The organism is Methanothrix sp., assembly GCF_030055635.1.
In the GTDB taxonomy this organism is placed as follows: Archaea; Halobacteriota; Methanosarcinia; order Methanotrichales; family Methanotrichaceae; genus Methanothrix_B.
The window spans coordinates 1-57,671 of record NZ_JASFYM010000010.1; the positions used below are offsets into that span (position 1 = coordinate 1).

At 55.3% G+C, this 57,671-nt stretch carries 51 protein-coding genes, 2 tRNA genes and 1 rRNA gene; 34 read left to right on the forward strand and 20 right to left on the reverse strand.

Annotated features, from left to right (window positions below):
• The first annotated feature begins 108 nt into the window (after positions 1-108).
• The 5 genes from QFX31_RS05280 to QFX31_RS05300 all read left to right on the forward strand — a co-directional run bounded on the left by QFX31_RS05280 (position 109) and on the right by QFX31_RS05300 (position 2,011).
• A tRNA-Cys gene (locus tag QFX31_RS05280) sits at positions 109-193 on the forward strand.
• A 9-nt stretch (positions 194-202) separates the two neighbouring features.
• Positions 203-324: ribosomal RNA gene (gene rrf / locus QFX31_RS05285) — 5S ribosomal RNA — on the forward strand.
• Positions 325-411: 87 nt separating this feature from the next.
• Positions 412-966: a hypothetical protein gene (locus QFX31_RS05290; protein ID WP_348531080.1), complete on the forward strand. Its 555-nt coding sequence runs from the start codon at positions 412-414 to the stop codon at positions 964-966.
• Between the two features lie 78 nt (positions 967-1,044).
• A complete protein-coding gene (locus QFX31_RS05295; protein WP_348531081.1) occupies positions 1,045-1,323 on the forward strand; it encodes a PRC-barrel domain-containing protein in 279 nt (92 codons plus the stop codon).
• A 1-nt stretch (position 1,324) separates the two neighbouring features.
• Positions 1,325-2,011 (forward strand): tRNA(His) guanylyltransferase Thg1 family protein, encoded by a 687-nt coding sequence (locus QFX31_RS05300; RefSeq protein WP_348531082.1) that lies wholly within the window; start codon positions 1,325-1,327, stop codon positions 2,009-2,011.
• Positions 2,012-2,308: 297 nt separating this feature from the next.
• On the opposite strand, the gene QFX31_RS05305 is transcribed toward QFX31_RS05300, so the two are convergent.
• Entirely contained in the window at positions 2,309-5,920 is a 3,612-nt protein-coding gene (locus tag QFX31_RS05305) for a PQQ-binding-like beta-propeller repeat protein (RefSeq protein ID WP_348531083.1), read from the reverse strand.
• A 144-nt stretch (positions 5,921-6,064) separates the two neighbouring features.
• On the opposite strand from QFX31_RS05305, the gene eno reads away from it, so the two are divergent.
• The 10 genes from eno (at position 6,065) to QFX31_RS05355 (ending at position 13,593) form a co-directional block, all read left to right on the forward strand.
• Entirely contained in the window at positions 6,065-7,327 is a 1,263-nt protein-coding gene (gene eno / locus QFX31_RS05310; RefSeq protein WP_348531084.1) for a phosphopyruvate hydratase, read from the forward strand.
• 124 nt (positions 7,328-7,451) lie between these two features.
• Positions 7,452-7,877 (forward strand): HIT family protein, encoded by a 426-nt coding sequence (locus QFX31_RS05315; RefSeq protein ID WP_348531085.1) that lies wholly within the window; start codon positions 7,452-7,454, stop codon positions 7,875-7,877.
• A gap of 78 nt (positions 7,878-7,955) precedes the next feature.
• A complete protein-coding gene (locus tag QFX31_RS05320) occupies positions 7,956-8,792 on the forward strand; it encodes an ATP-binding protein (RefSeq protein WP_348531086.1) in 837 nt (278 codons plus the stop codon).
• A 31-nt stretch (positions 8,793-8,823) separates the two neighbouring features.
• Positions 8,824-9,258, forward strand: a complete 435-nt coding sequence (locus QFX31_RS05325) for a DUF61 family protein (RefSeq protein WP_348531087.1) — start codon at positions 8,824-8,826, stop codon at positions 9,256-9,258.
• 59 nt (positions 9,259-9,317) lie between these two features.
• Positions 9,318-9,863 carry a hypothetical protein gene (locus QFX31_RS05330; protein WP_348531088.1) on the forward strand — a complete coding sequence of 182 codons (546 nt, stop codon included), beginning with the start codon at positions 9,318-9,320 and terminating at the stop codon, positions 9,861-9,863.
• Between the two features lie 9 nt (positions 9,864-9,872).
• Positions 9,873-11,225 carry a bifunctional hydroxymethylpyrimidine kinase/phosphomethylpyrimidine kinase gene (gene thiD, locus QFX31_RS05335; RefSeq protein ID WP_348531089.1) on the forward strand — a complete coding sequence of 451 codons (1,353 nt, stop codon included), beginning with the start codon at positions 9,873-9,875 and terminating at the stop codon, positions 11,223-11,225.
• Between the two features lie 56 nt (positions 11,226-11,281).
• A complete protein-coding gene (locus QFX31_RS05340) occupies positions 11,282-11,500 on the forward strand; it encodes a 30S ribosomal protein S17e (protein ID WP_348531090.1) in 219 nt (72 codons plus the stop codon).
• Positions 11,493-12,380: a 4-hydroxy-tetrahydrodipicolinate synthase gene (dapA, locus tag QFX31_RS05345; RefSeq protein ID WP_348531144.1), complete on the forward strand. Its 888-nt coding sequence runs from the start codon at positions 11,493-11,495 to the stop codon at positions 12,378-12,380. The genes QFX31_RS05340 and dapA overlap by 8 nt, the downstream gene beginning before the upstream one ends.
• Entirely contained in the window at positions 12,377-13,150 is a 774-nt protein-coding gene (gene dapB / locus QFX31_RS05350) for a 4-hydroxy-tetrahydrodipicolinate reductase (protein WP_348531091.1), read from the forward strand. Before dapA ends, dapB begins: the two co-directional genes overlap by 4 nt.
• The gene (locus QFX31_RS05355) at positions 13,147-13,593 is read left to right on the forward strand and encodes a hypothetical protein (RefSeq protein ID WP_348531092.1); all 447 of its coding nucleotides are present in this window, start codon (positions 13,147-13,149) and stop codon (positions 13,591-13,593) included. Before dapB ends, QFX31_RS05355 begins: the two co-directional genes overlap by 4 nt.
• A gap of 115 nt (positions 13,594-13,708) precedes the next feature.
• Here QFX31_RS05355 and QFX31_RS05360 read toward each other — a convergent pair whose 3' ends face one another.
• Positions 13,709-14,068 carry a cyclophilin-like fold protein gene (locus QFX31_RS05360; RefSeq protein ID WP_348531093.1) on the reverse strand — a complete coding sequence of 120 codons (360 nt, stop codon included), beginning with the start codon at positions 14,066-14,068 and terminating at the stop codon, positions 13,709-13,711.
• A 67-nt stretch (positions 14,069-14,135) separates the two neighbouring features.
• A complete protein-coding gene (locus QFX31_RS05365) occupies positions 14,136-16,421 on the reverse strand; it encodes a PAS domain S-box protein (RefSeq protein ID WP_348531094.1) in 2,286 nt (761 codons plus the stop codon).
• Between the two features lie 370 nt (positions 16,422-16,791).
• Here QFX31_RS05365 and QFX31_RS05370 point away from each other — a divergent pair, with 370 nt between their 5' ends.
• On the forward strand, positions 16,792-18,063 hold the full coding sequence (locus QFX31_RS05370; RefSeq protein ID WP_348531095.1) for a tripartite tricarboxylate transporter permease: 1,272 nt from the start codon (positions 16,792-16,794) through the stop codon (positions 18,061-18,063).
• A gap of 225 nt (positions 18,064-18,288) precedes the next feature.
• Here QFX31_RS05370 and QFX31_RS05375 read toward each other — a convergent pair whose 3' ends face one another.
• Complete coding sequence (locus QFX31_RS05375) at positions 18,289-18,765, reverse strand: hypothetical protein (protein ID WP_348531096.1); 477 nt, start codon at positions 18,763-18,765, stop codon at positions 18,289-18,291.
• Positions 18,766-19,338: 573 nt separating this feature from the next.
• Between QFX31_RS05375 and QFX31_RS05380 the strand changes: the two genes are divergently transcribed.
• Genes QFX31_RS05380 through QFX31_RS05395 form a run of 4 tightly spaced genes read left to right on the forward strand, consistent with a single transcriptional unit; the run spans position 19,339 to position 22,063 of the window.
• A complete protein-coding gene (locus QFX31_RS05380) occupies positions 19,339-20,214 on the forward strand; it encodes a substrate-binding domain-containing protein (protein WP_348531097.1) in 876 nt (291 codons plus the stop codon).
• On the forward strand, positions 20,207-20,893 hold the full coding sequence (locus QFX31_RS05385; RefSeq protein WP_348531098.1) for an ABC transporter permease: 687 nt from the start codon (positions 20,207-20,209) through the stop codon (positions 20,891-20,893). The genes QFX31_RS05380 and QFX31_RS05385 overlap by 8 nt, the downstream gene beginning before the upstream one ends.
• 2 nt (positions 20,894-20,895) lie before the next feature.
• Positions 20,896-21,657: a phosphate ABC transporter ATP-binding protein gene (locus tag QFX31_RS05390; RefSeq protein ID WP_348531099.1), complete on the forward strand. Its 762-nt coding sequence runs from the start codon at positions 20,896-20,898 to the stop codon at positions 21,655-21,657.
• Positions 21,632-22,063, forward strand: a complete 432-nt coding sequence (locus tag QFX31_RS05395; protein WP_348531100.1) for a Tfx family DNA-binding protein — start codon at positions 21,632-21,634, stop codon at positions 22,061-22,063. The genes QFX31_RS05390 and QFX31_RS05395 overlap by 26 nt, the downstream gene beginning before the upstream one ends.
• A gap of 330 nt (positions 22,064-22,393) precedes the next feature.
• On the opposite strand, the gene QFX31_RS05400 is transcribed toward QFX31_RS05395, so the two are convergent.
• The 4 genes from QFX31_RS05400 to QFX31_RS05415 form a co-directional block, all read right to left on the reverse strand.
• Positions 22,394-23,320, reverse strand: a complete 927-nt coding sequence (locus tag QFX31_RS05400) for a deoxyhypusine synthase (RefSeq protein ID WP_348531101.1) — start codon at positions 23,318-23,320, stop codon at positions 22,394-22,396.
• A gap of 228 nt (positions 23,321-23,548) precedes the next feature.
• A complete protein-coding gene (locus QFX31_RS05405; protein WP_348531102.1) occupies positions 23,549-25,006 on the reverse strand; it encodes a VWA domain-containing protein in 1,458 nt (485 codons plus the stop codon).
• 1 nt (position 25,007) lies between these two features.
• Complete coding sequence (locus QFX31_RS05410) at positions 25,008-25,742, reverse strand: hypothetical protein (protein WP_348531103.1); 735 nt, start codon at positions 25,740-25,742, stop codon at positions 25,008-25,010.
• Between the two features lie 93 nt (positions 25,743-25,835).
• A complete protein-coding gene (locus QFX31_RS05415; RefSeq protein ID WP_348531104.1) occupies positions 25,836-27,107 on the reverse strand; it encodes an AAA family ATPase in 1,272 nt (423 codons plus the stop codon).
• A gap of 355 nt (positions 27,108-27,462) precedes the next feature.
• On the opposite strand from QFX31_RS05415, the gene acs (QFX31_RS05420) reads away from it, so the two are divergent.
• The 3 genes from acs (QFX31_RS05420) (at position 27,463) to acs (QFX31_RS05430) (ending at position 34,141) form a co-directional block, all read left to right on the forward strand.
• A complete protein-coding gene (gene acs, locus QFX31_RS05420; RefSeq protein ID WP_348531105.1) occupies positions 27,463-29,445 on the forward strand; it encodes an acetate--CoA ligase in 1,983 nt (660 codons plus the stop codon).
• A 348-nt stretch (positions 29,446-29,793) separates the two neighbouring features.
• Complete coding sequence (gene acs / locus QFX31_RS05425) at positions 29,794-31,782, forward strand: acetate--CoA ligase (RefSeq protein WP_348531106.1); 1,989 nt, start codon at positions 29,794-29,796, stop codon at positions 31,780-31,782.
• A gap of 379 nt (positions 31,783-32,161) precedes the next feature.
• Positions 32,162-34,141 carry an acetate--CoA ligase gene (gene acs / locus QFX31_RS05430; protein WP_348531107.1) on the forward strand — a complete coding sequence of 660 codons (1,980 nt, stop codon included), beginning with the start codon at positions 32,162-32,164 and terminating at the stop codon, positions 34,139-34,141.
• A 158-nt stretch (positions 34,142-34,299) separates the two neighbouring features.
• Here the strand turns inward: acs (QFX31_RS05430) and QFX31_RS05435 are convergent.
• The 5 genes from QFX31_RS05435 to QFX31_RS05455 form a co-directional block, all read right to left on the reverse strand.
• Positions 34,300-34,382, reverse strand: a tRNA-Leu gene (locus tag QFX31_RS05435).
• A 5-nt stretch (positions 34,383-34,387) separates the two neighbouring features.
• On the reverse strand, positions 34,388-35,326 hold the full coding sequence (gene argF, locus QFX31_RS05440; RefSeq protein WP_348531108.1) for an ornithine carbamoyltransferase: 939 nt from the start codon (positions 35,324-35,326) through the stop codon (positions 34,388-34,390).
• Entirely contained in the window at positions 35,323-35,700 is a 378-nt protein-coding gene (locus QFX31_RS05445) for a molybdopterin dinucleotide binding domain-containing protein (protein ID WP_348531109.1), read from the reverse strand. The genes argF and QFX31_RS05445 overlap by 4 nt, the downstream gene beginning before the upstream one ends.
• Positions 35,701-36,921 carry a formylmethanofuran dehydrogenase subunit B gene (locus QFX31_RS05450; protein ID WP_348531110.1) on the reverse strand — a complete coding sequence of 407 codons (1,221 nt, stop codon included), beginning with the start codon at positions 36,919-36,921 and terminating at the stop codon, positions 35,701-35,703. It lies immediately after the preceding gene.
• Between the two features lie 8 nt (positions 36,922-36,929).
• The gene (locus QFX31_RS05455; protein ID WP_297759124.1) at positions 36,930-37,388 is read right to left on the reverse strand and encodes a (Fe-S)-binding protein; all 459 of its coding nucleotides are present in this window, start codon (positions 37,386-37,388) and stop codon (positions 36,930-36,932) included.
• Positions 37,389-37,609: 221 nt separating this feature from the next.
• Between QFX31_RS05455 and glgP the strand changes: the two genes are divergently transcribed.
• The 4 genes from glgP (at position 37,610) to QFX31_RS05475 (ending at position 42,812) form a co-directional block, all read left to right on the forward strand.
• Positions 37,610-39,763, forward strand: coding sequence for an alpha-glucan family phosphorylase (gene glgP / locus QFX31_RS05460; protein ID WP_348531111.1), 2,154 nt, complete (start codon positions 37,610-37,612; stop codon positions 39,761-39,763).
• A gap of 525 nt (positions 39,764-40,288) precedes the next feature.
• Complete coding sequence (locus QFX31_RS05465; protein WP_348531112.1) at positions 40,289-41,158, forward strand: polyprenyl synthetase family protein; 870 nt, start codon at positions 40,289-40,291, stop codon at positions 41,156-41,158.
• Complete coding sequence (locus tag QFX31_RS05470; protein WP_348531113.1) at positions 41,131-42,270, forward strand: radical SAM protein; 1,140 nt, start codon at positions 41,131-41,133, stop codon at positions 42,268-42,270. The genes QFX31_RS05465 and QFX31_RS05470 overlap by 28 nt, the downstream gene beginning before the upstream one ends.
• On the forward strand, positions 42,267-42,812 hold the full coding sequence (locus QFX31_RS05475) for a hypothetical protein (RefSeq protein WP_348531114.1): 546 nt from the start codon (positions 42,267-42,269) through the stop codon (positions 42,810-42,812). Before QFX31_RS05470 ends, QFX31_RS05475 begins: the two co-directional genes overlap by 4 nt.
• A 193-nt stretch (positions 42,813-43,005) precedes the next feature.
• Here QFX31_RS05475 and QFX31_RS05480 read toward each other — a convergent pair whose 3' ends face one another.
• Positions 43,006-43,704 (reverse strand): (5-formylfuran-3-yl)methyl phosphate synthase, encoded by a 699-nt coding sequence (locus tag QFX31_RS05480; protein WP_348531115.1) that lies wholly within the window; start codon positions 43,702-43,704, stop codon positions 43,006-43,008.
• Positions 43,705-43,730: 26 nt separating this feature from the next.
• Between QFX31_RS05480 and QFX31_RS05485 the strand changes: the two genes are divergently transcribed.
• On the forward strand, positions 43,731-44,414 hold the full coding sequence (locus QFX31_RS05485; RefSeq protein ID WP_348531116.1) for a HisA/HisF-related TIM barrel protein: 684 nt from the start codon (positions 43,731-43,733) through the stop codon (positions 44,412-44,414).
• A gap of 166 nt (positions 44,415-44,580) precedes the next feature.
• Here the strand turns inward: QFX31_RS05485 and QFX31_RS05490 are convergent, their stop codons facing one another.
• Positions 44,581-46,035 carry a DNA-directed DNA polymerase II small subunit gene (locus QFX31_RS05490; protein ID WP_348531117.1) on the reverse strand — a complete coding sequence of 485 codons (1,455 nt, stop codon included), beginning with the start codon at positions 46,033-46,035 and terminating at the stop codon, positions 44,581-44,583.
• Positions 46,036-46,074: 39 nt separating this feature from the next.
• Here QFX31_RS05490 and QFX31_RS05495 point away from each other — a divergent pair, with 39 nt between their 5' ends.
• Positions 46,075-46,830 (forward strand): S26 family signal peptidase, encoded by a 756-nt coding sequence (locus QFX31_RS05495; protein ID WP_348531118.1) that lies wholly within the window; start codon positions 46,075-46,077, stop codon positions 46,828-46,830.
• Positions 46,831-46,896: 66 nt separating this feature from the next.
• Here QFX31_RS05495 and QFX31_RS05500 read toward each other — a convergent pair whose 3' ends face one another.
• Positions 46,897-47,535 (reverse strand): fibrillarin-like rRNA/tRNA 2'-O-methyltransferase, encoded by a 639-nt coding sequence (locus QFX31_RS05500; RefSeq protein WP_348531119.1) that lies wholly within the window; start codon positions 47,533-47,535, stop codon positions 46,897-46,899.
• The gene (nikR, locus tag QFX31_RS05505) at positions 47,532-47,954 is read right to left on the reverse strand and encodes a nickel-responsive transcriptional regulator NikR (RefSeq protein WP_297759428.1); all 423 of its coding nucleotides are present in this window, start codon (positions 47,952-47,954) and stop codon (positions 47,532-47,534) included. The genes QFX31_RS05500 and nikR overlap by 4 nt, the downstream gene beginning before the upstream one ends.
• 309 nt (positions 47,955-48,263) lie before the next feature.
• Between nikR and QFX31_RS05510 the strand changes: the two genes are divergently transcribed.
• Positions 48,264-49,601 (forward strand): cobyrinate a,c-diamide synthase, encoded by a 1,338-nt coding sequence (locus QFX31_RS05510; protein WP_348531120.1) that lies wholly within the window; start codon positions 48,264-48,266, stop codon positions 49,599-49,601.
• A 176-nt stretch (positions 49,602-49,777) separates the two neighbouring features.
• Here the strand turns inward: QFX31_RS05510 and gatD are convergent, their stop codons facing one another.
• Together gatD and hisA are read right to left on the reverse strand one after the other, a co-directional pair.
• Positions 49,778-51,016, reverse strand: coding sequence for a Glu-tRNA(Gln) amidotransferase subunit GatD (gatD, locus tag QFX31_RS05515; RefSeq protein WP_348531145.1), 1,239 nt, complete (start codon positions 51,014-51,016; stop codon positions 49,778-49,780).
• 4 nt (positions 51,017-51,020) lie between these two features.
• Positions 51,021-51,749 carry a 1-(5-phosphoribosyl)-5-[(5-phosphoribosylamino)methylideneamino]imidazole-4-carboxamide isomerase gene (gene hisA, locus QFX31_RS05520; RefSeq protein ID WP_348531121.1) on the reverse strand — a complete coding sequence of 243 codons (729 nt, stop codon included), beginning with the start codon at positions 51,747-51,749 and terminating at the stop codon, positions 51,021-51,023.
• Positions 51,750-52,010: 261 nt separating this feature from the next.
• Between hisA and QFX31_RS05525 the strand changes: the two genes are divergently transcribed.
• The 4 genes from QFX31_RS05525 (at position 52,011) to QFX31_RS05540 (ending at position 56,254) form a co-directional block, all read left to right on the forward strand.
• Positions 52,011-53,279, forward strand: coding sequence for an adenosylhomocysteinase (locus QFX31_RS05525; RefSeq protein WP_348531122.1), 1,269 nt, complete (start codon positions 52,011-52,013; stop codon positions 53,277-53,279).
• Complete coding sequence (locus tag QFX31_RS05530) at positions 53,276-54,367, forward strand: aminoglycoside phosphotransferase family protein (RefSeq protein WP_348531123.1); 1,092 nt, start codon at positions 53,276-53,278, stop codon at positions 54,365-54,367. The genes QFX31_RS05525 and QFX31_RS05530 overlap by 4 nt, the downstream gene beginning before the upstream one ends.
• Entirely contained in the window at positions 54,368-55,381 is a 1,014-nt protein-coding gene (locus QFX31_RS05535; protein WP_348531124.1) for a methyltransferase domain-containing protein, read from the forward strand.
• 63 nt (positions 55,382-55,444) lie between these two features.
• Positions 55,445-56,254 carry a winged helix-turn-helix domain-containing protein gene (locus tag QFX31_RS05540; protein WP_348531125.1) on the forward strand — a complete coding sequence of 270 codons (810 nt, stop codon included), beginning with the start codon at positions 55,445-55,447 and terminating at the stop codon, positions 56,252-56,254.
• A gap of 217 nt (positions 56,255-56,471) precedes the next feature.
• Here QFX31_RS05540 and QFX31_RS05545 read toward each other — a convergent pair whose 3' ends face one another.
• The gene (locus QFX31_RS05545; RefSeq protein WP_348531146.1) at positions 56,472-57,332 is read right to left on the reverse strand and encodes a coiled-coil protein; all 861 of its coding nucleotides are present in this window, start codon (positions 57,330-57,332) and stop codon (positions 56,472-56,474) included.
• Between the last annotated feature and the right edge of the window lie 339 nt (positions 57,333-57,671).

The window sequence follows — 57,671 nt, forward strand, 5'->3', positions numbered from 1 at the left end:
GTGTACGCACCAAGGCAACGAGGTGCTCAGCCCGCGACCACTAACCGCCCGAGCAGCCGTCCCGCTGATCTCAGGCGAATTCTGGATCTGTAAAGCGCATACACAAGCGCCAAGGTGGCGGAGAGGCTACGCAAATGCCTGCAGAACCATAGCGGATAGCATTACCACTCCGGTTCGAATCCGGACCTTGGCTTCATAAGAGAGCGGCGGCCATAGCGGCGGGGAAACTCCTGAACCCATCCCGAACTCAGAAGATAAGCCCGCCCACGTCCTGCACTGTACTGAGGTGCGCGAGCCCTCGGGAAATGCAGGTCGCTGCCAACTCTCACTAAAATACTTTGAATTGCTCTCTTCGATTATTTTCGATGCGGAAAGGTTATCACTCATAAAGCCAGATTTACTCTGATTTTGATGTCCGGCTTTGTGAAATTCGACCCGCGCACGAGGCTTGTGCATCTTGAGGAGCACCTGCGCCGTATCCACAGAAACCTCCCCATAGAGGAGGCCAGGATACAGCTTCTGAGATGCAGGCTAGTTGCCTACAAACTGATCGCAGAGATCAGAGATAGCAGGTACGATAAATCGTATGTGGACAGGCTCATGTCTGAGATATACGACAAGCTGAGCGAGATATCAGGATCCAGGCTCACAGATCCATACATGGATCCATGCGAGTCGCAGTATAAGATACTTGAGGAGCTGAAGAGCTACAGGTACAGGGACCCGAACGAGCGCTTCATGAGGTTCGTGAGAGAGGAGTTCAGGGAGATATTCATCCCCACGCTTTTCCTTTTGACCTACCTCTGCAGGTCCGAGAAAAAATACACATGGGATGAGGTCAAATTGCAGCTCGATGGGATCATGCGCGATCTGCGTGTCGACGTTTCCTGGGATGAATGCGAGGATGAGCTGAAGAGATACGCGAGGAAGGTCTTTCCTGTTCTGGATATTGCAGTGGCGGTGTGATTGTATACACACAATAATTTCCCTCGTTCGTCGACCACTCTCAATGCAATCTTTATATTATACATAATGTAGATAACAATGGCGATCTGCATGGATGCAGAGATCTCATCGATACTGGGCCTGGAGGTCTACACAGATCGTGGCGTATTTGTTGGCAAGGTGGAGGACGCTGTTCTGGATGCTGAGAACGGCACCCTGAGCGGCATAGCTGTCGGATCCCTAAACAGAGAGCTCTTCGATCTCAAGGGCAGGGGAATCATAGTGCCGTTCAGATGGATCACCGCGGTGGGAGATATAATCATAATGAGGCACACAAAGAGGGCCGTCGCGAATAAAGATGCACCTCCCAGAGAGTAGCATGACCAGAACAGGCTGCAGGAACGGGGCGATATTCTCAGAGCTTCGCGTTCGTTCCCCTTTTTTCGTCCGCGTTGACGGCCGCGGGTTCGGGAGGATGCTCAGGGATTTCAGCAAGCCTTATGACCTTGGATTTGCACGATCGATCGTCTCCGCTGCAAGGTTGTTCATGGAGAGCTCCGGCCTTGCTCCGATCCTCACATACACATTCTCAGATGAGGTCAACCTTCTCTTTCTGGATGAGCCATTCAGGGGGAGGCTTGAGAAGCTCGACTCTGTCACAGCATCATACATCTCATCATCGCTCTCCATATCCCTCGGCAGAATTGTCTCGATGGACGCAAGGGTGATACCTGTCTGCAGGGATGAGATACTGTGCTATCTTCAGGAATCCCAGGCCGAAGCATGGCGGAACCACGTATTCTCCTACGGCTTCTACGCTCTTGTCGGTGAAGGTAAGAGCCATGCTGATGCTATGGAGACCCTCCGCAACATGAGGGAGAGCGATATACATGAGATGCTCTTTCAGCGCGGCGTGAATCTCGCCAGGACCCCAGCCTGGGAAAGGCGAGGGGTCATGATATACAGATCGAGCTCAGGCATCGTCGAGGACTGGGAACTCCCGCTCTTCACCACCGAGGACGGGCGCAGACTCCTGGAGGAGATACTGTCTCCAGAGGAGCAATGACCCTAAAAATGAGTCGCCTTCGTACAAATGCAGAATGCTCACGCCGGTGATTTGGCGAATCGGCAACCTTGCAGAAAGAGGCGGAGGCATTGCCCCGGTTGGGCTTAACAGAGTTGTTTCCTCTGAGGGGGCGCCAGCATGAGAGATGGTGAAAACACCCGGAGGCTCATCTCCGCGAATTATTGGACTGAACCGGATTTTCGGTATCTTTGTAGCTTCCTTTTTCGTCATTCTCACCAACCGCTAATTCACATGGATGCGCCACACCCGGATAAAATACGCTCGCCATGAGCGCGCTCATGGCGAGTAGCTGTCGTAGATGTAGATGTCCTTATCTCCGCTCCTGCTGTCCTCCCATACGATCTTCCTGCTACCTATGCGCGGCTTAGTCTGATCTCCAGGCGCTATGCATATCGGGATTTCCTTGCCCGTGGAGAGATCGAACGCGTAGATATCCCAGTCACCATTCCTCTTATCCTGCCAGACGATCACGCCGCTCTCGATATCTGGATTCGTCTGATCGCCCGGATCAGATGTTATCCTGATCTCCTTGCTGTTGTTCGTGTCGAAGGCGTATATGTCCCAGTTGCCGTTCCTGTTGTCCTGGTACACTACGATGTATCCATCCGTAGCAGGGTTGATCTGATCTGCCGGATCTGTCGTCACAGGGCTCTTCTGCTGTCCCTTCCAGATGTAGACGTTCCAGTTTCCGTCCTTGTTATCCTGATAGACAGCGATCTCTCCTGCGCTTCTCGGGTTTGTTCCGCTCGGAGGTATCGCCTCCACAGGCTCTGTGCCTCCATAGACAAGCTTCTTGTAGAGCCTCCAGCCAGCGAAAGAGAGGTCCTGCCAGACGAGATACTTATCTCCGATCGATATAGGTGAGGGAGTGAAGAACTCAGCACCTGTGAGCTGTGATCTGTTAGCTGTTATCACATCGAATGTTCTGACCGCCCAGTTGTTGTGCTGCGGGTTCTGGCCGACCCATGCTATCACAGTTCCTCTTATGTCAGGGTACATATCGTAGAGCGGGCCTCCAGCCAGGGGGATCTCAACGTTCCTGAAGAGATCGTAGACGTAGATGTCAGGGTTACCTGTGCGGTTGTCCATCCAGACAACGAAGTTGCCGCTCACAGCGGGCATGCTCTGCTCACCCGGAGCTCTGCACACAACGCTTATCTGCCCCCCGAGGCTCTCGTATCTCGGTTTGCCCCTCGGCGCGTCCAGCCACACCAGCTTCTGATCCATGTCCGGCTTCATCTGTCCTGGCCCTGATGCGATCAGATCGTCCTTCCACGTCGTTATATCCAGCCTGCGGAGGGACCCATCCTCATCTACGTATGCTATGTACTTCCCTGAGACCGCTGGAGATGTCTGCATTCCAGGCCTCGGATACCTCTTGCTCCACTTCTTGTCGTATACGTAGTAGGCTATGTCGCCGGTGGCCCGATCCTCCCAGACGATCGTGTTTCCAGAGACGTCAGGGAAGACCTGGTCCCCATCGCCTGTGAGCTTCGTCTCGTTGCCCGTCCTCAGATCGTATACGTATATATCCCAGTTGCCGTTTCTGTCATCCTGCCAGACGATCAGGCTCCCCGAGATCTTCGGGTACATCTGATTGCCCTGCCTGCGCAGCGGTTCTGTACTGCCATCGGAGATGTTGTAGAGCACAACATCCCACTCCCTTGAGGAGTTATCCATCCAGACGATTCTGTTCCCGGAGATATCTGCCCACACCTGATCGCCAGGGCCGGTCGCAACAGCTGTAACAGCTCCTGTTGTCAGGTTGATCATGTACACATCTGAGCTGCCTGAGCGGTAATCCGACCAGACGACATTCTGGCCGGAGGCCCTCGGGTACAGCTGATCGCCGTCCGCTCTGACTATTGGAATCTCGGATCTCGTGAAGAAATCAAAGCCGTATATGTCCCAGTCGCCGCGCCTGTTATCCGACCACACCATAAGACTGCCATTTGTTGATGGGAAATCGGTGCTCAGCCACAGAAGTGGCTCCCAGAGCGGTGATCTCGCCCTTATCTGAGGCCTTCCAGAGCTGTCATCAGTCCAGACGATGTATTTATCGCTGAGGATCTTGCTTGACGCTATGGGCTTCACCCTGTAGGGATCTCCCTTGCCGTCGCTAGGCGTCTGATACATCGGCAGCGTCGAGACCGGCACCTCTATGCCCTTCTCAAGGTCGTAGAGGTAAATGTCGGCCGCTCCGCCCCTCTCATCAAGCCATGCAACATACCTTCCGTAGACACAGGGCGCTCCCTGGTTGTAGCCGTTTGTGCATATCGGTGTCTCCCTGCCGGTCGTCAGGTTGTACGAGTAGATGTCCCAGTTCCTGATGCTCGCATTCGGAGCGTTCCTTCCATCAGCCCACACTATCGTATCCCCGTGAATCCATGGCTGTACCTGGTTGGCAAGGTTTGTGCATATCGGTGTCTCCCTGCCGGTCGTCAGGTTGTACATGTAGATATCCCATTTCCCTGACCGCCTGTCAGCCCACACGATCCTGTCGCCTGATATCACGGGAGATAACAGCTGTGCTTGCTGCTGTGTCGTTATCTGTCTCTCGGATCCCTGGAGTATGTCATAGACGTAGATCTGATCGCTGCCAGTTCTGTTATCCATCCACACCACGTACCTGCCGTCGATCATCGGGTATCTCTGATCAGATGGGTCTTTGGAGAGCTGCCGCTCCTTCCCTGCCCGGAGATCATACAGAAACACATCCAGGTTTCCGTTTCTCATGTCTGTGTATATCACATAATCCCCGGAGATATCGGGGCTGCTGTGGTCGATATCGTCATTTGTGATCCTGATCTCCTCTCCGGTCGTGAGGTTCATCATGTAAACCTGGTACCGCCCTGTCCTGTCATCCGTCCACACAACCCTGTCGCTGAAGATCGCAGGATTTGTGTGATTGTACATTCCCTGAGTCACAGGCAGATCCGGCAGTATAGTTCTATCCCACATGTAGATATCCGGATCCTGGATCCCCTGCCTGTAGTCGGTCCACACAACACCTCTCTCGCTGATCGCCGGCTCCATCACAATGGGACCGCGGATCAGCGTTGCCTCCTCGCCAGTGTCAACATTGTAGAGAACTATCTCCGTCCCGTTGTTCTGCCAGGTGATGTTTCTCCCCCAGACAGATGGTGCTGTCTGGATTCCTGGGCGCGCCAGGACGGTCTCCCTCCCTGACGATAGATCAAAGAAAGCGACATCCATCTCGCCTGATCTGTTGTCGGCCCATGCGATTATATCCCCATCGATCGCGGGAAGCGTCTGGTCGCCAGATGCTGTGCAGATCGCCTTCTCAGATCCGCTTTTGATATCGTACATGTAGATGTCGAAGCTGCCGCTCCTCTCATCTGCCCAGACCACCCGGCTGCCGCTCACCTTCGGGGTGATCTGGTCCTTCTGAGCCGATGTCACACGCTTCTGCTGGTTCGTCGAGAGATCCTTGAGGTATATGTTCCAGTCGCCATCCCTGTCGTCGCTCCATACCACCACATCGCCATCGATATCTGGATCTGTCTGGTTGCCGTTATCACCGCAGACGATCTGCTCGACTCTGTTCTTCACATCGTAGAGGTATATGTCGGCGTTGCCGCTTCGCATATCCTGCCACACTATTCTGTAGCCGGATACAGCGGGATTGATCTGTATGAATGGATCGATGCAGACCCATCGCTCAGCGCCTATCTCGAGGTCGTACATGAAGATATCGAAGTTCCCGCTCCTGCCGTCTGCCCATACCACTATGTGTCCGTCGATATCAGGCTGCTCCTGCTCTGATCCCGTATAAACAGCAATCGGGCGATCCTTTCCAAGATCTGCACCGGATGCCGTGAACACGGTTGTGATGAAAATGATGAGAGCTATCGTTCTGCATATCATCTTGCATTCCTCATTCCACAGGCGATCAGTTCATTTTCCGTACAACTACATGAACCTATCTCGACATCTGTCGTTAATCGTTCTAGTACTAATCTCACATCAGACTTAAATAACTCCCGCGCAGACTCCTGCCCGTGGTAATTTATGTCACTGGAGATCGAGAAGATCCATGCGAGGGAGATACTGGACTCTCGCGGTAATCCCACTGTGGAGGTTGATGTCTGGACATGCTGCGGGTTCGGAAGAGCAGCGGTGCCGTCAGGAGCATCCACAGGCACATACGAGGCGCTGGAGCTGAGGGATGGTGGAGACAGGTATGATGGAAAGGGCGTGCTGAAAGCTGTCAGGAACGTCAATGAGGTCATCGCGCCCAAGCTCATCGGGCTGGATGTGATCGATCAGAGGGGTATCGATCAGATCATGATTGAGTTGGATGGTACACCGAACAAGTCGAATCTGGGCGCTAACGCGATACTCGGGGTCTCATTGGCGGTAGCAAAAGCCGCTGCTAGCTCTCTTGGAATTCCGCTCTACAGATACCTGGGCGGCGTCTCGGCCACGAGGCTGCCTGTGCCGTCACTGAACGTGCTCAACGGTGGGAAGCATGCAGGAAACGATCTCTCCATACAGGAGTTCATGATAGAGCCGTGGGGCGCGGAGAGCTTCAGCGAGGCGCTGAGGATGGCAGCAGAGACGTACCACGCCCTGGGAAGGATCCTCAGGGGGAAATACGGCAATGTCGCAACAAACGTCGGATTCGAGGGCGGATACGCTCCTCCGATATCGAAGACCAGAGACGCGCTCGATGCGATAATGGCCGCGCTGGACGTCACAGGGTACACAGAGGAGATCAAGCTCGGGATAGATTCTGCGGCCTCCAGCTTTTACCTGGACGGAGGCTATTCCATAGATGATAACAGGCTCTCGCCAGGGGAGCTGATAGATCTCTACGTGGATCTGGTGAGGACATATCCGATCGTGCTCATAGAGGACCCGTTCGAGGAGAACGCCTTCGAGGACTTCGCAGAGCTGACGAAGAAACTTCCAGACACGATAATAGTGGGCGATGATATCTACGTGACGAACATGGCGAGGATCGAGAAGGGCATAAGGATGAGATCCACGAACGCTCTTCTCCTCAAGCTCAACCAGATCGGCACGGTCTCCGAGGCGTTTGATGCAGCCACGCTCGCATACAGGAACAGCTTCAAGGTGATGGTGAGCCACAGATCGGCTGAGACAGAGGACAGCGCCCTCGCAGATGTATCTGTGGCGATAGGCGCTGAGCTCATAAAGACAGGAGCCCCGGCAAGGAGCGAGCGGAACGCGAAGTACAACCAGCTCCTGAGAATCCAGGAGGCGCTCGGCAGCTCATCCAGCTACGCCGGCAGGAGGAGATGGAGCTGAGATATATCTGTGGTAGATAGCAGCATGGCGCAACCTCCGGTCCTCAGGTCGGGAGAGGAGGTCACCCGGCCGGAGGGTTAGAAGATTTTTATACCACTTTTTCTTAAAATCTCACCGTGAAATAATGACCGAGAGCTGTGTCTTTTGCAGAATCGTCAGTGGAGAGGAGCCGGCTCATATTATAGATGAGGACGAGCTCTCCATGGCGATACTGGACATCAACCCGCTCGCCAGAGGGCACTGTCTGGTGATACCGAAGCGTCATGTCCCGTGGTGGCATGATCTTGACGAGCAGGAGGTCTCAAGCCTCTTCAGGCTCGCACGCTCGGTATCTGAGAGGATCAAAAGAGCCTTCGGGCCGGATTTTGTGGCGATGTATGCAAGGGGGAGGAGGATACCGCACACGCACATATTTCTCGTTCCAACATACAAGGGTGATCCAGTCGACAGGTTCTTCAACGCCCTTGAAGGATTCCAGGAGTCATCGGCCATCCTGGCATCGCTAAGGAATGAGCTGAAGGAGACTGCCGAGACCCTGAGAAACGTGTGATATAGAGTAACAGGGCGCAAGCTCCGCTCTTCAGGCCGGAGAGGAAGTCACCTGGATGGTGTGCTTCAGGGGGTCACAATGGATATCTGGTGCGGGAATATATCTGAAAGGAGGGTTTACAGCAAGGAGGAGAGCGTTGAGCGCCTTCTCTCCCCTGGGAAACCATCATCAGAGCCGCAGATCGACATACGGGCTGCTGCTATCGAGCTGGGCTTTGTGAGCGATGACAGAGAGTACAACCAGCGCCTCAGGGACGTCGCGATCGCTCTCGTCAAGCGCCAGCTAGAGAGCATGTGCACCCCAGAATCAGATCTCCTGCAGATGGTTGAGTCTCTGGATGATCTGAATGTTGCGATAAACCTTCTCGAGGAGCGCCTGTACGAGTGGTCTCTCTTTTACGGCATGAGGTGCAGGGGTGAGGAGCTGGCGAGAGCTCTCTCTGAGAGGGAGGGAATCGGCGTCGTGGCGAGATCCCTGCTGGAGCTGATCAGAGCCAGAAAGGATATGGAGGGGCTTCTCGAAAGCAGAGCAAAGGAGCTGGCCCCGAACCTCTCCTCGATCCTGGGGCCGGTGCTGGCTGCCAGGCTGATCTCGAGGGCTGGCGGCCTTGAGAGGCTTGCGAGACTTCCGGCATCCACGATGCAGGTCATCGGCGCTGAGAGGGCCCTCTTCCGGCACCTCAGAGGTAAGGCACCATCGCCGAAGCACGGGCTCATATTCAGGCATCCGCTGATCCAGTCATCCCCGAAGAGGCTGCGGGGCAGGATCGCGAGGGCGCTAGCGGCGAAGCTCGCCATTGCAGCCAGAATCGACCTCTACTCAGGCACTCTCGATCAGAAGCTCGCGGAGTCGCTGAACGAGCGGGTGCTCCAGATACGAAACAAAGCCACGAAGGGCAGAAAAGAGGACAAGTAATATAAAGTATCATGTGAGAGATTGGAAGGAAATGTACACGCAGGCAGACAGGAAGATACTGATCAAGACGATCCAGACGATGAACCAGCATCTACCTCCGAAGAGGAAGACGCTGGCAGAACTCCTGGATGAGGAGAAGCCGGGGATAAAGGGCAAGGACAACACATTCTATGTGATGGACAGGCCCGAGCTCGATCTCATCTCCAACTCCATCCCCAGATTCATGTGGTCGCGAATCAGGCTTCCAATTCTCATAGAGATGTCCCCGGAGCTGGGAAGCGGATCAGCAAGGATACAGGGCGAGGCTGAGATAGAGGCGGTCTCGAAGATACTCAACCTCAAGCGCGGGGATATCGGCAGCAGGAGCATGGTCATATACCTGCCGGATGTGAGGGAGCTGAGGCGGAAGCTGCCCACAACAACGCAGTACGCGTTCGTGACATCTCTGAGAGAGGATTCGCTCTGAGCCAGGATCCAACATGTTTTTTATACTCATTACGCGAATATCCTAACAAGAGGTGACATATGGCTGAGTCTTTCGAGGAGGCCCTTAGGCTCTTCAAGGAGAGCATGGCTCGTGGTGGCTACAAGGAGGCTGCCAGGATCAAGGAGCAGTACTCTCTGCCGAACGATCTGCTCCAGGATGCAGTCGAGGCGGCCTTCAGGAAGAACATAGAGCTCGGCGAGTACTCTGTGGCGGCCGAGCTCGGCAAGACGTACGGCCTCGATCCCAAGATCGTCAAGGAGGCTGCGGCGAGATCGTTTCAGAGGAAGATGGACAGCGAGCAGTACAAGGCCGCTGCGAAGTGCGCAAAGGAGTTCGATCTTCCAAAGAACATGGTGCAGGACGCGGCATCCAGGGCTTTCAGGAAGAGCATGGACTTCGGGCTTTTGAAGAATGCCGCCAAGATCGCAGAGGAGTTTGATCTCCCGATAACGCTCAGGATGGAGGCTGCGCAGGCAGCTTTCGATATGTACGTGAGCTCGGGGATGTACTCCAAGGCGATAAAGCTCGCGAGGAAGTACGGCCTGCCTGAAGATGTGATACGCGCGGTGGAGCGGAGACGTTAATCTGGCAAGATGGAGAGATCTGTTCTCACAGTAGGCGGCTCCGACTCAGGTGGAGGGGCCGGTATCCAGGCCGATCTGAAGACCTTCGCAGCGCTGGGGATCCATGGTTTGAGTGTTATCACTGCTGTGACCGCTCAGAACACACTGGGCGTTCGCGATGTATTTCCAGTACCGGCAGAGATGATAGCATCACAGCTGGATGCTGTCGCTGATGACTTCGATATCCTCTGGGCGAAGACAGGGATGCTCTTCTCGCCTGACGCGATCTCCCTGGTCGCGGAGAGGCTGAATGCGCTGGACTGCTCCGTGGTGGTGGATCCTGTGATGGCGGCGGAGGCCGGCGGATCGCTCATCGCAGATGGCGCCCTTCCCGCACTCATAGAGAAGCTGATACCCTTGGCATCTGTGGTCACGCCGAACATCTTCGAGGCAGAGGCGATCACAGGCGTGAAGGTTAGTGATCTTGAAAGTGCAAGAGCGGCTGCCCTGAGGATCATTGACATGGGCGCCAGGGCTGTTGTGATAACCGGCGGCCACCTCGAGTGCAGAACCGCAGGGCTGCCGGCTGGCGAGTGTGTGGATATTCTTGTCACAAAAGACGGAGCCGCATGCATATCCGGCAGGCGGAGATCGGGCGGCAACCACGGTGTTGGCTGCACATATTCAGCTGCGCTGACAGCGTACCTCTCAGCGGGCATGAGTCTGCAGGAGGCTGCAAGACAGGCGCAGGAGTTCGCAGCGCGCTCGATCGAGGGGAGCAGGCAAGTCGGCCGAGGAACAGCACCTGTGGACCAGACCGCGGGTTTGAGGGAGGACGCGGAGAGGTTTCGCGTTTTGTCCTCTCTGGATCAGGCGGTATCCATGCTCGCAGAGGAGAGGATGTTCGTCGATCTCATCCCCGAGGTCGGGTCGAACATCGGGATGGCTATACATGGGGCTCGCTCGGAGATGGATGTCGCTGCAGTGGAGGGCAGGATCGTGAGAGCCGGCAGGAGGGCGCACGTCTCCGGGTGCATGAGGTTCGGCGCGAGCAGGCACATCGCGCGGATCGTGCTCGCGGCGATGCGCTTCGATCCCGGGATCAGAGCTGCCATGAACATCAAACTGGATGAGTATGTTCTCTCAGAGGCAGCGTGCATGGGCCTCAGGATATCGAGCTTTGACAGATGCGAGGAGCCGCCGGGAGAGAGCACGATGAGCTGGGGGACAGCGAGAGCGATAGAGCGGCTGGGAGCAGTGCCTGATATCATCTGGGACTCCGGTGGAATGGGAAAGGAGCCGATGATACGCATTCTTGGCAGAGATGCCGTCTCCGTGGCCACCGTGGCGATCATGCTCTCGAGAGCGGTCGGAAAACGATAGGAAGATATAAATCGATGGCTCATAGTAGGAGAGGACCGCTGTCTGGAGTGAGTTGGATGGGATGCGTAAAGCCGAGCTATATTAAAAACTTTGCGAAGAAGCTCATGAGCACATACGAGGGAGAGTTCACCACTGATTTTGAGATGAACAAGGAGAAGGTCTCAGCCTACACGAACGTGCAGAACAAGGCGATAAGGAACAGGATAGCAGGATACATCACCAGGATACTGGAGCAGAGGGCGACCCTGAGATCAGAGGTTGAGTCCAATGTTTAGAGGGGTATTTCCCGCGATAATAACCCCCTTCAAGGACGATGGATCTCTGGACGAGGATGGCCTGCGAAGAAACGTCGAGATTCTCTCAAGGACCGGCATCTCCGGCATAGTCCCGTGCGGCACCACCGGTGAGTCCGCGACGCTGAGCCACGAGGAGCACAAGAGGGTCGTCGAGATAGTGATCGAGTGCTCACAGGTGCCGGTCGTGGCAGGGACTGGCTCCAACAACACATCAGAGGCGATAGATCTGACAAGGCATGCTGCCGATGCCGGGGCAGATGCTGCTCTTCTCATAACACCCTACTACAATCGTCCGAACGACAGGGGTCTGTTTGAGCACTTCAGGAGGGTTGCGGAATCCGCTGACATTCCCATTGTTCTTTACAACGTTCCAAAGAGAACTGGTGTCGAGCTCCGTCCCGAGGTTGTGGCAAGGCTCGCGGAGATCAGCAACATCGTTGCTGTGAAGGAGGCGAGCGGGAGCCTGACGCAGGTATCGAGGATAATAGAGCTCACAGCGGGCAGGAACTTCTCGGTTCTATCCGGAGATGATGACCTCACGCTGCCGATGCTGGCGCTCGGGGCAACCGGTGTCGTCTCTGTGGTCGCCAATGTCGCCCCGCGTGCCACCGTGGAGATGGTGGACGCCTTCCTGAATGGAGATATCAAAAGGGCGCGGGAGCTTCACTACCGGCTTGCGCCACTCGTGCGTGCGATGTTTCTCGAGACGAACCCGATACCTGTAAAGACCGCATACCGCATGATGGGGCTGGCAGCAGGTCCTCTGAGGCTTCCACTGGCTCCGATGTCGGAGGAGAATGAGGCCAAGCTCAGGGATGTGCTCACAAAGATGTCAGACCTGACGGGCGATGTGAGATGATAGACGTTGCCTTGACAGGGGCAAAGGGCCGGATGGGGTCCCTCATTATCGATGAGATGAGGAGCTCCCGGGATCTGAAGCTCGTGGCTGCGATCGATATCGTGGGGGTGGGAGAGCCTGTGCTTGGAGATGTCTTTGTTTCAGATGCCAGGGAAGTGCGCAGGGTTCTCAGGGAGTCTCAGCCCGATGTGCTGATCGACTTCACGGTGCCGTCTGCAGCCCTGGATAACATCCGCGCGGCTGCTGATAGCGGAGTGGCTATCGTCGTCGGCACCACAGGGTTCTCAGAGGAGCAGTTCTCCATTATAGAGGATACGATAAAGAGCGCAGGCATCGCTGCTGTGATCTCGCCCAACTTCAGCCTTGGAGTCAACATATTCTGGAAGCTTGTGGAGATGGCAGCCAGATCGCTCAGCGATTACGATGTGGAGATCATAGAGATGCACCACCGCAGGAAGAAGGACGCACCCAGCGGGACTGCGATGAGAACCGTTGAGATTCTCAGGCGCTCTCTGGGGATAGAGGATATCCGCTACGGCAGAGAGGGCATGTGCGAGAGAGGGAGAGAGATCGGGGTGCATGCGGTCAGAGCGGGCGATATTGTGGGGGATCACATCGTCCTGTTCGCAGGTCCAGGGGAGAGGATAGAGATCAAGCACCAGGCGCACAGCAGGTCAGCCTTCGCCACAGGTGCCCTGAGGGCTGCAAGATGGGTCGTCAAGGCCCCGCCGGGAATCCACAGCATGGAAGAGGTGCTGGCTTCGAGTTGATACTGTTCAGAGAACCAGATCTTGTGCTGGATGATACAACGGTATCGCCGGTCTCAAGAGCGCAGAACAGAGTGGGCATCTGCACCGCCTGCGATGGATATCTCCTGAGTTTAGGGTATTACAGACACGCGGGCAGGTGGATGGTCGCAGCCAGATGCAGTGCCTGCTCCAGAGCTCTGCTCATGGTCTACGGCGATGACTGGTCCTGGATAGAGGATCTGCCGCTTGTGGTGGATGAAGTGAATAGGCATGAGCCTGCGATAACCTCTCTCAGGGTCTCCGAGGTGCCGCAGGAGAGGCTGGAGGTGGTATTCACACCCGCTGAGATAAGAGACATGATCGCATTCCAGGAGGGGAGACCCTACGTCCGCCAGAACCTGTACAGGGCCAGGGCAAAGCTCGAGAGGTTCGAGCGTCTCTTTGGGGTCAGGATAGAGCTGTAAGAGTGTAAGCTGGCCTTTCCAAAACCCCGCTCTAAATATGTTGTAGGTTGTGCGGCTCGATTGCTTGATTTGCCCTCCCCAGTACACCTCTTTCATAAGCATGTGTTAACTTGCGTCAGCTCTGCGCCCTTCTGAGCACGATCCTGTCACCCTCTTCCACATTCGAGAAGACCTCAAGACCTTCAGAAATCCTTCCAATGTGGTTCACCGGAGAGTACGGCTGTGTCCTGCCGAAGAATATGCATATCGCATGACCCGGCACCCAGTAGGATATATCGCCTGCGTTCGCTGATGGGGATGCGTTCTCATCCTCGCATTCAATAGGCGTATCGAAGTATACCTCCTCGCCCCAGAGCATCGCCCTCCCCTCGATCGGCAGGGCGTTCCAGACAGCATCAGCAGTTCGCGGGTTCCTGTTGTCGAGTTCCGCGATGGCTATGCCCAGACCCTCTATATCGATCTCGATTCTCCTCAAAAGATCACCTCCTTTATAGGAAAGCGGCAGAAGACCCCCTCAGGGGAAGGGATAAAGTCACGATTCATCAAGAGACCACCGGCAGCGTGAAGCAGAATGCAGTCCAGCTGCATCCGTCCGATTCCACCCATATCCTCCCGCCATGGACCTCGATGATTCTCTTGACTATAGGCAGCCCGACACCGGTCCCATCGCTCTTCGGATCGACCTTGTAGAAGAGCTCGAAGACCTTCTCCCTCTGGTTCTCAGGTATCCCGATGCCGTTATCTCTCACAAAGAATACACCATCTCTGTAGAATATCTCGATCACAGGCCTCTTATCTTTTGGTGTATACTTTATGCTGTTGTCGATCAGATTGACCAGCGCCTCGATGAGCCTCTCGCGGTCGACGCGGACCGTGGGCATCCCCTCTGCTACGTTTAACTCAGCACCCCTCTTTTTGATCACCTCAGCGAGCTGATCGATCGCATCTTTAACTAGAAGCTCAAAAGGCACATCCTCAGGCGGGTTGATGACACGGCCTATCCTGGAGAGCTCCAGGATGTCGCTCAGGAGCAGATCCATTCTCTCAACAGATCTAATTATAGTCTGCAGGCTCTTCCTCGCCTTTTCCACATCCCCTTTCTCGATATCGATCTCTGCAAGGCCCGCAAGCCCGCTTATTGTGATCAGCGGCCTCCTGAGGTCATGGGATACCGTGTACACAAACCGCTCCATCTCCATGTTCCTCTTCTCCAGCTCCGCTGTTCTCTCCTTCACCATCTGCTCCAGCGAGTCCTTGAACCGCCGCAGCTCCTCCTCTGCCCGTCTTCTCTCTGTGATATCTATGAAGGTGGCAAGCAGCGTCTTATCCCCCTCGAGCTCCATGGTGGCGGATGCATAATCCAACCACCTCACATCCCTGCTCTTCGTGATTATCCTGAACTCATATCTCGGGGGCGCCGGCTCTCCGCGCATCTTGCGTTCATACATCTTCTTGAGCCATGCTGCATCCTCTGGATGGACCACCATCCATACCGGCAACCCTATCAGCTCGTTCCTACTGTAACCCAGGATCGCCTCTCCGGCTCTGTTGACGTACACAAACCTCTCATCCCTCATGATCGCTATGCCTGCAGCTGTGCTCTCTGCCAGCACCCTGAACCTGTTCTCGCTCTCCCTCAGAGCATCCTCTATCCTCTTTTCTTCTGTGATATCCTCTCCCAGAGACTGGTACTCCAGAACCTCCCCGTTCTGGCCGAATATCGCCCTGTCAGTCCAGCGCTGCCATCTGATCTCATTCCCCTTCTTCACCCTGTGCACATAGGTCACATAAGGCCTCTCAGGAGTCAGTCCTCTGAACCTCCGCAGGACCTCCTCCCTCTCATCCTCAGGTATCAGCTCGAGGAAAGATCTGCCGATGATATCCTCCCTTTTCAGGTTAAAATACCTGCAGTAGTTCTCGTTGACGAAGGTGAGGACTCCATCGCGATCGAAGCGGCATACTAGAAACGGCATGTCCTCCACGATCGATCTGTACCGCGCCTCGCTCAGGCGCAGCGCGTTCACTTTCTTCACATTCTCGGTGATATCACGTATCACCTCTATGGCTCCCTCGACCTCGCCCTCTGAACTGTATATGGGCGCAGCCTTAAGCCACAGATGCGAGCCCTCCGGCCCAAATGTTGGTATGAAAACCTCCGCAGTTAGCACGTCCCCATCTCGGTGCAGGTTTCTGTACTCTTCTTGCAGAGACTCATCATATCCCTGTATCACAAGATCTGCAAGCACCGGCCTTCTGCGTCCGTAGAACGGGATCGCGCACTCGTAATTTCCCTTTCCAAGCATATGATCCTTCTTCACTCCAGTGAGCTCCTCAAGTGCTCTGTTCCAGATGATAACCCTGCCATCTCGATCTATGCCGAATGCAGGATCCGGCATGAACTCAAGAATATCCATCAGCATGCGCTCGGAGCTTTTCGCTTGCTTCAAAATGGTATGGTGGTCGCTCAGATCTGTCAGCACGTATATCGAGCCCACCACCCTTCCGCCCTCACATCTGGGCACACCTGTTATGAGCACTGGAAGGGTTGAGCCATCCTTTCGGAGAAGCCTCACCTCATAGCTGTTCGTGATCCCATTGAGCCTCTTCGCCCTGCTCTCCAGAAGTCTTGGAATGTCCTCTGGATGCAGAAAATCTTCAATGGATCTCCCCACAATCTCGCTCACGGGAACTCCCAGCATCTGGGCGAAGGCCGGGTTCACGTACTCGATGATCCATCGCCCATCCACAATCCTCGACGCGGCAACGCCCTGGCCGAGCGAGTTCAGTATCTGGGAGGCCAGCTCGCGATCGATCTCCGGATCTGGCATGGTTGGCAGGATTGATGTGCATGTCATATTAGAAAGTTTTGATATGTTCAGGCAATTTTGAGAAGAGATAACATGAAGGAAATGCAGGTCCTCCTGATGGTTATGAGCATATACAGATCCCCTCGCATGGTGCTTTGCGGCACTGGAAGTACCTATGACCATTCATCCTCAAAATCACATGCTGAACCGAGACATTTACATTTCCGGATATTCACGGTATAGCGGATCATCGAGTGGGATCCAGCAGGCGGGCTGACCTGAGCTGCTGTCTCTGCCCAGCAGATCGCAGCAGTTCGCAGAGTCTCGCCGCCCAGGCTGTCATGTGATAGCATAAACGCTCTGCCATTTGCCGTGCTGATGTGTGATCGAGATGGACCTCTACGTTGTGCTCTGTGCATCATTTGGATTCCTGCTTGGCGTGATCAGCGGCCTGATACCCGGGCTGCACGTCAATACATTCGCCGCGATGCTCCTCGGGGCGTCGCCTGCGATGATGAAGCTGGGGCTGAGTCCATACCACGTGGCTGTGATAATACTGGCTGCCAGCATATCCCAGACGTTCCTGGATTCGATTCCAACGGTATTCGTGGGAGCTCCTGATTCCGATACCGTGCTCGCGGTGCTGCCAGGCCACAGGCTCATGCTGAGAGGCAGGGGCATAGAGGCTGTGCGTTTATCTGCTATTGGCTCAGCCGGATCGGTCCTGGTCGCTCTCGCTCTCATACCACTCCTCTCGTGGATATTCAGCAGCTACTACGATCTTCTGATGGAGTGGATAGGGCTCATCCTGCTGGGCATAGCTATCATAATGATAATGAAAGAACGGGATGCAGATCCTGCTCCATATAAAACCATGAAGAGACGGGCGCTTGCGCTCTCGGTCTTCCTGACGAGCGGACTGCTGGGGATTTTTGCTTTTGAAAACCAGGATCTTCTCTCCTCCCCTCTGGGGCTTGAGCCAGATATTCTTCTCCCGCTGCTCAGCGGGATCTTCGGCGCGTCCTCTCTGATCCTCAGCATATTCTCATCCACGGAGATGAGAGAGCAGAGGGAGACAGGATTTGAGCTTTCAGCGCTGCCACTGGTGAGATCGATCATCCTGGGAGGAGCCGCAGGCTCTGTGGTCGCCTGGATCCCCGGAGTATCCCCGGCAGTGGCGACAATGCTCACAAGGCTCGGAAGGGGCGTCGAGGATGAGGATCAGTCTGCAAGAGAGTTTCTTGTATCCATCTCCGGCGTCAACACCTCATGCGCAGTGCTCTCACTGGTGGCTCTCTTTGTTATAAGCAGGCCGAGAAGCGGAGCTGCCGCAGCAATAAATGAGCTCATCGATCTCGATGCGCGCCATCTTCAGGCCATGATAGTAATAGCGACAGCCGTGGCGCTTGTATCGTACATAACAACCATATGGCTCGCCTGCATCGCCGGATCTCTCCTGTCGAAGATCGATTACAGGAAGCTCTCGATCTTAGTTCTCGGATCGCTTGCTCTGGTCGCCTTCATCTTCACAGGGGCGTTTGGCATCTTCATATTCCTCGTATCCACGCTGATCGGCCTCGCCCCGCATCTTGCCGGAATACGGAAAACGCATGCTATGGGCGTGCTGATGCTGCCACTCATCGTCTACTACCTCACAGGATGAGATCGTGGCGATGTGTGATGCATCATGGATGCTCTGCTCGTACAGCAATTGATGCCCTGTGAGATGGCACATCCCTTTGATTATGCGGATCAGTAACCATCAGAAAGAAGCAAAGCCTGCTGCTGGTCGAGTTACCAGCGCTTGCCTCTAGACTATACGACAAGAGCTAAAACTGAACCAAACTCAGTTAAATTAAAATTTATATGATATGCATCCAAATCTTCGTTAAAACCAGACAGCGAAAGCCTTTATGCTCGATACGGGCAAGTCCTCCATGCCGAACGTGCCGCCCCAGCTTCTCTTGAAGATCTGCTTTGTCAGCGGCTCTATCAGTGTCATCTCTATGCCGCCCTCCTCCTCAAGCACCACAGCGCTTGCCTTATCTGCTGCATCTGATGGAGAGCCCGTGGCGATGCACCACATGTTCCCAGCGCTCTCAGCGATGTCGTCGAGCATGAGATCCGCCCGCATTATCTCATCCCCAAGCCGGCGGGACGGGAGGGCGTATGATACATCCTCCAGCGTCACAACCCCCACGATATCCATCGACCTGGGAGAGGACAGCCTGATGAGAGAGCACGCGCATCTCGGGTTGTACTCCCGGAACATGTACCAGAGCCTTCGCGCGCTGATATCTCCTGATGGGTCTGAGCCATGTGGCTCCGGCCTGAAAGCGCTCAGCACAGCTCTGACAGACCTCATGGGTATGGCAATATAACTATAATCATTTGGATATATTGAGCTGCGAGCACCAGTTGCATTGTATACCGCCTTTATCAGCATCTGATAGCTCAGCACCAGATCATCCATATGAAAAAGTTATTCTTTCCAAATATAAAAATTTTTTCTGGATAGGTGTTTGTGCAGACCGATCCCCACTTCCATTCGGAGTTTAAGACGCGCTGAGATCACGGGTCGAATCGATGAATCTTTTTTGTCTCATCTCCTCGAATTACCTGAAAGCCGGATTTTCGGGATCGGTGAAGGATCTTTTTCGTCATTCTCACTGCTCCGCTAATTCATCTGGATGAGCCTCAGTTTTTAGGTTCAAGGTCGCGCACATGTACCGCCGAGATCAGGAGATGAACTCGCATGATCCATGAGGGTTGCTTTTGGTGCTGATCAATACCCGCCCATTCAGTTATTTTCTCGATTACCTTTCGTGATATCGCTCTCATCATTCATGACATCGTTCAGCTCAGGATTTTTTACCAAAACGCTTACATACAAGTGGCATCGTTAGCAATTATGTTTACAGGAAGGGAGATGATTTAGGTGAGTTGTTATGCAAAGCTGATCTTTGTGGCATTACTGCTCTGCATGCTCTCCGAATGTGGTGCAGCAGACGACAGGCTGAGAATTGCAACTACAACGAGCCTTTATGATACAAAGCTTCTAGACACGCTGGAGAGCCGGTTTGAGGAGGAGTATGGAATATATGTTGACATAATCTCCGGTGGGACAGGGTTCGCGCTGGAGCAGGGGAGGCGCGGAGATGTGGATCTGCTTCTGATACATGACAAAGCAAGAGAGTACGAGTTCATAGCTGAAGGATATGGCACCGAGAGGAGATGCTTTGCGTACAACTACTTCTACATCGTCGGACCCGCCGATGATCCTGCAGGAGTAAAGGGCATGAACGCATCCGAGGCGTTGAGGAGGATTGCAGATGCTGGAAAGAGCGATCCAGATGTGAAGTTCGTCTCACGCGGCGACAGCTCCGGGACGCATGCGCGTGAGAGGCTGCTCTGGAAGATCGCCGGCATCGAGCCTGCAGGGAGATGGTATCTTGAGTCTGGCCAGGGGATGGGAGCGACACTGATCATGGCAGATGAAAAGAGGGCTTACACGCTCACGGATATGTCGACGTACATGGCCTTCGCGGGCAACCTGAGCCTCGTGCCGCTGGTGACGGGGGGCGAGGAGCTTCTCAATGTGTACGCCGCAATACCGGTCTCTGCATCAGAGCATCCTGATCTCGCGGAGAGGTTCGTGGAGTTTCTTCTTTCTCATGAGGGGCAGGAGATCATAGCAGGCTACGGAAAAGATGTCCACGGAAGAGCGCTGTTCTATCCAGCAGCCGGTCACTGCGCAGAGATCGGATGCAATGCCTCGGAATGTCCGGGAGAGATGGTGAGCGCAGTTGGATGAGATAGCAAGAGGATTCATCAGGGCGATCGAGCTGATACTCGAGCTGAACCCGGAGGTGATCGAGGTCGCACTCCGATCACTTTTCATCTCGCTCGCCTCAGTCACCATCGCATCTCTGATCAATGTGCCTCTTGGGTGCCTGATACATTTTCACCGCTTCCCCGGGAAGAGCTGGATGATCAATCTGATACAGACCCTCTACAGCATGCCCACCGTGACCGTCGGGCTCCTAGTCTTCCTGCTCCTCTCAAGGTCTGGCCCGCTCGGAGGCTACGGACTTATGTACACTCCATACGGAATGATCATCGGCCAGACGGTGCTTATAACACCGGTCATCCTGGGGCTCACGGTATCCGCTCTCAGCGGTGTCAGCGACGATGTCAGGGACACAGCAATCTCGCTTGGAGCTGACAGGCTGCAGGTGATGTGGACGGTGATAGCGGAGGCACGGGGCCCTGTGCTTGCGGCTGTGCTCCTCGGCTTCGGAAGAGCCCTCTCCGAGGTGGGCGTCGCGATGATGATAGGCGGAAACATAAGAGGATACACGAGAGTTCTCACGACGGCGATAGCTCTCGAGACATCCATGGGGAACCTGGAGATATCAATAGCTCTGGGTCTTATTCTGATCTCGATAGCTCTGGTGGTGAACACAGTTGTCGGCAGGGTCCAGGGGTGGTGAGGATGATCCAGCTTGAGGGTGTGACCGTGGAGAAGAACGGGATGATGATACTGAATGATATCAATATCGAGGTCAGGACCGGAGAGACTCTGGGGGTTATCGGGCCTACAGGCGCCGGAAAGACAACGCTGCTCAGGGTGATGGATCTCATCGAGATTCCCTCAAAGGGTCGTGTGCTCTTCAGGGGTGAGGATCTTCAGAGAGAGAGCGAGAGGCTGGCAGCCAGGCGCAGGATCGGCGTGGTCTTCCAGCGGCCTGTGATGCTCAGGGGCAGCGTTTACGATAACGTGGCTTACGGCCTCAGGATACGCCGTTTATCTAAAGAGGAGATCGATGAGAGGGTCGGGGCCGCTCTCTCAGATGTCGGCCTGGAGGGATATGAGAGAAGGCCCGCAAGGACGCTCTCAGGAGGGGAGATGCAGAGGGTGGCGCTTGCAAGAGCTCTCGCGATAAGCCCGGAGCTCCTGCTCCTTGATGAGCCGACCGCCAATCTCGATCCCAGAACATCTCATGTGATAGAGGATCTGATATCCAGGGCGAAGATGCGGGGGATGACCACGGTTATATCAACTCACGACCTGCCCCAGGCGGTGCGTCTGGCTGACAGGATTGTGATCATCATGGACGGCAGGGTGGTCTCATCCGGATCCGCGGAGTTCCTGATGAGCTCTGATTCCGATGACGTGAAGGCCTTCCTGCATGCAGGGATGCTGAGACCGGTGGGCTGGAGGTTGGTTCATGAACACATGCGGGTTCCTCACTGAGAGGCAGATCCAGGTTCTGCGTCTCAGACGGAGGGGATTATCGCAGGAGGAGGTGGCTGAGATTTTAGGCACGACCAGATCGAATGTCAGCATCCTGGAGAGGAGGGCGATGCAGAACATAGACCGCGCGCTTGCGACCTTAAAGCAGTGGAAGATGATCCAGGCGCCTGTTGCCGTCAGGATCCCCGAGGGGACGGACCTCTTCGCCCTTCCCGGGATCATATTTAGAGAGGCCGACGCGCGAGGATTGAAGCTGCCGGTGAACTCCATCGATATCCTGGCGAAGTTGAAGGAGATCGCCCCGCATCTCACCAGGAGAAGGCTCATCGAGAGGAGTTTCGATATCTACGTCACGGAGGACGGAGAGATCTATGTTGAGGAGATCGATGAGAGCAAAGCGGTGTGATCCGCGCTCCATTCTTCGCTGCGGTGTGCATCTGTTTGCCATTCTGAGTGGTATGGATGCTGGCGCATGCGGTCGAACCGTCGGAGAGGCGAACTCTGGCAGTTCCCATCACCAATAGACTCCGTCTACGATATTACCGATCCGCCGAATCCCAGGGATGAGCCTCGATGCTTTCCTCAGGTCTGTAACTCAAACATGCAGCCACACAACAGCGTTCATCAGTTCCCGCGCACTGCCTGCACGGCCAGGGGGAGCTCGTCATTCTCGCACGCTGATCATGTGCAACCATGTCCGATATTGGAGTGAATAGTCCCATGTGGGACTTTCCTTCTAACTGTGTGCACCCCTCTCCCCGACCCTGGTGATGACGGATGCAACAAGCAGAGGAAGCGTTATTGTCGCGTCCCCGTAGACCGTGACGTGCCTCGCCTCAGGATCTATCTTTCCCCAGGATATCGCCTCTGATAGCGTCGCGCCTGAGAGACCGCCTGCCTCTGGATGATCTGTTGTGAGCTGGATCGCGAGCCTGAAGCTGTTCGGGGTTACGAGCATCGACTGCAGGGCGAAGTTCTTGGGAACCCCACCACCGACAATCAGTATTCCAGCCCTCTCCGATTCGTAGCATATATCGACTATCTCCTTCACATCACCGAGAACATCTACGTTCAGCTTTTTTGTCTGCCTGTGGAGCCATGCCTGAAGCCCTATCATCGAGTCCGCTATCGCGGGGCAGAACACAGGCACACCACAGTCGCTGGCGCTTCTGAGTATCGATCTCCTGTCGTCTATCTTAGACCCTATCTCTGCCAGAAGAGCCCTTCCTGAGATGGGATCTTCCCTGTCAGGAAGCACATTCTGGACCAGCTCCTCGAACCTTACGAAGTCCTCGTCTGTTATGTACACATCGTATATCCTCGATATCCCAGACCTCCTCAGCTCCGAGTCATCCGCCTCAACATATCCGAGGCAGTGATGGCTGAACGATTCCACGATATCATGCACAAGATTCGCTCCTGTTGTGACGAGCACATCTATCATTCCTCTCCTTATGAGATCGGAGATCAGATCCCTCATGCCAGCAGGCACCATCGCACCTGCGAGGGTGAAGAACTTCCTGTAATCCCCCTCCACCATCTCCTGATAGATCTCAGCGGCATGTGCGAGCCTGCGTGCACCGAAGCCGCAGCCCTCCATGCCCCTCACCATCTCATCCACACTCATATTAGGCCTTACAGAAAGCTGTCGAACACGGTCCATCAGCATCGCTCCATGGATCAGCATCTTATGCTCTGATGGAATTCATTCTTTTGGTGCCATCAGGTGCGTTCAGGGGTTTTGACGAACTTCCTGTCAAGGAATCAAGTCACTGTAAAGATCTGAACAAACCGGAGCCCGTGACGTAATTCCTGGTGGGAGCTGTGGAGCTGCATGATGGCAATTGATACGATTAAAATACCGAACTGTCAATAGTAAATCACCAGGGTCCTAAACACGCGCATCCCCATATGCCTCCTCTGCGGTCTCCACGACGAGAGATATGAGGTCCTCTGGCCTGTTTATGTAGTAAACCCTTCCGAGAGAGCTGAGAGCCTCCAGGACATACCTGTCCCTCCCCTTCTCGTCTATGCAGAAGAGCACAAACCTTCCGATTGATGCGGCCTCTTTGATGTACTCCCACTGGGTGTAAAGGTTCTGTATTCCTGTGTCTGTTATGCACAGTATCAGGCAGCCCCTCCTCTCCTTCACCAGCTCCAGGATCCTGCTTCCTGGTATGTTCGTTCTCCCGCATAGGTACTCAACCAGAACATCCTCTACAGCATCAAGGTCCCTGCACCACGGCTGCACAAGAAATCTCTCGCTGAAGTTTATTGCGGCGATCTCAGCGCCCTGCTCGTAGGCGAACTGTGCAGCCTTGAACGCCGCCAGCGTAGCGTAGAACGTCCTCGATCCCCTTCTGTGGCCGTCCATGGACCTGCTGCTGTCGAGAACCACAAGAAGATCCGGAACATCGGATCTTCCAGGAGTCATGCTGCATGACTCGCACTCTCTCCTGTAAGTGGTCACCCCCGGAACAAGCCGGGTGCTCATGCTGAGCGAGTAGTTCACATCCAGCTCGCTCGGAGGATCATCGAAGCGCCATCTCGTCGTGCCTGTCGGGTAGGAATCTCTCCTGCTGGACCTGCTAGCAGCGATCTCTATTCTGTACCCCTGGTCGCGGTACCACCGCTTGAGATCCCCCCTGATGCCAAGCACGTCCAGGCACCTCATGTACTCCTCCGGCTCGAGCTCAGATGCGAGACCTGAGAGCGGGGCGGATCTCGCATTCCCCCGCAAAATCTCCAGGGATCTGATCTCGTCCCTTCCAAGATATCCTGGGGATAGCGGAGAAAGGACCATGGCCATCTGCTGGCACTGTCTCTTCCACAGAGACCTCTCCCGAACGCCGGAGGCGAAGATCTGGAGCAGAAGTCTCGTCTCTGGTGTCTCCGATGCGCCGCAGACATCCACAGACCAGTACCTCTCGAGGAACGATAGAATCGCCATATCCAGCTCTGATTCTGCATGCTCAGCAGTACGCCTCCAGAGGTGGATCACCTTCTGCTCGTCGGATTCACTCCTCTCCAGCCTGAAGGAGTCTACCACTATATCGCTGAAAATGTTCACGATCGTCCTCGCAAAGCCCGTATCGTTTCTCTTGATGCCCCGCAGAGCTGAGAGGGCCAGCTCACCGGCAACCTCAAGCGACCTCGGGCAGAGGATGTAATGCAGAATGAGATGCTCGAAGAGACTCTCCAGATATATCTCATCGCTCAGATCCTCCTCCCTGATGGATATCCTGTAGTTGTCGAAGGGGAAGACGCCGGAGCCGTCAGAGGATATCACCGGGCGCGGAAGCTGCGGGTAGTGCCACTCGCTCCGTGCCATCTCCCATATCCTGAGCATCTCACCTTCTTCCAATCTCGATCCTGACACCGCCCGCCCTCCAGCCTGCGTTCTTTCCAGCATTGCCGCAGATCTTTATCAAGCCGCCCTTCGCGAGTATCCCTGCGTAATCCCCCGCGTCTCCGAGCACGGTCAGACGTCCTGAGCGCATCAGCCAGCCGGCCCTCTCGCCGACGTTGCCCTTGACGAGTATCCTGCCTCCGGAGTTGTTTACCCCGATGAAGCTTCCCGCATCTCCCAGGATCACGCCCCATCCCCCGCTCATGTTCCTGAACGCATAGGTCCCGCATGAGGATGCGACTATCCCACCTCCGGTCATCCCCTGACCGAGGTAATCACCCGCCTCACACATCCTGATCATGCCGAAGCTCATCCTCTCGCCCACATGTGATGGTCTGCTCTTCTTATCACCGCTCAGTATGAGATTCCCACGGGAGAGCTCAAGCCCCGCGAAGTCCATGGGGCGCACGGTGACAGGCTGCTCGGATCTCTCTGCTGCGATGCTTGTGATGTAACCCCATATCACAGATTCCTTCTTTCCATGAGGTGTGCTCGATAGAAGTCTTGGAATTATGTCATCGCTGACCAGCTCCGCGATCTCCCCCTTCTCCGGATGATCCGCGACCCTATCTGCGAGATCCTCGAGGCTTATTACTCTTTCCCCTTTACCGGATTTTAGCCTTTTGTGCCGGATCCTTCCTCCATATGCGCTCTCCATCATCTCCTTCAGTCCCATCGTCCCAGCCCCGGTACGGGAAAACAGATCGTGATGTTCGTCGACATCTCAACACCTCTTGATCCAGCGGCGTAGGTGTCGATTTCCCTTACACTACCTCATTCTCTCGAGCATCGGGATGTAATCCAGCCTTGCGATGGGGTCGTCGTACTCGGAGAGTTCTTTTACTGCTCTATCAACAGAGATCTCACCATCGATCGCTCTCGAGAATATCATGTTCATCTCCCCGCGCTCGTTAACGGTCCTGTCTATGCTCTTCTGAACCAGATCGGAGATGTACTCCAGGCGCCTTGCGCCGTAGTATGGCGGCCTCTCAAGCATGGAGCGGTTCGGTGTCACCCTGTGCCATATGATGTAGGGTGCAACCGCTCTAAGAACCTCGATTCTGGATCTGTCATTGATACCGCATACAAATGAGACTGCCTTCGTGAACGCTCTCAGATCCTGGCGGACCCTGTCCGAGAGCCCCTCATCGACCTGCCAGCAGCAGACCTCAGGGTTGTTGAAGTAATGGCATCCAGAGCAGAGACCGTGATTTGGGTTCTTCCCAGAGAGCTGTGTCTTGTCGAAGCACGGTGCGCGCTCGCATAGCGTGAAGTCTCGGATGAGTGAGACTATGCAGAGCTCTGCGAGAAGATCAAGCTTTATGCCATCGACCGCGTGGGGCAGCGCATCGAATTCGTCTGCTGAGAACCTCGGAAGCTGCTCAGCCAGATCTCTAACCTCATCCAAGCGCTCCGCGAGGTTCAGGCCAGCGAGAAAGTCAGGCTGTACCGCAGGCACACATGCTGATATTCTATCCATAAGAGCCTCATCAACAGGGTACGTGGAGCTGAACTCAGGGTTCATCGTGGCGAAGTAGCATGTGTCCCCCGGCACCAGCACCTGGCCCGCATAGGTTATCTTTCCCTTCTTGATGATCTCCAGGAAGAGGTTCTGCTTTCCGGCAGGAAACCTGTTGATCTCGTTGATGAGCTTCCATCTCGATCTCGCCCAGGGCGTCCAGAGCACTCTGATCTCTGTGCTGGAGTGCTGCATCCACTGTCTTGGATCTATGAATCCGATGATCTTCTCCTCCGTCTGCTCTGGGTGGCCGGAGACCATGAGGTTCTCAACATCATCAAAGCTCATGTTCATGAAAGCGCTGCCCAGAATGTTCACAAGCGTGGTCTTGTTCGCGCCCATGCCGCCGTAGAGAATAACAGCCCTGTTCCTCAGGCATGCATTGGCTAGACAGAAGATGAGCTGCGCATTGAACCTCCTGGATCCGATGGAGAGATCCCTTACTCCGACGTGAAGGCGCAGCTCCTCCAGGGCATTCATGAGCGATGTGAGCTTAGAGAGCAGATCCCCAGACGGTACCATGATGCTCTCAGAAATGCCTGACGGGCTTAAAGGCTTTCCTTCACCGAGAGGACAAACACGTGTTCAGAGGTCTGCGCGATCTGAGAGGGTGGTTGATACGGGTCGTATTAATTTTATCTATATTATGAAAATATGTCCTTAAGATCTACCTGAATACCGGACGATCTGACCTCAAAAGAGCCCACCACCCAAGAGAAACTATAATTATTATTTATTATATTATCATAGGAATAGGGGGCGAATGATGGTGTAAACCAATAGATTTATTAATAATGAACATAATCTATCATTAACATCTGCCGCACTGTTGCCCTCAGACCACGCGGCGGATGGAGATGAAAGGAGGTTTATAAAAATGGCCGAGGAAACCGCAAAGACCGCGGTCCTTCTCGAGGAGAAGAGGTTGTTCCATCCCCCGAAGGACCTGGTCGAGAACTCAAATGTCATGCAGTGGATGAAGAAGAAGGGCTTCAAGACAGAGAAAGAGATGCGAGAGTGGTGCTCCAAGAACTATGTCGAGTTCTGGGATGAGATGGCCAAGACCTACGCGGATTGGTTTGAGCCCTACAAGCAGGTCCTCGACTGGAAGCCCCCGTATGCCAAGTGGTTCGTTGGCGGAAAGTGTAACATGGCCTACAACGCCGTGGACAGGCATGCGAAATCCTGGAGGAGGAATAAGGTAGCATACATTGCTGTGGGGGAGCCTCTTGGCGACGTAAGGAAGTTCACCTATGGGGATCTGTACAGGGAGGTCAACAAGCTTGCAAACGGCCTGAAGAGCCTGGGAGTCAAGAAGGGCGACAGAGTCAGCATATACATGCCCATGATTCCCGAGCTGCCGATAGCGATGCTCGCCTGCGCGAAGATCGGCGCGATTCACAGCGTCGTCTTCTCAGGATTCAGCTCGAAGGCTTATGCTGACAGGGTGATAGATGCGGAGTCAAAGATATCCATCACCGTGGATGGCTTCTGGAGGCGCGGCAAGATCGTGGAGCTCAAGAAGCAGGCGGATGAGGCGATTCAGGAAGCTCCAACTATAGAGCATCAGATCGTCTACAGGAGAACAGGACAGGATATCCCATGGAACAAGGACAGGGACATATGGTGGCATGATCTTGTAAAAGATCAGCCGGCTGAGTGTGAGACCGAGCAGCTCGACCCGGAGCACAGGCTGTACATCCTGTACACATCAGGAACTACAGGAAAGCCAAAGGGCATTGAGCATGCGCACGGCGGATACTGCGTTGCTGTCCCGCAGACGCTGCACTGGGTCTTTGATCTCAAAGAGGATGATGTCTGGTGGTGCACAGCCGATATCGGATGGGTCACAGGCCATTCGTACGTAGTCTACGGCCCGCTCTCACTCGGCGCGACCAGCATAATATATGAGGGCTCTCCTGATTACCCGGACTTCGGAAGATGGTGGTCCATAATCGAAGAGTTCGGCGTCAACGTGCTCTACACAGCTCCCACCGCCATAAGAATGTTCATGAGGGCTGGTGAGCAGTGGCCCGCCAAGTACAACCTGAAGAGTTTGAGGCTCCTGGGCACCGTGGGCGAGCCGATCAACCCCGAGGCCTGGGTATGGTACAGAAAGAACATCGGAAGGGACGAGCTCCAGATCATGGACACATGGTGGCAGACCGAGACCGGCACGTTCATAGGATCGCCGCTTCCGATAACACCGCTCAAGCCTGGAAGCTGCACGTTTGCCCTGCCCGGGTACAGCATGGATGTGTGGGATGAGGCCGGAAAGCCTGTGCCTCCCGGAGAGGGCGGCAACATAGTCATACTTGAGCCGTATCCTTCGATGCTGAGAGACTTCTACAAGGATCCGCAGAGGTACTTCAGGACTTACTGGGAGACATACTGGAATGTCAGGCCCGGCACATACCTGGCAGGCGATAAAGGAAGAAGGGATGAGGACGGCTACTTCTGGATACAGGGCAGGATCGATGATGTCATCAAGGTAGCGGGCCACAGGATCGGTAACTCCGAGGTCGAGTCAGCCGCGGTCTCGCATCCAAAGGTCGCAGAGGCAGCAGTCATCGGCAAGCCGGATCCGGTCAAGGGCGAGGTCATAATAGTATTCGCTATCCTCAGGGAGGGTGTGCAGGAGAGCGAGGAGCTGAAGAAGGACATCGCACAGCATATCCGAGCCACACTCGGGCCTGTGGCAATGCCTGAGGCTGTCTACTTCGTCAAGGACGTGCCGAAGACCAGATCCGGAAAGATCATGCGCAGGGTCATAAGGGCAAAGGCGATGGGGCAGCCGGTCGGTGACATCTCCACACTTGCAAATCCAGAGGCTGTGGACGCTATACCGAAGATCGTGTAGGGCGTCCGCAAATTTTATTTTTAATATTTTTGCTATTTGCATGTTTATATGCAGCCGGGTTAGTTATCAAATAATTTTATATAGTTTGAGAGCCATTCGCTTTACTTAGTGATTCAACAATATGTAATATTGCAGAAAGATTTGTTTACTTCAACAATACTTTAATGATTTTTCAATATCATTATTAAACATTATTTTCATTCAAACGTTAACTTTATAAACGAAAGAGATAATTATCGATCGTAATAATGCCTCTGAGCCTACACATCCTGATTTGTCTGCTGGGAGGGCAGATTCGCAACGGATCGGGAGGGGCTGGAGGCAGAATGACTGTTAAGGAGTGTCAAAATGGCTGAGCAAAAAGCTGCTACAACTGCGGTTCTTCTTGAGGAGACAAGAGTATTCTATCCCCCGAAGGAGCTAGTGGAGAACTCAAACGTCATGCAGTGGATGAAGAAGAAGGGCTTCACCACTGAGAGGGAGATGCGCGCCTGGACCGGCCAGCACTACATAGAGTTCTGGGATGAGATGGCGAAGACGTATGCCGACTGGTTCGAGCCGTATGCGCAGATCCTCGAGTGGAAGCCGCCGTATGCGAAGTGGTTCGTGGGTGGCAAGTGCAACGTCGCATACAATGCCGTGGACAGACATGCGAAGGGCGCAAAGAAGGACAAGGTCGCCTATATCTTCGTGCCAGAGCCGACAGATCAGAAGGTGCAGAAGATAACTTACCTGGATCTGTACAAGGCTGTCAACAAGTTCGCAAACGGCCTGAAGAGTCTTGGTGTAAAGAAGGGCGACAGGGTCAGCATATACATGCCCATGATCCCGGAGACACCGATAGCGATGCTCGCCTGCGCGAAGATCGGCGCGATTCACAGCGTGGTCTTCTCAGGATTCAGCGCTGGCGGTCTGCAGAGCAGGGTGCTCGATGCGGAGTCCAAGGTTGTCGTCACCACCGATGGCTTCTACAGGCGCGGCAAGCCGCTCCCGCTCAAGCCGAACGTCGATGAGGCTGTGCAGAACGCCCCGAGCGTTGAGAAGGTTGTAGTGGTCAAGAGAGCCGGAATCGATGTTCCCATGAAGGAGGGCCGCGACATCTGGTACCACGAGCTCATAGCCAATCAGCCGGACGAGTGTGAGACGGAGAAGATGGACTCGGAGGACAGGCTGTTCATCCTGTACACATCAGGCACAACAGGGAAGCCAAAGGGCATTGAGCACGTCCATGGTGGATACTGCGTGACACCAGCACAGACTCTCCACTGGGTCTTCGATCTCAAGGACAACGATGTCTGGTGGTGCACAGCAGATGTCGGATGGATCACAGGCCACTCCTACGTCGTCTACGGCCCGCTCTGCCTGGGTGCGACGAGCATACTCTACGAGGGCGCTCCTGACTATCCGGACTTCGGCAGATGGTTCAGCATAATCCAGGATAACAAGGTCTCCGTGCTCTACACAGCTCCCACTGCGATCAGGATGTTCATGAAGGCTGGCGAGCAGTGGCCGCTGAAGTACGACCTGTCCAGCCTGAGGCTGCTCGGCTCGGTCGGCGAGCCCATCAACCCTGAGGCGTGGGTATGGTACAGGAAGTACTTCGGAGGCGACAGGTGCCCGATCATGGATACCTGGTGGCAGACAGAGACTGGATGCTTCGTGGTCTCTCCACTACCGATCACACCGCTCAAGCCTGGCTCGGCAACATTCCCGCTGCCCGGATTCAACACTGACATCTACGATGAGGATGCAAACCCGGTGCCCCCAGGAATGGGCGGAAACATCGTCAACATTACACCCTGGCCGTCGATGCTCCGTGCGTTCTACAGGGATCCTGAGAGGTACATGAAGGAGTACTGGCAGATGTACTGGGACATCAGGCCCGGTATATATCTCGCGGGCGATAAGGCCACAAGGGACAAGGACGGATACTTCTTCATCCAGGGCAGGATCGATGATGTGCTGAAGGTCGCAGGCCACAGGATCAGCAACGCCGAGGTCGAGTCCGCTCTCGTCTCCCATCCGGCAGTTGCCGAGGCAGCTGTCATCGGCAAGCCCGACGAGGTCAAGGGCGAGGTCATCGTGGCCTTCGTGATCCTCAGGGAGGGCGTGAAGGAGAGCGAGGACCTCAAGAAGGAGCTTGCAAAGCACGTCAGAGGTGTTCTCGGGCCTGTTGCCTATCCGGAGATCGTCTACTTCGTCAAGGATGTGCCGAAGACAAGATCCGGAAAGATCATGCGCAGGGTCATAAAGGCCAAGGCGCTTGGCAACCCCGTGGGAGACATCTCCGCGCTTGCGAATCCGGATGCAGTGGACGCCATACCGCTCATCAAGTGAGCGGTTCAAATATTTTATTTGATTTTACGTGATGCTGTGTTTCGGTTGAACTCTTTTGGTTTCTTACTTTGGATCTCCTTTCATTGATGGCGAAATGTTTTGCCACATAATACTTTTGCTGCATGTATCACGAAAAATAATTAATACAATTTTTTACTAACAATTCTATATCGATAGATTTATAAATGGGCAATACGTATGGAATTATCGTGTTTCCGGAGTCTCCCAGTGCTCATAGGTGATCGCGGCATGGCAGTTGTAGATTTGCCGGAGGACTTCTTGACCCGCTTCTTCTCAGGAGGAGTTCTCGAGTGGAGCTCATGCCAGCGGCATCGTGAGACGGAAGCACGTGAAGATCTATATAAATGGAGGTATGTAAATGGCTGAGACTGCAAAGACTGCTGTTCTGCAGGAGGAGACCAGGATATTCAACACTCCCCAGTGGATAATCGAGTACTCGAACTCCTACCAGTGGATGAAGAAGAAGGGCTTCAAGACAGAGAAGGAGATGCGAGAGTGGTGCGCCCAGAACTATCTTGACTTCTGGGACGAGATGGCCCAGACGTATGCGGACTGGTTCAAGCCATACACCCAGATCCTCGAGTGGAACCCGCCATATGCGAAGTGGTTCATTGGCGGCAAGTGCAACGTCGCGTACAACGCCGTGGACAGGCACGCGAAGTCCTGGCGCAGGAACAAGGTCGCGTACTACTTCGTCGGCGAGCCTGTTGGCGACACAAAGACGATCACGTACTACCAGCTCTACCAGGCTGTCAACAAGATGGCAAACGGCCTGAAGAGTCTGGGAGTCAAGAAGGGCGACAGGGTCAGCATATACCTGCCGATGATCCCCGAGCTCCCGATCACGATGCTCGCTTGCGCGAAGATCGGCGCGATCCACAGCGTCGTCTTCTCAGGATTCAGCGCTGGCGGTCTGCAGAGCAGGGTTACCGATGCAGAGGCGAAGGTAGTCGTCACATCTGATGGCTTCTACAGGCGCGGCAAGCCGCTCCCGCTCAAGCCGAACGTCGATGAGGCTGTGCAGAACGCCCCGAGCGTCGAGAAGGTCGTCGTGGTCAAGAGGGCAGGGCTTGATGTGCCCATGAAGGAGGGCCGTGACATATGGTACCATGACCTCGTCAAGGATCAGCCCGCAGAGTGCTACACGGAGGAGCTCGATCCTGAGGACAGGCTGTTCATTCTCTACACATCAGGCACAACAGGAAAGCCAAAGGGCATCGAGCATGCACATGGCGGCTTCTGTGTCGGCCCCGCATACACGACCGCATGGGCTCTGGATGTCCATGAGGAGGATGTCTACTGGTGCACAGCTGACTGCGGCTGGATCACAGGCCACTCCTACGTCGTATACGGCCCGCTCTGCTTGGGCGCGACGAGCATACTCTACGAGGGCGCTCCTGACTATCCAGATATCGGCAGATGGTGGTCCATCATCGAGGAGTACGGAGTCTCTGTATTCTACACAGCCCCCACTGCGATCAGGATGTTCATGAAGGCCGGCGATCAGTGGCCGAAGAAGTACAACCTCAAGTCGATCAGGATCCTGGCATCTGTCGGCGAGCCGCTCAACCCGGAGGCATACGTCTGGTTCAGGAACAACATCGGGGGAGGGCAGGCACCGATCATCGATACATGGTGGCAGACTGAGACCGGATGCCATGTGATCGCCCCGCTCCCGATGACACCTGAGAAGCCTGGCTCTGTGGCATTCCCGCTGCCTGGGTTCAATACAGACATCTACGATGAGGACGGCAACTCCGTGCCGCTCGGCTACGGCGGCAACATCGTCCAGAAGACGCCCTGGCCGTCGATGCTCCGCGCCTTCTTCAGGGATCCTGAGAGGTACATGAAGGAGTACTGGCAGATGTACTGGGACATCAAGCCCGGCACATACCTGGCAGGCGACAAGGCGACGAGGGACAAGGACGGCTACTGGTGGATCCAGGGCAGGATTGATGATGTGCTGAAGGTCGCAGGCCACAGGATCAGCAACGCCGAGGTCGAGTCCGCAGCGGTCTCGCATCCAGCGGTTGCTGAGGCAGCTGTCATCGGCAAGCCCGACGAGGTCAAGGGCGAGGTCATCGTGGCCTTCGTGATCCTCAAGGAGGGCGTGCAGGAGAGCGAGGACCTCAAGAAGGACATCGCAAAGCACGTCAGGAGCGTGCTCGGGCCTGTTGCCTATCCGGAGATCGTCTACTTCGTCAAGGACGTGCCAAAGACAAGATCCGGAAAGATCATGCGCAGGGTCATAAAGGCCAAGGCGCTGGGCAAGCCGGTCGGCGACATCTCAGCCCTCGCCAACCCCGAGTCCGTCGAGAACATCCCGCTCATCGTCTGAGCGTGGAAATTTTATTTTTACATTTTTCAGGCAATCTGAGTCCACCTTAGTGTTTTCCTGGGATTGTCAGTAGTTGCTTACTGAGTCATCACAAGAAACTACACCAGTCAAGTCCTCTGCTTACTCAGAAAGGAAGGACCTGAGGAGATCGTCTGTAATGCGGGGGACGGGAGTCGAACCCGCGAACCCCTTCGGGACAGGGTCCTAAGCCCTGCGCCTTTGACCTCTTGGCAACCCCCGCGTTCTCTAAATCGGCCTGCGGCCCACAAGCCATTCCAGGACTGCCTTTGATGTGTGAAGCCTGTTCTCGGCCTCGTCGAATACAGCGCTCTGCGGGCCATCCATGACCTCGTCCGTGATCTCCTGGCCCCTGTGCGCCGGCAGGCAGTGCATCACTATCGCGTCCCTCCCGGCGATCTCCAGAATCCTCTGGTTTATCTGGTACCTGCTGAAGCTCCTGAGGCGCTCCGCCTCCTCAGACTCGTCCCCCATCGAGATCCATGTGTCCGTGACGAGCACATCAGCACCACGTGCAGCCTCTGATGGCTCATACGTGATCTCCGGGACGCCGCCGAGCTCTCTGGCCCTTTCTAATATTTGGCCCTTTGGCTCATAACCCCTGGGCGACGCCACGATCATTCTCATATCCAGCATGGCAGACGCCAGGATCAGCGAGTTGCACACGTTGTTCCCATCCCCTATCCATGCTATCCGGAGGCCCTCCAGATGGCCGAAATGCTCTCTGATCGTCATGAGATCCGCCAGTATCTGAAGCGGATGCTCCTGATCAGATAGAGCGTTTATCACAGGCACGCTCGAGTGCGCTGCAAGCTCCTCCACGGTCCTGTGGGAGAAGACCCTGGCTGTTATTCCATGCACATATCTTGAGAGAACCCTCGCGGTGTCTCCGATCGTCTCGCCGCGTCCGAGCTGCAGCTCACCTGCGCTGAGGTAGAGCGGATGCCCGCCGAGCTCTGCGGCTGCGACCTCCAGGGATACCCGGGTGCGCGTCGACGGCTTCTCGAAGATCATCGCAATGCTCTTTCCCGCAAGAGGCTTCATCTCACCGAGCGCACACCCGCCCCTTCCGGAGCGCTCGGCCTTGAGATCCTCCGCCCTGTCCAGGAGCGATATGATCTCCTCTGGGGAGAGATCGGCTATCGATATGAGAGAGCGAGCGCTCATGAGACCATCCCCCTGAGAAGATCCTCAACTGTGGGAACTTTATCGTCTGTTGCGCTTATCTTCGCGCTGATGCTCTTGTAGCTGGGTATCCTGGTATCATCTGTCTCCGCTGGAACCAACCGGTTCGACCAGGGGCTGTTGGGCATGAAGGCCAGACCTGGATGCGCATCCTCAGATATTCTGGCCACGACGACAACCCTCCCGTTATCGCTCTCCACTAGCACATTCGAGCCCTCTTTTATTCCGGCCTTTGCAGCATCGCTTTTATCAAGGAAGACCACAGCGCTCATCCTTCTGTATTCCTCGCTGAACCTGTCGACCTCCTGTGCCTCGCTCTGGAATATGTCTCTGAACGTTACGATCGTAACCATCATTCAGATCTCCTCCAGGATCCTCGTGAGAACCTCTTCATCTGATGGATACTCGCTCTTCACGATCGGATCGAACTCAATCCGCACACCGTCCATCCTGAGCGCGCTTCCTCCCGCCTCGATGCCAGAAAGAGCTGTTGGAATCACAACCCTTGAGAGCTCGGTGGTGAGTGTCCTGTGTGGATCGAGGGTTATCAGAGGTACCCTTGCAAGCGCCTTCGCTATTCCTGCGGGTAGGGATGATATCGGATCAGATCCAACAATCATAGCAAGATCACAGCTCTCCGACGCCTCAACCACGCTGTACATCGGGCCGTGATCAACGCCATCAGCGAACGATACCCTGTTTATGAAGCCGGTCTCATCGAAGAGGAGCTGGTTGAAACCGCGCATGTTGTAATGGCCCACCATCGGTATAACATTGTATCTGGTGGTTTCGTTCAGCCTGTCCACCAGCGCTTTCAGGCGATCCATTCTTCCCCTGAGTGAATACGCGAGCCCCAGCCCGGGAAATATAGCGCCCATATCTGCTTTTTTCAAAGTGTTCATCATTGATATCATGGCCTTCTTGTCCCTCACCTTCGGGATCTTCCCGTCGAGGACCGCAAGCATCGCATCTATGAGATCGGCATCTCCTCCGGGAGGTATCTGCACGAAGTTTCCGGCAAGTATCTTGGCGGTGGGAGATGCTCTGATGTCTATGAGAAACGCGGTCCTGTCCTCCTCATGCCCTCTCTGGAGCTTCTCCCCGCGCGGGAAGTACGAGAAGCGTGACATGTGTCTTGGGTGGCTGCTCGATGGATCGCATCCCCAAAAGATCAGGGTGTCACCGTAGTTTCTCACATCATCCAGGGTGCAGCTCGGGATATCCCTGCGGATGATCATATCCACGATCTCCCCCTGGCATATGGAAGAGGTGTCGTCGATGATCGCCCTGGTCCTCCTCGCGAGCTCGATTCCCTTCCGCTGCGCCTCCAGCGTCGAGCACGACCAGCCGAAGAGCAGGGGTCTCCTTGCATTTCTCAGCATCTCCGCAGCTCTGGAGATCGCCTCGTCGATACCGGTTTGCTTACCATCAACCCTCGGCACAGGTCTGTCGGAGGTGAGGGACCTGTACCTCCCGAATCCCTTCCTGCACAGATTCTTCGTTCTGGTTATTCTTCTTCCATCAATCGAGACCTCGATATCATTGCAGAGAAGGGAGCATCCTGTGCATACAGCCATTTGATCACCTAGACGAACTCTATAGCCTTGCTCGGGCAGGTCGCAGTGCAGAGGTTGCACAGTATCCTGTTCGGGCCGAACCGCCTGCACTCCTTGGGGTTGAGGCATTTCACGACCCCATCCTCCACGATCAGTATGACCTTATCGCTCTTCGGTCCTAAACCGATTGCAGAGCCCTTCGGGTCGTTTGCCACGTTCACCGGGCAGGCCACCACGCAGTTGCCACATCCGTAGCATCGCTCATCATGGATTATAAGTCCTGTCTCTGTGGCGCCTGCAACTGGCGCCATGACCTCCCTGAGCTTCTTCAGCTTCGCCTCATATTTTGGCTCCAGCAGAGGTGTGCAGTCCTCGATCTGCTTCTCCCTGGCAAGAAGGGCAACAGCGAATGCCATGCATGTTGGCAGGCCGCACTTCTTGCAGTTCAGCTTTGGTGTTAGCTGATAGATCTCCATAGCGCTGACCATCAAACATCACCTGCCCTGCAGGGATTCTTATTTCCATGTGTAATAATAGTATCCATCGATCTGTGGTTGTGACACAGTTCGAACATTCATGGTATATCATGGCTCGAATACAGCAGAATCATTCGGTGCTGCGAGACACGACCTGTTAATGATACTTTTATATCGAGGGGACGGGTTTTTAGGGATCCTCAGGTAGTATTCACTGCGTAGGGGCGGGCGAATTGATAGACAGATTTCCAGAGGTACCGGCGAGGATTGATGGGCTGAGGGAGCTGGCATGCAACCTGTGGTGGTCGTGGCATCATCAGGCCAGGGATCTGTTCAACATGCTGAATCCTGCTGCATGGCAGCTCAGCGTTCACAACCCTGTGAAGCTTCTCCACGAGATCGATAGATCTGTGCTGGAGAGGGCTGCAGAGAACGAGCATTTCCTGAGGCACTACGACGCGGTCATCTCCAGGTTCAGGTCGGAGATGAGGGCAAAGGGCGGATGGTTCCCATCCCACATCAGGAACCCGACGAACGTGCCCATCGCGTACTTCTCAGCTGAATACGGCCTCCACCACTCGATGCCGTTCTACGCCGGAGGCCTGGGATTTCTGGCCGGTGACTATCTCAAGGAGTGCAGCGATCTGATGCTTCCTGTCATCGGTGTGGGCTTCATGTACCCGGGCGGGTATCTCAGGCAGAGGCTGTCTCCCGATGGCTGGCAGCTGAGCGAGAGCGAAATCCTGGACAAGAGCCACGCACCGATATCGCAGGTGCTCGATGAAAATGGAAAACCGCTCCTCGTTAGGGTGCCTGTGATAGAGCCGCCGATATATGTTGGGGTGTGGAAGCTCAGGATCGGCAGGATCCCGCTGTATCTCCTGGACACAGACGTAGAGGCGAACGACCCGTGGAACCGCGGGATATCATCACGACTCTACATCGGAGATGCTGAGCAGAGGCTGAGGCAGGAGATAGTGCTGGGCATAGGCGGCATGAGCGTGCTCGAGAGCATGGGCATAAATAACCTGGTCCTGCATCTCAATGAGGGCCATCCTGCGTTTGCGGTCCTGGAAAGGCTCAGGTCTCTCATAGGAAGTGGCATGAGCTGCAGGGACGCCATCGATTATATCAGGAGCACGACTGTGTTCACAACACACACTCCAGTTCCGGCGGGCCACGACATATTCCCGTTCCATCTCATGGAGAAGTACTTCAACTCCTACCTGCCATCAATTGGACTCACCCGCGATCAGTTCTTCAGGCTGGGCATAGATCCGGCAAACCCGCAGGCCGGTTTCAACATGACCGCATTCGCGATGAGGATGTCTCTTTACAGAAACTGCGTCAGCAGGAGGCATCTCGAGGTCACAGAGTCGATGTGGCGGCATCTCATCTCCGAGCTCAAATCAAATGGCGTAGTCATCGATTACGTCACCAATGGTGTGCACATACTCACATGGCTCGATCGCGGCATGGAGGATCTCTTCAACAGGTATCTCGGCCTTGGATGGCTGGAGGAGCATGATGATCCCTCGATATGGGCGCTCGTGGACGAGATACCTGACAGAGAGCTCTGGATGGCGCATCGAATGGCAAAGATGAGGTTGATAACAACGATAAGGGAGCGCGCGAGGCTCAGATGGGCCATGGACGGTGCAGATCCCAGGATAATAGTCGCGTCCGGCGTGCTCTTCGATCCATCCGTCTTCACAATAGGCTTCGCGCGGAGGTTCGCCACATACAAGAGGGCGACGCTGGTACTCCAGGACCTGAACCGCCTCAGGAGCATCCTCAACAACGAGGATATGCCGGTCCAGATAATATTCGCAGGCAAGGCGCATCCTGCTGATGACACGGCCAAGCAGATAATCCAGAGGGTGTACAACGTAGCGAAGGATCCTAGCTTTGGGGGAAGGATCGCGTTTGTCGAGGACTACGATGAGCAGCTCGCCCAGTACATGGTCCATGGTGTGGACCTGTGGCTGAACACGCCGCAGCCGCCGCTCGAGGCATCCGGCACCAGCGGCATGAAGGCGATGATCAACGGCGTGCCACAGCTCAGCGTTCTCGATGGCTGGTGGATAGAGGGATACAATGGAAGGAACGGCTGGGCATTCGAGGGCGCAGAGGGCGCGGATCGGGATGTGAGGGATGCACACAGCCTCTACGATCTTCTTGAGAACGACATCGTGCCGTTGTTCTACAGTGTGGAGAACAACGATGGTGTGCCGCATGGCTGGGTCAGGGTCATGAAGGAGGCGATAAAGAGCACCGCTCCCAGGTTCTCCGCAAGGAGGATGGTGAAGGAGTACACTGGCAAGTTCTACGTTAACGCCCTGGATGCGGCCAACAGCTTCAGCATGAATGAGACCCATGGGGAGTAACAGGACGCAGCTCTTCAGGCCGGAGTAAGCACATACAACAGCGAATATAACTGGAGACGCTCTTATCCATCTGATAACTTGCTCGGAGAGATAGTGGCGGTGCTATGCGTTCGTGGCGATTGAATGCGTGCTTCCAGCAACCTCCCTGCATGGCCTCCAAGTTGCCGGATACATAAGAACGACTGGAGAAAGCTTTCGACCACGTCGAAGCGCAGGAAGCTCCTCGCCAGCGAGGAGGGCACCATGCGGTCATGTGCTGAGTTCGGATCACTGAGCAGTCTGCCAAGAAACCGGTATCCATCGGCACATTACCTCAGAAAGTCTGTTTGGTCACCTGTTGACCTCAATGAATCGAGCACACGGCCAGCGTTTTCCGCTCACATCGCTCCAGCATCCCATCATGTGGACAGAGAGGGCATGTATTTCATCAAACATTTCTCTGATTTTTATATAGATGCGGCAGCTTGATTGACCACAGGACGATTCACGCAAAAGCTAAATATCGTCCCTGCAGAGAATGCCTGGATGTTTGCGAACTGGGAAGAGCACGGGCTCATCGAGGACGGCCTGAGGTCGATTGTGCTTGAATCCCGCGGGCTGCATGTGGGTGATGTGATAGAGTACGTGCTCCTTTCTCCCGGCAAGAGGGTTCGCCCCCTGATACTTCTCTTCTCCTCAGAGGCCTTCGGGTGTGATCCAAGAGATGCGCTCAATGCAGCGCTGGCTGTGGAGCTCGCACACGCAGCATCCCTGATACATGATGACATACTCGACTGCGGGATGGAGAGGCGTGGGGCTCCGAGCGCCTTAAGGAGATTCGGCATGGAGGCCTCGCTGCTCGGAGGCGATTATCTGATATCTATGTCGATAGGGCTGATCTCCTCCTACGGCCAACCCGCAATCCGGCTCTTCTCAAAGGCGTGCATGGATATGGCAGAGGGAGAGATCATAGATCTCTCGAGGATAGCATCTCCGCAGGAGTATTACCAGTGCATAACAAAGAAGACGGCATCCCTTTTCGCAGCATCTGCCAGGCTCGGTTGCATGATAGCAGGCGCGGATCGTGAGGATCAGATGCTCTACGAGAGGTACGGTCTCGAGCTCGGGCTTGCCTACCAGATAGTGGATGATCTCGAGGAGCTCATCGGCATCGATCAGGGCAAGAGGTCCGCGAAGAAATCGATGACCCTGCCGAGGATTCATAGCCTTAGATCCGGGCCGGAGGAGACCCTGAGGATGTGTGTTGATGCTGTGAGAGAGCATACGGGCAGCGCTAGAGCCTCACTGCACAGCGCGGGTGGTGATCCGGAGATGAAGGAGCGTCTGCTCATGATACTGGAGAGCATGACAGAGAGCATGGTGAAGAGATGCAGCTTACCGAAAGCCCTCTCCTGAATTTAAATGTTGATCTGGATGATGGCATCAGGCTCAGTGCGACTGGCGCTCTCGCCCCTGTTGCGAAGCCGATCGTTAAAAAGATCAACGAGATATTCGAGAACGAGAAGCCGATCAGCACAGGTGACCGGCTTATATTCTCCACCTGGATCCCGCCAGCGCCCAGCAGGGCATTCGACAGGATGATTTCCGCTCAGCTGAGATCGCTTGTGCGCAGGAATATTCCGGATCAGCTCTCGATCTCGGTCTTCCGCGGCTGCCCGAACAGCTGCATCCACTGCTCGGCCCCCTCAAGAAGCGGGGATATTCTGGAGGGAGATGTTGTTAAAAGAACCATCTCCGAGGCCCTGGATCTAGGAACGTATCTTGTCACCTTCGACGGCGGAGAGCCGATGCTGAGGCATGACCTTCCTGATCTGATCGCAGGCGTCGATGACAGGGCGATCGCGACCTGCTTCACCAGCGGATACGCTTTGAGCGAGAATCTTGCGCTGGATCTCAGGAAGAGCGGCCTTTACGCCCTCAGGGTGAGCATAGACAGCCCAGTCGAGGAGCAGCATGATCGTTTCAGGGGAAGAGAGGGCGCGTTCAGAGATGCGATCTCCGGCGTCAGGAACGCTCTGCGCGCCGGACTTCTGGTGGATCTCTTCATGGTGGTCTCGCCATACAACATAGACCAGCTTGAAGACGCATACTCCCTGGCATCTGATCTCGGGGCTCACGAGCTCTCCCTCTACGAGATCGTGGCGGTGGGGCGGTGGAAGGAGCATGCGGAAGAGGTTTTATCCCCGCGGGATATCGAGCGTCTGGCCGATTTTCACAGGAGGATGAACAGGCTCCCGGATGGGCCGAGGGTCACGGCCCTTCCTTACCTTCTTTCCCCCCAGATGTTCGGATGCTTCGCAGGGAGGCGATGGATGCACGTCGATCCATCCGGAGATGTCATGCCATGCGCATACATGCCGATCAGCTTCGGCAACGTTAAAAATAGCTCTCTTAAGAACATCTGGATGAGGATGAGCAGGTACAGATGGTTCAGAGATCGCTGCTCATGCCAGATGAAGGATGGTGTTTTCAGGAGTTTGCACTTTGAAAAGGAGGATGTGAAATGAGGTTTTGCTATGCTGTTATTCTGATCATCGCCCTCATGGCGATGGTTGCTGGTGCGCAGAGGTACGAATCAACACCAACGCAGTATAACGATTCGCTGGGCGAGGGCCTGGGATGGATGACCATAGTGAGCCCAGAGCATACGGCTGAGTACCTGGCGAAGACAGGCGGTGCGACAGGGAGCGCAACCGCATACACGAGCATAGATCTGCGGGGGAACTGGTCGTTCGAGCTCAGGAGTCTTGATGAGAAGATGGTCGGAACAGTCAATCTGAACCTGGCCCAGATTGGCACAGTGGTCTTCGGTGCTGGCACTGTAAGAGGATCCGGTGCTATCGCCACTGCAAGCGGGGCGATTGTTGATAACACGCTCACGCTGAACATCGTGACGTATCCGAACGTGGAGCTCTACAGCGCGAGGTTCAACCAGATCGGAGGTGGCGGAAGATCTGCTGCAGGATACTTCGACGCTTACTCGTCCTCCGGCGGATCCCTCCAGGGGAAGATCAGGGGCGAGAAGGACGTGCCCAGGACGCTGAGCTGAGATCCCCGGCGTCTCTTTTTTGCAAATCCGGCGAGTCGGCGGATCGGTATCATTTCAGAAGGGAACAAAGACGATTGCCTCTGCTGGGACGGAGTTTGCTCTCCGACGGTTCGATCACATCTCCACGGCCAACCTATGGACGGCATTCTTGCTTTTGTCATTCTCGCATGCATGACCCTCAGCTTTAGACATCTCAGAGGGCATCCTTCAGCGCCCTCACAAGCTCCGCGCGTATCCTGGTGCTCCTGTCGCCGCCGCAGACAGCCCCCCTCACACCCAGTATGTCGGGAGATATCGATCCGATCGCCTCGAGATCTCTCATCCCGAGGTTCCCGGCCAGAGCGGCCTCGAGCCCGAGATCATGGGCTGATCTGACGAACAGCTTCAGCTCCTCCACAGTCATGAACTCCAGCGTGGATCTGCCGTCTTTTATGGCGGTATCAACCATAACGACATCAGCTCCGCATTCAGCGGCTATCTGCGGAAGCTCCACAGGAGGCAGCGAGCCAGCCCTCCTGAAATCAGAGTATGCGGCTGCGACGACCTTCCTTCGCGAATCATGTTCCTTCACAGACCTCACGATCGGCCTCAGAAGCTCGATCGCCTCCTCCGGCTGCCGCACGCCCAGCAGGCCTGCCTTGATGTAATCTGCGCCTGATACTGCTGCTCCCAGAGCAGCGAGGCTCGCAGTTCCCGGCTTGAACGGGAGATCTCCTATAGTGGCGCTGACCGGCACCCTTCCTGCGACCAGCTCCACCACCGACCTGATCGCCCAGGGAAAGTTCGCCCCAAGTGACCCCTCCCTTGGGTTCTTGACATCGATTATGTCCGCACCGCCGTCCAGGGCAGCCATCGCCTCTTCAAGATTCATAGGACTTACCAACAGCCTCATATTCATCAGTTCCCGAGAGGATAAGGATGCGTTGCATCTTCGTGATGGACATATATAACGGTGAGGTGGTCCATGCGGTACGCGGGGAGAGGTCCAGGTACCGCCCCATAAACACATTCAGCAGGATGGTATCGACATCAGACCCCATCGAGATCGTGGAGATCCTTGCACCCAAAGAGGTGTACATCGCGGATCTGGACAGGCTCTCCGGCGGCGGGGATAATCTTCAGGTGATCGAGAGCATATCGTCGAGAGCCATCACCATGGCGGACATCGGCATCTCCAGCATATCAGATCTATCCCTGCTCCCAGAATCTGCAACACCTGTCCTGGGGACGGAGACCGCATCGGTTGATCTGATCTCAAAGGCATCAGATCTCCGCGATGTAGTTGTGAGCATAGACATGAAGCACAGGAGGGTCATATCTAAGAGCGGTGATCTGGATCCGCTGGATCTCATAAAGGATATGAACGATCTCGATCTTCTCGGCATCATACTTCTGGAGCTCGACAGGGTCGGGACGTCAGAAGGCACAGATATCGAGTTCCTGAGCCGCGCCGTGGCCTCAAGCGATCATCCTATTCTTGTTGGCGGCGGAATCCGCGGCCTGAGCGATATTGATGCTCTTAAGGAGATCGGTGTTCAGGGGGTGCTCGTGGCGACATCTGTGCATTCCGGGGGAATACCTCTAGAGATGATCCGGCGATGATCTCCGGTACGGTATGGACACCATGCCCCTTCAGCTTGTCCCCCCTCTGCCAGCCCCACATTCTCCCACCGTTCTGTCAGCTCTCGGTGTGCAATTTGGTCTGCTGACGATCCGCTCACAGGATCGCATTTTGTCTCGCCTGAACGATGGGAGGCCAGGATCCATCTCAAGTGAACCTCAGCTTCCTGACCTTCATCGTCGATAGATCGACGTGCGGCACTATTCCGGGCGTGGGCTGTATGTTCATCTTCTTCTGGAACTCTGTCTGTCCCTGCCAGGTGCCGCTGTTGATAACTGTCACACCCTTGTATCTCGTTATCCCAACGACATGCACGTGCCCGCAGTGGAGTATCGCTGGCGGCCTGTCGATCACGTAATGATCCTCGACCTCCGGGGCGACGGAGACCCTGTTCCCGTATATCGGGCAGAGATGCCTCCTCCGGAGCATCTCAACCATCGCGAGCTCCGGCTCTCTGTATGAAAGGCCGGGAACTTTTAGCACAAAGTCGTCGATCGACCTCCCATGGTAGATCAGAACCGGCCGGGAGGAGATCGTTATCCATGAGGGATTCCCGACGAATATAACATTACTGGGGAAAAGCGATTGTATCTCCTTCGGGAGCGCTGGCTGCGGCTCGGCCTGTCTCACTATATCGTGGTTCCCGGGAGATATCACGATCTTTATCCTCGAGGGGATCTCTGAGATGAGATCGGCAGCCAGCTGATACTGCTCGTAGATGTCCTTTATCTCGAGCTCGTCCTCCTGCCCCGGGTAGACTCCGATTCCGTCGACGATGTCTCCAGCGATCACGATGCATCCTACACCAGAGCTGAGCCCAGTCGGATCTTCTCCGGATATCCAGGAGACGAAGCGATTCCAGGTATCGATCAGAAACGTTTTGCTCCCTACATGAAGGTCTGATAGAAAGAGAGCTCCTCCAGATGCAGATGTCAGGGGCTGGGGCTGAGCCTGGAGATCAGGCCAGACGATCGACTTCGCGAATATCCGACCCTTTCCATCTGATGTTCCTGTGATTCCAATAACCTCGTCTGTGACGAGAAGCATCGAGTCCTCATACGCAGGAGATTCCCTGGCGAAGAGCACGGTAACCATGCCTGTGGGATCCTCGATCTCCACGACTCTGGCTCGAGAGGTGTTTCTTATATCCATGATCATGCCGATAACCGAGACCTCTCGCCCTGCTGTCTGCGCGCCAAGGCTCTCGATGGGCCGGGAGCCCATCCGCTTGCTCAGAAGATCGTGGATCTTCGCATATCTATCCCTGAAGTACTTCACGAAGTCCGAGTAGTTTCCCAGACAGGTAGATCTTCCTGTGATCTCCCTCAGCACCTCGACCTCCACGCCGGAGCTTCTCCTTTCCAGCGCGCAGCTCGTTGCTGAGGGTTCCCTCTCAGATCCCTCTGCTGCCTCCTCATCTGCTCTTCTGCACCTCCCGTCCAGGATTGAGAGGATCTGCTCTGCGCTTACAACAACCGTGCTGGCGTCGAGACTGCTTATCAGATGGTCAATCGATCCCGTGTCCTTTTTCGAGAGTATCTCTAGGGCCTCAGGTGTGAGCTGGTATCCCCTCTCAGCGAACATCTGAACGATCTCGAGCATCGAAAGCCGTATAACACCCTCCACCAGATAAAACTCCCGATGAAGCTATCTGATACTCTGGCAGGTCTTCCGTCCTTTGTCAAGGACATCATATTCGTCGTTGTTGTGGTTGGCGGCGTCTCCATTATCTCCCAGGTGCTTCTCGGCCTCTGGACCCCGATGGTCGCGGTGGAGTCCGGAAGCATGGTTCCGAACATGAATATCGGGGATATCATCATCGTGCAGGGCATATCCAGAACTGATGTGGTTACCTGGGAGGAGGGCGAGGCGAAGGGGTACAGATCGTTCAACAACCCTGGGGATGTCATACTCTACCGCCCCTACGGCAAGGAGAAGCTCGGCGTGCTCGATATAATCCCAGGCATCCTGGGCATCGGGAGCGGTGGGGATAAGGCCACGCCCATAATACACAGGGCGATGAGGTGGGTGGAGAAGGGCGAGCCGATGTGGGAGGGGGGACCGCCAGCGCCGTTCGCGGGGTACATAACGAAGGGTGATCACAACGAGGTCATCGACCAGATGGCCGGCAGGATACTCGGTGTGCCGAACTACGCCTACATAAGAGAGCACCCGGAGCGGTTCAGGGAGACAGCTGATGGAATCCTAGTCGATAGAGAGACAGGCCTTGTTATTTACAGCCAGGGCAACACATCTTATGTGACAGACGGGATAAGCTATCTTACACCGGTGCGGAAGGAGTGGGTTATAGGCGTCGCGAGATACAGGATACCGTATGTGGGCTATATCAGACTCATCCCCGAGATGATCGTGGACTGGGTTCGCAGCATAATTTGAAGTGCATACTCCTCCACGGCCTCACGGCCCGGAGGTCTGCGCCCTTCTGCGCCCTGTTACTCTTCCTCACAGGAGCTTTCTCGCGACGACCGCGATGTGGTCCCTGTGATGTGGCAGGTCGACCCTTTTCAGGAGCTCCACGCCCCAGAGGCGCTTTATCTCCTCATCGAAGATGTCGGCGGCCCGCGCTGTCGAGTCGATGGACATCGCCTTTATCATTACTATCATCAGCCCGTTGGGCTTCAGGTACATCGACGCGTTTCTCGATGCGATCTCCGCCTGGTTTCGCTGCGCCACGTCCTGGTATATGAGATCCACGGGCTCGACGATCCTGCGGTACGTCTCAGGGCGCGCTGCATCTCCCAGTAATGGTATTATGTTCTCCCGCCTCTCTGCCAGAAGCAGCAGATCCCTCATCGCTCTGGGAGAGATCTCGACCGCGTAGATCATGCCTTCAGTGAGAATATCGCTGAGGTAGCTGACAGTGGCGCCGTTCGCAGCGCCCAGGTAGAGGACTTTACCGGATGGCACCACCCCCTCCAGGCACGGGTAACTCAGAAGAAGGGCGGCGAGCTTCGATCTTCGTGGATCCCATACTCTAAGGCCGTCAGCGATATGCTCGCCGTAGAGGGGCTCCTGGGAGGGCGAGCGGGTCGACAGGCGATCTTTTTTTATAATATAAAGCCCGGGGAGTATCTCCCTCATAGCTCCGCGCCCACAGAGGTAGTGGTGAGCTTCACATGCTTGACGCCCTTCAGCGCCATCATCCTCTCTGCGGCTCTTCTCACATCCTTACCCTCGCCGCGAAGGATCACCACCTCGAGGCAGTTGTCCTTGTCCAGATGCACATGGAGGGTTGAGGTTATTATATTTCCAAACTCATGCTGTATGTCCGTAAGGTTGTCCACCAGGCCGCGCTGATGGTGGGAGTAGACGATGGTTATCACGCCCACCCTCTCGCCCTCGACATCGCTCATCCACTCATAGTGAATAATGTAGTTCCTTATCGCGTCCCTGATCCCCTCTGACCTCGAGGAGTACCCCCTCTGGGTGATAATCTCATCGAAGCGGCTCAGCAGCTTCTCCGGAAGAGATACGCCAATCCTCATGAGCTCCTGTTCCATTAAACCACCACCATTTATTTCGGTCAGATATAGTAATAAAGCTATTGTAGTAAAATCTTACTATTTTTGATTTACGCTTTTTTCAGTAAGTGAAACTCAGAATCGAAGGGCTCAAACCCCGCTCTTCTTTGGTTTGTGTACACGTATCTCTGAGACCAGAAGCATATGGTTCACAGAACTCATGGGTCATCGGGTGGAGATCCAAAAACCCTCCTTGAGGCAACACCACTCCAAAAAATTTACAGTCACCCTTTTCTCATATACCAAAGGGTCCCCGGAGGGGCGCGAGGTTTTTCATGAGATGAATGCATGCATGAGATCATGTTGCCTGTATTTGTAATAGCAGGAACCCACAGCGGTGTTGGCAAAACCACCGTCACGCTGGGCCTGATGGCCGCTCTTAGGAGAAGAGGGCTGACTGTGCAGCCCTTCAAGGTCGGGCCTGATTTCATAGACCCGACGCACCACACGGCGATATGCGGCCGGCCCTCCCGCAACCTGGACACATTCATGATGGGCGCAGACGGCGTGAGGCGATCTTTTCTCTCCGCGATAAGAGGTGCGGATGTGGCGGTGGTCGAAGGGGTCATGGGGCTCTACGATGGGATCGGTGGTGGCGAGGAGGCCAGCACAGCACATGTTGCAAAGGTTCTCGGGATACCTGTCTTGCTTGTGGTGAACGTCCATGGCATGTCCAGATCCGCAGCTGCCCTGATACACGGATTCAGATCCTTCGATCCTGCTGTGAACATCGCTGGGGTCATACTGAACCATGTCGGGAGCGAGCGCCATCTGAAGGCTCTAAGGGAATCCATAAATTTCAGAATATTCGGAGCGCTTCCGAGGAGGAAGAGCATCTCGCTCCCGAGCAGGCACCTCGGCCTGGCGATGGGTTTCGAGATTGAGCATGATGTGAACGCGCTTGCAGATCTGGTTGAGGAGAACATACTGCTGGATGAGCTGCTCGATGCATGCACGCTACCGATCGCTGTGCCGGAGCAGGAGAGCAGGTATGGCGAAGAGCACAGTGTGCGCATCGCGATCGCCCTGGATGAGGCGTTCTGCTTCTACTACCAGGATAACATCGATCGCCTGAGGAGTGCTGGAGCGGAGATAATACCTTTCAGCCCCATCAGGGACGCACTTCCTGATGCTGATGGCATCTACATAGGCGGTGGATATCCTGAGCTCCACGCAGCCTCTCTCGAGTCCGGGAGGTGCATTCAGCAGATCAGAGCGGCAGCATCTGATGGCATGCCGATCTACGGAGAGTGTGGCGGTCTGATGTACCTCGGAGAGAATCTCGTCCTTGAAGACAGGAGCTACAAGATGGCCGGGATCCTGCCGGCCTCGACTCTCATGACCAGGCATCTTCAGGCACTTGGGTACGTTGAGGCGGATGTCGTACTGGACAATCCTGTGGTTCCAAAGGGCAGCGTGATACGGGGGCATGAGTTTCACTATTCGAGAATGGAGTGCGACCGGGACGCAAAGCTCGCGTACAGGCTCAGGCGCGGCCAGGGGATCGCAAACGGCATGGACGGCCTGGTCGAGCACATGACCCTCGGCGGATACCTTCACGCGCACTTCGCATCATTCCCAGTGGAGAGGTTCATGGAGAGCTGCATGGCATACAGAAGGAGATGAGTGGGTCCAAAATTGACTGCAGCCCGCCCAAGGCTGCCCGTTGTGGGTCAGAGGATATAACAGGAACAGAAAGCCGGACTCCTTGTCTCTTCCATCTTGTTCCCACCATCCAGATCTGGAGCAGAGGTGCATTCCATCCGCCTTTGAAGAAAGGAGTTTGCGCCCTGCTGATCCCATCACACATCCACCGGCGTGGATCCGGATATCTCTCCTGCCAGGGGTTTTGATATCATCTCCCTCGCCTCGTCCAGGCTCGATGTGTTCGCCAGAACCCACATGAGCTTGACCAGGGCCACCTCGGGGAGCATGTCCTCTGCCTCAATGGCCCCTGCAGCGAGCATGTCCCTGCCTGTATCGTAGACCCTGTCGCATATCCTCCCACGGAGGCACTGTGACGTTACGACAACAGGTATGCCTTTCTCGGTGGCCTTTTTTATGAACGGTATCCAGTCGGACGCCACGTGGCCCAGACCTGTGCCCTCGATGACGATCCCCCTGTAGCCCGATTCTATGAGGTGATCGAATATCCCAGGATCAGCGCCGGGGAAGTACTTGATGAGCGCGCATCTCGGCTCGAGCCTGTCGAGCAGCTGGAGCTCACACTCCCCGCGCTTTCTGTAATTTGAGAACGTCTCTATACTTCGTGTGGAGTAATCGACCCTGCCGATCGGTGGATGGTTTACAGACTGGAACGCGTCCCTCCTGGATGTGTGCATCTTGCGCACCCTGGTCCCCCTGTGGATCAGACAGTAGTCATCGCTGGTGCTCCCGTGCATGACGACGCAGACCTCTGCGATATCGCTCACTGCGACCGTCGAGGCGCAGATCGCATTCATCGCAGCATCACTGCTGGGCCTGTCCGAGCTCCTCTGAGAGCCGACGAGCACAACAGGAACCGGAGTTCTGAGCATGAATGAGAGAGCGGCCGCTGTATACGTCATGGTGTCTGTCCCGTGGGTTATCACCACACCCTCCGCGCCGTTCATTACCTCCTTGGCGACAGCCCTTGCGAGCTCTATCCAGTACTCTGCGCGCATGTTCTCGCTGAGTATTGTGTAGAGGACCCTTGCGCGGTACCGTGCGATCTCACCGAGCTCAGGTATCGCTGAGATTATCTCCTCAGCAGAGAACTGGCTCGTCACAGCTCCGGTCCTGTAATCGACCTTGCTGGCTATCGTGCCACCTGTTGAGATGATCGAGACCAGAGGCAGATCCTCGCGCATCTGTATCTGCTCAGGCGGCTTCTCGTGCTTCTGGGCTCTTTCCAGGACCTCGATCCTGTCGGGAATGAGCCCGATGTTGTAGCCGTTGCTGAGCTTTATGACGACATGATCACTGCGCGAGGGCATCAGTATTCCCTCGTATCTCATATCTCCTTTTATTACAGCCACTCTGTCTCCCAGCTCCATGGCCACCATCTCAAAGCGTTTTTGCAAAATCCAGCGCATCCCGCAGATCAAGCACGCCGGTATATATGGCAGTGCCTATCACAGCGCCTGCAGCGCCAGCTTCGCTGAGAAGCTTTACGTCATTAAGAGAGCTGACTCCACCAGCTGCTACGACAGGTATGCTCACAGCCTCGACCAGCTCTTTCGTTGGCTCGGGATCGACGCCGCGCTGCTGACCCTCTGTATCTATGTTCGTGAAGAGTATGGAGCCCGCCCCGAAGCTCTCGAAGACAACGCCGAGCTCGATCGCATTGAACTCAAGAGTCCTCTGCCAGCCCTCTGATGTCACCTTCCCATCTCTCACATCCAGGGCCACCATGAGGCGATCCGGGCCGTACTCATCTGAAAGACGCATCACGACTGGAGGATCCCTGAGCGCCATCGTGCCCAGTATGACTCGATCCACACCTGTATCCAGGACCTCTGCGACATCGGAGCGTCTTCTTATCCCGCCGCCGACCTGGACAAAGACGTCGAGCTCCTCGACGATTCTCTTGAGTACCGGCGCGTTAAGCCTGACGCCCTCTATCGCGCCATCGAGATCTATGATGTGCAGATGGTCCGCCCCCATCTCCACCCATCTCAGCGCCTGACCAAGGGGATCATCAAGCGACACAACCTCGCTGCCAGGCACACCCTGGACGAGCTGGACGCATCTTCCGCCGCGCAGGTCCACCGCAGGGAATATGTCAAACGTCATGATGTCTCATGAGTGAAAGCTGCGGTGATATAACACTTGGCATGACCATGGAGCGCAGCAAACAATGTGTATGCACTGCTGATATGCGCGAGCTCATGAAGAATGTTCCCTAAGATCTCGTTTCCTGATGCACAGCACTGTCGTTAGATCCTGCAGGTCCAGAGGCGCACAGAGGGATGTCTGCCATTGCTGGAATCATGTCTGCCCCCATGGTGACTGGAGCCGATAGATAAAGCATTTAGACCAGCTCGCGTTCAGGAGATGGGTGATAGATTGGAGAAGAGCATCGTGAAGGATATAAGGCTCGCGGACGCTGGAGAGAGGAGGATTGAGTGGGCGAGAAGGCATATGCCGGTGCTTCAGCTCATAAAGGAGGAGTTTGAGAGGGAGAGGCCCCTTGAGGGCATAAGGATTGTTGCATGTCTGCATGTGACCGTCGAGACTGCAAACCTGATAGAGACGCTGCGCGCAGGTGGCGCCGAGATCGCTCTCACAGGATCAAACCCGCTGAGCACCCAGGATGATGTTGCAGCAGCTCTTGCATCCCGCGGCATACACGTGTACGCATTCCGCGGCGAGAATGAGCGCGAGTACTACGAGTGCATAGAGCGCGCCCTCGAGCTCCGTCCCAACGTGACGCTCGATGATGGCGCTGACACTATAGCGGTAGTGCACAAAAGCCACCGCGAGCTCCTGCCGGAGATACTCGGAGGGTGCGAGGAGACCACGACAGGGGTCATGAGGCTCAGAGCAATGGCAGATGACGGCGCTCTGGCCTACCCTGTGATAGCAGTGAATGATGCAGAGACGAAGATGATGTTCGACAACAGATACGGCACAGGGCAGTCAACGGTGCACGGGATTATGAACGCGACGAACTTCCTCTTCGCAGGAAAGACCGTTGTAGTCGCAGGCTACGGCTGGTGCGGCCGGGGGTTTGCGATGCGTGCTAAGGGCATGGGTGCGAACGTAATCGTCGTGGAGGCGGAGCCGAGAAAGGCGCTCGAGGCTGCGATGGACGGCTACAGGGTGATGTCAATGCGATCCGCCGCTCCGCTGGGGGATCTCTTCGTGACGCTCACAGGAGACATAAATGTGATAAGAAAGGAGCACTTCGAGCTCATGAAGGATCAGTCGATACTGGCGAACAGCGGGCACTTCAACGTCGAGATCGATATACCTGGGCTGGAGAGCATGGCCGTCTCCACAAACGAGATCCAGCCCAACGTGCGGGAGTACGTCATGCGCGATGGTCGCAGGATATACCTGCTCGCAGAGGGCAGGCTGATCAACCTGGCCGCTGCTTACGGCCACCCCCCTGAGGTCATGGACATGTCATTCGCAAACCAGGCGCTCTCAGTGAGATACATCGTCGAGAACGGCAGGAGGCTTGAGCGGAAGGTCTATTCTGTTCCTGTTGAGATCGACAGGAGGGTGGCTGAGCTCAAGCTGAAGGCGATGGGGATAGAAATAGAGAAACTGACTCCAGAGCAGGACAGGTACCTGCACAGCTGGCAGATGGGGACATGAGCATGGACATAAGCAGGGACAGCATTGAGAGATACCTCAAGAGCATATTCGGGGGTGGTGCCAGCCTCTCATCCATACGAAAGATGGGCGAGACCATCCCGACCACTGGAGATGTGAAGGGATTCGGGTACGGCAGCCCGCTGCTGATAGAGTATCTTCTCGATGGCAGGAAGGAGTTCCTGGTGCTCTCGACGATGAGGGTGCAGCACGGCTTCGGGCACGATCACTTCTCAGACAGGGCGCAGGTCATGCTCTGGCAGCACTCGGCATTCAACAAGCTTCCAAGGCATGTAAGATCAATAGACGTCGGGTACTTCACACCATCCGGAGATATGAGATCATGTGGCGATGCTCAGGAGTTCTTTCTTGTGATGGAGAGGATCGAGGGTAAGGAGTACTTCTTCGATCTGGAGCGTGTCAAGGAGAGCGGGGCAACGGATCTTGACAGGATTCGAGCTGCGGCGCTCGCGGATTACCTCGCGGAGATCCACAGCGTGAAGCACAGCTGCCCGCCGCTATACAGGCGCAAGATCAGGGACACTATCGGCCACGGTGAGGGGATCATGGGCATTCTCGATGATTATCCGGATGCTCCGGAGTTCCTGGAGCGCGGCGAGCTCTGTGAGATCGAGAAGAGGTGCGTGGAGTGGCGGTGGAGGCTGAGGTCGATGACCCACAGGCTCTGCCAGGTCCACGGCGATTTTCATCCATGGAATGTGATGTTCAGGGAGGGCAGCGACTTCTCGGTCCTTGACAGGAGCAGAGGAGAGTGGGGAGAGGCGGCGGACGACCTGAGCGCGATGTCGATGAACTACATATTCTACTCTGTTCAGAAGGAGATGAGGCTGGCGGGAGGTCTCAGGGAGCTGTTCGAGATCTTCTTCGATAGGTATCTGGAGAGGACCGGTGACGAGGAGGTTCTCGATGTCATAGCTCCGTTCTTCGCGTTCAGAGCTGTTGTCGTGGCCAGCCCCACATGGTATCCGCTGCTCTCTCATGATGTGAGAAGAGTCCTCTTCAATTTCCTGGAGAACGTTCTGGATGATGATTCTTTTGACTACAGGAACGTGAACAAATATCTGACATAGATGGCAAAGCTCTACGCCTTCGAGCTCTCCGGAGAGCATCCGACGGTACCGAGGAGCGAGGCGCTTTCGCTCCTCAGAATCCATGCTGGATCCTTCAGAGAGGTGGCTGGAAGAGAGCGCTGTCTGCTTGTTGAAGCAGATAATCTCGATCTTGGGGTTATAGAGCAAAGGCTCGCGATGACCCACAGGATCCTTGAGGTCCTCACAGTCTGCGATGCAGAACCTGAAAGCGTGGAGCAGGCTCTCCGCTCGCTTGATCTCCCCAGACGGAGCTACAGGGTGAGGGCCAGCCGTCTCGGAGAATGTGCGATCAAAAGCCACGATCTCGAGCGTCTCGCTGGAGGGGTGCTCCACGCGATGGGCTACAGAGCGGACCTTGAGAATCCGAAGCTGGATATCCGGGCGATCATATCCTGCAATAAGGTTGTCTTCGGATACGAGGTCGCGAAACCCGACAGGGGTGGATTTGAGAGGCGCAGACCGCACCTGAAACCGTTCTTCTACCCGGGGGTTCTGATGCCGCGAATGGCGAGGGCTCTGGTCAACATTTCAATGATCAGACCTGGCGAGATGCTGCTCGACCCGTTCTCCGGAACCGCCGGGATTCTGGTCGAGGCCTGCCTCATAGGCATCAGGGGCGTGGGTGTGGATGTGCAGGAGAAGCTGAACAGGGGCGCCAGGGCGAACCTGGAGGGCATGGAGGCGGATCTGGTGCTCGGGGACGCCAGGTCTCTGCCGTTTAAAAATTCCTCTGTGGATGCAGTGGTCACCGATACGCCCTACGGCAGATCCGCGGTGATAAAGGCACGCTCGAAAGATGAGATCCTCTCGAGGAGCTTCGAGGAGATTCACAGGGTTCTCAGAGCTGGAAGGCGTGCCGTGATCGTCACAGACCGTCCTGTGGAGAATATGCTGAGATCGAGGGGGTTTAGAATAGCGGAGCTCCACAGCGACAGGGTTCACAGGAGCCTGACGAGATACGTTCACGTGTGCGAGAAACCTGCGGACTTTTGAAACGCGGGCTACATATTAATACATGGATTCCAAACCCTGGTTCGGTATTCTAAGGGGTTCGGCATGACGGTGTGCGACGACTTCGATCTTGCAGAGGATCTGCTCAAGGGCTTCACAAGATCTGCGATACGTACCAAGGTTCTTCTCTCACTCAGGGATGGCGAGCTGACCGCTGGGGATCTCGAGAGATCGCTGGGAACCAGGGCATCGACGATACTGCATGCAGTCAAGGATATGATCGAGGCAGGGACAGTTGTCAGAACCCACAGGGGATATAGGCTCACAAACACAGGTCGCATTCAGGCATTGATGCTGAGCAGGCTTTTGAGCGCGATTGTCGTGCTCGAGAACCACAGGGATTTCTGGATGACGCATGACATCAGCGCGATTCCTGATGATCTGCTTGTGGACATTGGCCTTCTCAGAGAAGGAGAAATAGTCAGCGGGGATCCGGCCGCGATACTCAGGACGCAGCAGATATTCGTATCACAGCTCATCTCTTCGAGGAGCATATACGGCGTATCGCCCATCATAATTCCGGAGTATCCCACAGCTATAGACACTGCTGTGAAGAACGGGGCGCACGTGGAGCTTGTTCTCACAGCTCCGATTGTGGAGATAGTCGTGAGAGATTACAGGGAGATACTGGAGAATCTTCTCAAAAAGGAGAACTTCGAGCTGTACAGGCTCGATGCTGATGTCAGGGCTGCGTTTACCGTAATCGACTCCTCTCTCTCCCTCGGCCTCTTCAGGCTCGATGGCGGCTATGATATCGGCCAGGACCTGATATGCACAGGGGCTGGGGCCAGGGAGTGGGGTATGAGGCTCTTCATGCACCACAAGAAGAGGGCGGAAAGGGTCACCTCGATATAATAACAGCAATCGCTCTCGTGTGTTCACTTAGAGGTCGAGCGTGCAGGCTGCTGTAAGCGGGCATTCATTCTCCGAGAACGCATAGAATGACAAGTGCATCCTCTGGAAAGTCATCGCATGGCTGAGAGCACAGCAATATGCAGGGATCTGTGCGTGACACCAAGATGATCTGGCGCAGAATATTAACATGGAGGGCGGGCAGATCCCGCCTCGCGGCTCATACCAGGCCAGCGCGCTGGAGTCTCAGCAGGGCTGTTGTGTCCAGCTTCTCTCCCTTCTTGAACTGATTCAGGATCTCCTCGGCCTCGCGCTTTGCAGCTTCCTTCGCGCGATCCTCTCTGGCATCGCGGCTCTTCTTCTTGAGGCCCATGATGATCTTATCAAAATCGCGGATCTCCCTCTGTGTCCTTATGAACTCTCTGTGCTGCTCATCCGCCGCCTCCTGCGCCTTTATGAACTCGCGGTGCGCAGCATCGGCCTCGGCCCTCTTCTGATCCGCCTCTTTGAACGTGGCAATCATCTTGTCGTGATACTCCTGGGCCAGCTCAGCGTACCTGGTGACGTCCTCGTGGTGCTTCGAGGCCTGCTCGCGCAGAGCCTGCGCCTCCTCAAGCAGCTTCTTCAGCTCCTCGTTCTTCTCGAGCTGCTCCTTGCGGAGCTTGAACTCGTTGTGGAGCATCGCGATCCTCTCGACGAGCTGCTTCTCCTTATCCGGGCTCAGCACCTCGGTCTGCTGTCTGAACTCCAGGTGATCTATCTCCCTGCGGAGCTCGCGGATCGACCTGTCCCCGGAGAGGTTGTACTTCTTACGGATCTCGTCGATCTTCGCGTAGATCTGGTTCGTCTTCTCGTTGAGCTCATCGCGAAGCTTCTTCGACTCCGCGACCTTGGTGTTGTACTCGTCGCGAAGCTTCTTGAGCTCCTGTGCCTTCTCTATGAGCTCCTTTGTCTCCTTGTTCAGCTCGTTCCTTTTCGCAGCCCACCTGCTGGCCTCTGCATTCAGCTGGCTGCGCTTCTCCTTGAAGATAAGCGACTCCTGTTTGAGCTTGGCCTTCTTCTCTTCCAGTTCTGCAAGCATCCCCCTTTTTTCCTCCTTTTCCAGCACATGGCTGGGGTTCTGCCTGGGCTCGCTGCCCAGCACGCCCGTGGGCGTATCTCCTCCTCTGTACATTATGGGGTTCCCTCGACGGCAAATCAGCAGGGTCCTACACGTCAGATATCAACAAACAAGTGCGATCGCAAATGCGATGGCGCCGTTGTGCCGCATGCGTTCTCCACCAAAAGACATCCCTGTTGCGGACCATGCCGGTCGACTACTGTCCAAGCATCAGATACCTTTAACGTATTAATCTTTTGGTAGCATCTGTATGGGGGTGAGATCGCATAGATGCCTCAGAGGGGCGGGTATTTGAGTTAT

Coding starts and splice junctions, on each gene's coding strand:
- QFX31_RS05480 (WP_348531115.1), bottom strand. CDS start 43,704: ATGAGGCTGTTGGTAAGTCCTATGAATCTTGAAGAGGCGATGGCTGCC.
- QFX31_RS05535 (WP_348531124.1), top strand. CDS start 54,368: ATGGCAAAGCTCTACGCCTTCGAGCTCTCCGGAGAGCATCCGACGGTA.
- eno (WP_348531084.1), top strand. CDS start 6,065: ATGTCACTGGAGATCGAGAAGATCCATGCGAGGGAGATACTGGACTCT.
- QFX31_RS05465 (WP_348531112.1), top strand. CDS start 40,289: ATGTTTGCGAACTGGGAAGAGCACGGGCTCATCGAGGACGGCCTGAGG.
- QFX31_RS05470 (WP_348531113.1), top strand. CDS start 41,131: ATGCAGCTTACCGAAAGCCCTCTCCTGAATTTAAATGTTGATCTGGAT.
- QFX31_RS05365 (WP_348531094.1), bottom strand. CDS start 16,421: ATGCCAGATCCGGAGATCGATCGCGAGCTGGCCTCCCAGATACTGAAC.
- QFX31_RS05400 (WP_348531101.1), bottom strand. CDS start 23,320: ATGGACCGTGTTCGACAGCTTTCTGTAAGGCCTAATATGAGTGTGGAT.
- nikR (WP_297759428.1), bottom strand. CDS start 47,954: ATGGAACAGGAGCTCATGAGGATTGGCGTATCTCTTCCGGAGAAGCTG.
- QFX31_RS05315 (WP_348531085.1), top strand. CDS start 7,452: ATGACCGAGAGCTGTGTCTTTTGCAGAATCGTCAGTGGAGAGGAGCCG.
- QFX31_RS05395 (WP_348531100.1), top strand. CDS start 21,632: ATGAACACATGCGGGTTCCTCACTGAGAGGCAGATCCAGGTTCTGCGT.
- acs (WP_348531106.1), top strand. CDS start 29,794: ATGGCTGAGCAAAAAGCTGCTACAACTGCGGTTCTTCTTGAGGAGACA.
- QFX31_RS05530 (WP_348531123.1), top strand. CDS start 53,276: ATGAGCATGGACATAAGCAGGGACAGCATTGAGAGATACCTCAAGAGC.
- thiD (WP_348531089.1), top strand. CDS start 9,873: ATGGAGAGATCTGTTCTCACAGTAGGCGGCTCCGACTCAGGTGGAGGG.
- acs (WP_348531107.1), top strand. CDS start 32,162: ATGGCTGAGACTGCAAAGACTGCTGTTCTGCAGGAGGAGACCAGGATA.
- QFX31_RS05500 (WP_348531119.1), bottom strand. CDS start 47,535: ATGAGGGAGATACTCCCCGGGCTTTATATTATAAAAAAAGATCGCCTG.
- QFX31_RS05340 (WP_348531090.1), top strand. CDS start 11,282: ATGGGATGCGTAAAGCCGAGCTATATTAAAAACTTTGCGAAGAAGCTC.
- hisA (WP_348531121.1), bottom strand. CDS start 51,749: ATGACGTTTGACATATTCCCTGCGGTGGACCTGCGCGGCGGAAGATGC.
- QFX31_RS05305 (WP_348531083.1), bottom strand. CDS start 5,920: ATGATATGCAGAACGATAGCTCTCATCATTTTCATCACAACCGTGTTC.
- QFX31_RS05300 (WP_348531082.1), top strand. CDS start 1,325: ATGACCAGAACAGGCTGCAGGAACGGGGCGATATTCTCAGAGCTTCGC.
- QFX31_RS05485 (WP_348531116.1), top strand. CDS start 43,731: ATGCGTTGCATCTTCGTGATGGACATATATAACGGTGAGGTGGTCCAT.
- argF (WP_348531108.1), bottom strand. CDS start 35,326: ATGAGCGCTCGCTCTCTCATATCGATAGCCGATCTCTCCCCAGAGGAG.
- QFX31_RS05405 (WP_348531102.1), bottom strand. CDS start 25,006: ATGCTCAGGATATGGGAGATGGCACGGAGCGAGTGGCACTACCCGCAG.
- QFX31_RS05325 (WP_348531087.1), top strand. CDS start 8,824: ATGTACACGCAGGCAGACAGGAAGATACTGATCAAGACGATCCAGACG.
- QFX31_RS05330 (WP_348531088.1), top strand. CDS start 9,318: ATGGCTGAGTCTTTCGAGGAGGCCCTTAGGCTCTTCAAGGAGAGCATG.
- QFX31_RS05490 (WP_348531117.1), bottom strand. CDS start 46,035: ATGCTCGAGATCGTTCAGATGTTCGCTGAGAGGGGATACCAGCTCACA.
- QFX31_RS05320 (WP_348531086.1), top strand. CDS start 7,956: ATGGATATCTGGTGCGGGAATATATCTGAAAGGAGGGTTTACAGCAAG.
- dapA (WP_348531144.1), top strand. CDS start 11,493: ATGTTTAGAGGGGTATTTCCCGCGATAATAACCCCCTTCAAGGACGAT.
- dapB (WP_348531091.1), top strand. CDS start 12,377: ATGATAGACGTTGCCTTGACAGGGGCAAAGGGCCGGATGGGGTCCCTC.
- QFX31_RS05475 (WP_348531114.1), top strand. CDS start 42,267: ATGAGGTTTTGCTATGCTGTTATTCTGATCATCGCCCTCATGGCGATG.
- QFX31_RS05510 (WP_348531120.1), top strand. CDS start 48,264: ATGCATGAGATCATGTTGCCTGTATTTGTAATAGCAGGAACCCACAGC.
- QFX31_RS05375 (WP_348531096.1), bottom strand. CDS start 18,765: ATGAGGTCTGTCAGAGCTGTGCTGAGCGCTTTCAGGCCGGAGCCACAT.
- QFX31_RS05455 (WP_297759124.1), bottom strand. CDS start 37,388: ATGGTCAGCGCTATGGAGATCTATCAGCTAACACCAAAGCTGAACTGC.
- QFX31_RS05415 (WP_348531104.1), bottom strand. CDS start 27,107: ATGGTACCGTCTGGGGATCTGCTCTCTAAGCTCACATCGCTCATGAAT.
- QFX31_RS05410 (WP_348531103.1), bottom strand. CDS start 25,742: ATGGGACTGAAGGAGATGATGGAGAGCGCATATGGAGGAAGGATCCGG.
- QFX31_RS05450 (WP_348531110.1), bottom strand. CDS start 36,921: ATGGCTGTATGCACAGGATGCTCCCTTCTCTGCAATGATATCGAGGTC.
- QFX31_RS05370 (WP_348531095.1), top strand. CDS start 16,792: ATGGACCTCTACGTTGTGCTCTGTGCATCATTTGGATTCCTGCTTGGC.
- QFX31_RS05445 (WP_348531109.1), bottom strand. CDS start 35,700: ATGATGGTTACGATCGTAACGTTCAGAGACATATTCCAGAGCGAGGCA.
- QFX31_RS05545 (WP_348531146.1), bottom strand. CDS start 57,332: ATGCTTGCAGAACTGGAAGAGAAGAAGGCCAAGCTCAAACAGGAGTCG.
- QFX31_RS05525 (WP_348531122.1), top strand. CDS start 52,011: ATGGGTGATAGATTGGAGAAGAGCATCGTGAAGGATATAAGGCTCGCG.
- QFX31_RS05495 (WP_348531118.1), top strand. CDS start 46,075: ATGAAGCTATCTGATACTCTGGCAGGTCTTCCGTCCTTTGTCAAGGAC.
- QFX31_RS05295 (WP_348531081.1), top strand. CDS start 1,045: ATGGCGATCTGCATGGATGCAGAGATCTCATCGATACTGGGCCTGGAG.
- QFX31_RS05390 (WP_348531099.1), top strand. CDS start 20,896: ATGATCCAGCTTGAGGGTGTGACCGTGGAGAAGAACGGGATGATGATA.
- QFX31_RS05540 (WP_348531125.1), top strand. CDS start 55,445: ATGACGGTGTGCGACGACTTCGATCTTGCAGAGGATCTGCTCAAGGGC.
- QFX31_RS05290 (WP_348531080.1), top strand. CDS start 412: ATGTCCGGCTTTGTGAAATTCGACCCGCGCACGAGGCTTGTGCATCTT.
- acs (WP_348531105.1), top strand. CDS start 27,463: ATGGCCGAGGAAACCGCAAAGACCGCGGTCCTTCTCGAGGAGAAGAGG.